The 49,694-nt window shown below is 69.8% G+C and carries 43 protein-coding genes; 16 read left to right on the top strand and 27 right to left on the bottom strand.

All coding sequences use genetic code 11. The features are described 5' to 3' along the window. On the top strand, nt 1–1,477 hold a 1,477-nt coding region (locus tag ACQKIP_RS04820), incomplete at its 5' end, for an AIPR family protein (RefSeq protein ID WP_427742166.1). A gap of 27 nt (nt 1,478–1,504) precedes the next feature. Here ACQKIP_RS04820 and ACQKIP_RS04825 read toward each other — a convergent pair. From ACQKIP_RS04825 to ACQKIP_RS04835, 3 genes are all read right to left on the bottom strand, one after another. Further along, nucleotides 1,505–3,139, bottom strand: a complete 1,635-nt coding sequence (locus tag ACQKIP_RS04825) for a serine/threonine-protein kinase (protein WP_365852429.1) — start codon at nt 3,137–3,139, stop codon at nt 1,505–1,507. Between the two features lie 64 nt (nt 3,140–3,203). Next, entirely contained in the window at nt 3,204–3,395 is a 192-nt protein-coding gene (locus tag ACQKIP_RS04830; protein ID WP_365852431.1) for a hypothetical protein, read from the bottom strand. A 9-nt stretch (nt 3,396–3,404) separates the two neighbouring features. Beyond that, entirely contained in the window at nt 3,405–4,247 is an 843-nt protein-coding gene (locus tag ACQKIP_RS04835; RefSeq protein WP_365852433.1) for a helix-turn-helix domain-containing protein, read from the bottom strand. A 260-nt stretch (nt 4,248–4,507) separates the two neighbouring features. Here ACQKIP_RS04835 and ACQKIP_RS04840 point away from each other — a divergent pair, with 260 nt between their 5' ends. Further along, entirely contained in the window at nt 4,508–4,921 is a 414-nt protein-coding gene (locus ACQKIP_RS04840) for an ATP-binding protein (RefSeq protein ID WP_365852435.1), read from the top strand. A gap of 26 nt (nt 4,922–4,947) precedes the next feature. On the opposite strand, the gene ACQKIP_RS04845 is transcribed toward ACQKIP_RS04840, so the two are convergent. From ACQKIP_RS04845 to ACQKIP_RS04870, 6 genes are all read right to left on the bottom strand, one after another. Further along, a complete protein-coding gene (locus tag ACQKIP_RS04845) occupies nt 4,948–8,151 on the bottom strand; it encodes a type I restriction endonuclease subunit R (protein ID WP_365852437.1) in 3,204 nt (1,067 codons plus the stop codon). Nucleotides 8,152–8,157: 6 nt separating this feature from the next. Continuing rightward, nucleotides 8,158–8,772 (bottom strand): DUF4276 family protein, encoded by a 615-nt coding sequence (locus ACQKIP_RS04850; RefSeq protein ID WP_365852439.1) that lies wholly within the window; start codon nt 8,770–8,772, stop codon nt 8,158–8,160. Continuing rightward, the gene (locus ACQKIP_RS04855; protein ID WP_427742171.1) at nt 8,769–9,986 is read right to left on the bottom strand and encodes an AAA family ATPase; all 1,218 of its coding nucleotides are present in this window, start codon (nt 9,984–9,986) and stop codon (nt 8,769–8,771) included. Before ACQKIP_RS04855 ends, ACQKIP_RS04850 begins: the two co-directional genes overlap by 4 nt. 34 nt (nt 9,987–10,020) lie before the next feature. Beyond that, nucleotides 10,021–11,208: a restriction endonuclease subunit S gene (locus ACQKIP_RS04860; protein WP_365852443.1), complete on the bottom strand. Its 1,188-nt coding sequence runs from the start codon at nt 11,206–11,208 to the stop codon at nt 10,021–10,023. A gap of 110 nt (nt 11,209–11,318) precedes the next feature. Beyond that, a complete protein-coding gene (locus ACQKIP_RS04865) occupies nt 11,319–13,388 on the bottom strand; it encodes a type I restriction-modification system subunit M (protein ID WP_365852445.1) in 2,070 nt (689 codons plus the stop codon). 79 nt (nt 13,389–13,467) lie between these two features. Further along, a complete protein-coding gene (locus ACQKIP_RS04870) occupies nt 13,468–15,591 on the bottom strand; it encodes an N-6 DNA methylase (protein WP_365853420.1) in 2,124 nt (707 codons plus the stop codon). Between the two features lie 195 nt (nt 15,592–15,786). Between ACQKIP_RS04870 and ACQKIP_RS04875 the strand changes: the two genes are divergently transcribed. Continuing rightward, a complete protein-coding gene (locus ACQKIP_RS04875) occupies nt 15,787–17,481 on the top strand; it encodes a TIGR04141 family sporadically distributed protein (RefSeq protein WP_365852448.1) in 1,695 nt (564 codons plus the stop codon). 295 nt (nt 17,482–17,776) lie between these two features. On the opposite strand, the gene ACQKIP_RS04880 is transcribed toward ACQKIP_RS04875, so the two are convergent. Both ACQKIP_RS04880 and ACQKIP_RS04885 read right to left on the bottom strand, forming a co-directional pair. Next, on the bottom strand, nt 17,777–18,817 hold the full coding sequence (locus tag ACQKIP_RS04880; protein ID WP_365852450.1) for an endonuclease/exonuclease/phosphatase family protein: 1,041 nt from the start codon (nt 18,815–18,817) through the stop codon (nt 17,777–17,779). Between the two features lie 2 nt (nt 18,818–18,819). After that, nucleotides 18,820–19,758: a glutaminase gene (locus tag ACQKIP_RS04885; RefSeq protein ID WP_365852452.1), complete on the bottom strand. Its 939-nt coding sequence runs from the start codon at nt 19,756–19,758 to the stop codon at nt 18,820–18,822. 337 nt (nt 19,759–20,095) lie between these two features. Between ACQKIP_RS04885 and ACQKIP_RS04890 the strand changes: the two genes are divergently transcribed. Further along, nucleotides 20,096–20,494, top strand: a complete 399-nt coding sequence (locus tag ACQKIP_RS04890) for a hypothetical protein (RefSeq protein WP_365853422.1) — start codon at nt 20,096–20,098, stop codon at nt 20,492–20,494. Nucleotides 20,495–20,602: 108 nt separating this feature from the next. Here the strand turns inward: ACQKIP_RS04890 and ACQKIP_RS04895 are convergent, their stop codons facing one another. Together ACQKIP_RS04895 and ACQKIP_RS04900 are read right to left on the bottom strand one after the other, a co-directional pair. Then, a complete protein-coding gene (locus tag ACQKIP_RS04895; protein WP_365852454.1) occupies nt 20,603–21,337 on the bottom strand; it encodes a YqeB family protein in 735 nt (244 codons plus the stop codon). Nucleotides 21,338–21,460: 123 nt separating this feature from the next. Continuing rightward, nucleotides 21,461–22,234 (bottom strand): SAM-dependent methyltransferase, encoded by a 774-nt coding sequence (locus ACQKIP_RS04900; protein ID WP_365852456.1) that lies wholly within the window; start codon nt 22,232–22,234, stop codon nt 21,461–21,463. A gap of 197 nt (nt 22,235–22,431) precedes the next feature. Here ACQKIP_RS04900 and ACQKIP_RS04905 point away from each other — a divergent pair, with 197 nt between their 5' ends. Beyond that, nucleotides 22,432–23,862: a cytochrome P450 gene (locus ACQKIP_RS04905; protein ID WP_365852458.1), complete on the top strand. Its 1,431-nt coding sequence runs from the start codon at nt 22,432–22,434 to the stop codon at nt 23,860–23,862. Nucleotides 23,863–23,906: 44 nt separating this feature from the next. Here ACQKIP_RS04905 and ACQKIP_RS04910 read toward each other — a convergent pair whose 3' ends face one another. Beyond that, nucleotides 23,907–24,455 (bottom strand): DoxX family protein, encoded by a 549-nt coding sequence (locus ACQKIP_RS04910; RefSeq protein ID WP_365852460.1) that lies wholly within the window; start codon nt 24,453–24,455, stop codon nt 23,907–23,909. Between the two features lie 173 nt (nt 24,456–24,628). On the opposite strand from ACQKIP_RS04910, the gene ACQKIP_RS04915 reads away from it, so the two are divergent. Beyond that, entirely contained in the window at nt 24,629–24,952 is a 324-nt protein-coding gene (locus tag ACQKIP_RS04915) for a nuclear transport factor 2 family protein (RefSeq protein ID WP_365852462.1), read from the top strand. Nucleotides 24,953–25,004: 52 nt separating this feature from the next. Then, a complete protein-coding gene (locus ACQKIP_RS04920) occupies nt 25,005–26,063 on the top strand; it encodes an aldo/keto reductase (RefSeq protein WP_365852464.1) in 1,059 nt (352 codons plus the stop codon). Nucleotides 26,064–26,280: 217 nt separating this feature from the next. On the opposite strand, the gene ACQKIP_RS04925 is transcribed toward ACQKIP_RS04920, so the two are convergent. Both ACQKIP_RS04925 and ACQKIP_RS04930 read right to left on the bottom strand, forming a co-directional pair. Further along, a complete protein-coding gene (locus ACQKIP_RS04925) occupies nt 26,281–26,745 on the bottom strand; it encodes a lamin tail domain-containing protein (RefSeq protein ID WP_365852467.1) in 465 nt (154 codons plus the stop codon). Nucleotides 26,746–26,909: 164 nt separating this feature from the next. Further along, nucleotides 26,910–27,761 carry an SDR family oxidoreductase gene (locus ACQKIP_RS04930; protein WP_365852469.1) on the bottom strand — a complete coding sequence of 284 codons (852 nt, stop codon included), beginning with the start codon at nt 27,759–27,761 and terminating at the stop codon, nt 26,910–26,912. Nucleotides 27,762–27,894: 133 nt separating this feature from the next. Between ACQKIP_RS04930 and ACQKIP_RS04935 the strand changes: the two genes are divergently transcribed. Further along, nucleotides 27,895–29,529 carry an alkaline phosphatase D family protein gene (locus ACQKIP_RS04935; protein ID WP_365852471.1) on the top strand — a complete coding sequence of 545 codons (1,635 nt, stop codon included), beginning with the start codon at nt 27,895–27,897 and terminating at the stop codon, nt 29,527–29,529. Nucleotides 29,530–29,580: 51 nt separating this feature from the next. On the opposite strand, the gene ACQKIP_RS04940 is transcribed toward ACQKIP_RS04935, so the two are convergent. Further along, the gene (locus ACQKIP_RS04940; RefSeq protein WP_427742187.1) at nt 29,581–30,561 is read right to left on the bottom strand and encodes a Gfo/Idh/MocA family protein; all 981 of its coding nucleotides are present in this window, start codon (nt 30,559–30,561) and stop codon (nt 29,581–29,583) included. Nucleotides 30,562–30,688: 127 nt separating this feature from the next. Between ACQKIP_RS04940 and ACQKIP_RS04945 the strand changes: the two genes are divergently transcribed. The 3 genes from ACQKIP_RS04945 (at nt 30,689) to ACQKIP_RS04955 (ending at nt 34,288) form a co-directional block, all read left to right on the top strand. After that, a complete protein-coding gene (locus tag ACQKIP_RS04945; protein ID WP_365852475.1) occupies nt 30,689–32,047 on the top strand; it encodes a Bcr/CflA family multidrug efflux MFS transporter in 1,359 nt (452 codons plus the stop codon). Between the two features lie 59 nt (nt 32,048–32,106). After that, the gene (locus ACQKIP_RS04950; protein ID WP_365853424.1) at nt 32,107–33,171 is read left to right on the top strand and encodes a serine hydrolase domain-containing protein; all 1,065 of its coding nucleotides are present in this window, start codon (nt 32,107–32,109) and stop codon (nt 33,169–33,171) included. 100 nt (nt 33,172–33,271) lie between these two features. Further along, the gene (locus ACQKIP_RS04955; RefSeq protein WP_365852477.1) at nt 33,272–34,288 is read left to right on the top strand and encodes a small ribosomal subunit Rsm22 family protein; all 1,017 of its coding nucleotides are present in this window, start codon (nt 33,272–33,274) and stop codon (nt 34,286–34,288) included. Here ACQKIP_RS04955 and ddaH read toward each other — a convergent pair. Both ddaH and ACQKIP_RS04965 read right to left on the bottom strand, forming a co-directional pair. Next, nucleotides 34,285–35,109: a dimethylargininase gene (gene ddaH, locus ACQKIP_RS04960; protein WP_365853426.1), complete on the bottom strand. Its 825-nt coding sequence runs from the start codon at nt 35,107–35,109 to the stop codon at nt 34,285–34,287. The genes ACQKIP_RS04955 and ddaH overlap by 4 nt on opposite strands. A 172-nt stretch (nt 35,110–35,281) precedes the next feature. Beyond that, nucleotides 35,282–35,464: a DUF6243 family protein gene (locus ACQKIP_RS04965; protein ID WP_365852479.1), complete on the bottom strand. Its 183-nt coding sequence runs from the start codon at nt 35,462–35,464 to the stop codon at nt 35,282–35,284. 145 nt (nt 35,465–35,609) lie between these two features. Between ACQKIP_RS04965 and ACQKIP_RS04970 the strand changes: the two genes are divergently transcribed. After that, nucleotides 35,610–36,239, top strand: coding sequence for a TetR/AcrR family transcriptional regulator (locus tag ACQKIP_RS04970; protein ID WP_365852481.1), 630 nt, complete (start codon nt 35,610–35,612; stop codon nt 36,237–36,239). Here ACQKIP_RS04970 and ACQKIP_RS04975 read toward each other — a convergent pair whose 3' ends face one another. Continuing rightward, nucleotides 36,240–37,106: a glycerophosphodiester phosphodiesterase gene (locus ACQKIP_RS04975; protein ID WP_365852483.1), complete on the bottom strand. Its 867-nt coding sequence runs from the start codon at nt 37,104–37,106 to the stop codon at nt 36,240–36,242. It abuts the gene before it with no gap. Between the two features lie 170 nt (nt 37,107–37,276). Here ACQKIP_RS04975 and ACQKIP_RS04980 point away from each other — a divergent pair, with 170 nt between their 5' ends. Next, nucleotides 37,277–38,023, top strand: a complete 747-nt coding sequence (locus ACQKIP_RS04980) for a bifunctional DNA primase/polymerase (protein ID WP_365852485.1) — start codon at nt 37,277–37,279, stop codon at nt 38,021–38,023. 69 nt (nt 38,024–38,092) lie between these two features. Here the strand turns inward: ACQKIP_RS04980 and ACQKIP_RS04985 are convergent, their stop codons facing one another. The 7 genes from ACQKIP_RS04985 to ACQKIP_RS05015 form a co-directional block, all read right to left on the bottom strand. Beyond that, nucleotides 38,093–39,031 (bottom strand): hypothetical protein, encoded by a 939-nt coding sequence (locus ACQKIP_RS04985; protein ID WP_365853428.1) that lies wholly within the window; start codon nt 39,029–39,031, stop codon nt 38,093–38,095. Continuing rightward, on the bottom strand, nt 38,934–39,932 hold the full coding sequence (gene efeU / locus ACQKIP_RS04990) for an iron uptake transporter permease EfeU (RefSeq protein WP_365852487.1): 999 nt from the start codon (nt 39,930–39,932) through the stop codon (nt 38,934–38,936). Before efeU ends, ACQKIP_RS04985 begins: the two co-directional genes overlap by 98 nt. 15 nt (nt 39,933–39,947) lie before the next feature. Beyond that, nucleotides 39,948–41,228 (bottom strand): iron uptake transporter deferrochelatase/peroxidase subunit, encoded by a 1,281-nt coding sequence (gene efeB, locus ACQKIP_RS04995; RefSeq protein WP_365852489.1) that lies wholly within the window; start codon nt 41,226–41,228, stop codon nt 39,948–39,950. A gap of 19 nt (nt 41,229–41,247) precedes the next feature. Further along, nucleotides 41,248–42,414, bottom strand: a complete 1,167-nt coding sequence (efeO, locus tag ACQKIP_RS05000) for an iron uptake system protein EfeO (protein ID WP_365852491.1) — start codon at nt 42,412–42,414, stop codon at nt 41,248–41,250. A gap of 189 nt (nt 42,415–42,603) precedes the next feature. Continuing rightward, nucleotides 42,604–43,467 carry a heme ABC transporter ATP-binding protein gene (locus ACQKIP_RS05005; protein ID WP_427742182.1) on the bottom strand — a complete coding sequence of 288 codons (864 nt, stop codon included), beginning with the start codon at nt 43,465–43,467 and terminating at the stop codon, nt 42,604–42,606. Next, entirely contained in the window at nt 43,458–44,555 is a 1,098-nt protein-coding gene (locus tag ACQKIP_RS05010; RefSeq protein ID WP_427742184.1) for a FecCD family ABC transporter permease, read from the bottom strand. The genes ACQKIP_RS05005 and ACQKIP_RS05010 overlap by 10 nt, the downstream gene beginning before the upstream one ends. Then, entirely contained in the window at nt 44,552–45,565 is a 1,014-nt protein-coding gene (locus ACQKIP_RS05015; RefSeq protein WP_365852493.1) for a heme/hemin ABC transporter substrate-binding protein, read from the bottom strand. The genes ACQKIP_RS05010 and ACQKIP_RS05015 overlap by 4 nt, the downstream gene beginning before the upstream one ends. 178 nt (nt 45,566–45,743) lie before the next feature. On the opposite strand from ACQKIP_RS05015, the gene ACQKIP_RS05020 reads away from it, so the two are divergent. From ACQKIP_RS05020 to ACQKIP_RS05030, 3 genes are all read left to right on the top strand, one after another. Then, complete coding sequence (locus ACQKIP_RS05020) at nt 45,744–47,192, top strand: HtaA domain-containing protein (protein ID WP_365852495.1); 1,449 nt, start codon at nt 45,744–45,746, stop codon at nt 47,190–47,192. A 61-nt stretch (nt 47,193–47,253) separates the two neighbouring features. Continuing rightward, nucleotides 47,254–48,765 carry an HtaA domain-containing protein gene (locus tag ACQKIP_RS05025; RefSeq protein WP_365852497.1) on the top strand — a complete coding sequence of 504 codons (1,512 nt, stop codon included), beginning with the start codon at nt 47,254–47,256 and terminating at the stop codon, nt 48,763–48,765. Nucleotides 48,766–48,783: 18 nt separating this feature from the next. Beyond that, nucleotides 48,784–49,485: a PhzF family phenazine biosynthesis protein gene (locus ACQKIP_RS05030; RefSeq protein WP_365852499.1), complete on the top strand. Its 702-nt coding sequence runs from the start codon at nt 48,784–48,786 to the stop codon at nt 49,483–49,485. The last annotated feature ends 209 nt before the right edge of the window (nt 49,486–49,694 follow it).

Raw genomic sequence — 49,694 nt, forward strand, 5'->3', positions numbered from 1 at the left:
GGACTGGTACCAGCAGAAGGGACCACTGGAGGCCTATCAGGGCACGGTTTCCGCCGAGAGCGTCGCCGAGTGGTACGAGACGCACGGCACCGGCCTGTTCGAGCAGAATCTCCGGGCCCCGCTCGGAACCACCGTCACGAATGCTGAGATCGGTCAGACCCTGACGTCCGATCCCACGAGATTCTGGCATCTGAACAACGGCATCACCATGATCTGCACCTCGCTCACGGCGAAGAACGACAGCGCCAAGGCGCCGCAGAGCAGGCCGACCACTCTCACCGTGGCCGGGGCGAGCATCGTGAACGGCGCTCAGACGGTACGGGCTGTCGCCAGGGCCATGCACGACGACGGTGAGGCCGCAGCCAACGCCACCCTGAGCATCAAGGTCATCAACACGCATGAAGACCGGGAGTTCGGCGTCCAGGTCTCACAGGCGGCGAACCGGCAGAACGCCATCGAACCGCGCGATCACATCGCGCTGGAACCCGTGCACCAGGCGATCAAGGCCAACCTGCGTGCCGAACTGCGCAAGCAGTACGTGATCAAGCGGGGTGAGCCGGTCGCCGCGCCTGAGACCGGTTGTTCGCTGGACGAACTCGCTCTGTCACTCGCGTGCCTGCACCCGGACGCGGAACAGGCCGCCCGGGCCGCCAGTTCCACGGAGAACCTGTGGGAGCAGGGTCCCAAGGGCAGCCACACCGTGCTGTTCAAACGCGAACCCTCGCCGCAGAAGGTGTGGCGCTCCGTGCTCACGCTGCGCGCGGCACGGAGCGCGGTCTACGAGCTGGGCAGTGGACAGAACAGCCGCGAGGCCGCGACCACCGAGCACGGCGGGTTTCTCGTCACTCACCTGCTTTTTCAGCACCTCGGCGCCACGAGCATCGATGACCCCGACTTCGACTGGGACAGCGAGGTCCTGGAGAAGATTCCCGCCCTCGTGCCGGATCTGGTGCGTCGGCTGACCCATGAGATCGTGACTCATTACGGGCCGCGTCCCCAGATCAGGACCGCTTTCCAGACTACGGAGACATGCCGGGAGCTCGCGAAGCGTGTGCTCGGTGACCTGGCCGATGGCGTGGCCGTTCCCGCGCTTCCAGCGAAGGAGCGCAAGCCGCGTCGCCCGAACACGGTGCCGCTTCTGGTCGACCGTCGTGTCATCAAGGACGGAGCGCCTCTCCAGTACGTGGCCCTGAACGAGCCCGAGCGCGACGCCATGGAGGAGTGGCTGGTCCAGGACGAAAGGCGACGCCAGGCGACCTGGGTCAATCACCGGACCAAGCCGGTCCTGTGGGCGTACGACGAGCAGCAGTACTCCCCGTCCGGGCTGGTGTCGAAGATGTGGGCGGATGCCGAATGGGACGAGCGCCCCGTGTCGAATCAGGGAACGGCTCGCTGGTACCAGTCGGATGGCCTGAGCCTGTGGAATCTGGCAGAACGTATCCACAGCGAAGAGGCTGAGGACGAGGGCGAGGCCTGACGGCGTGTGCACCGCACCGGCAGGGCCTCAGTAAGGGCTTGGTCCCTCCGGTCCGCGCAGCCGGGCGAGGAGATCGGCGATCTCGCGGGTCTCCTCATGGTCCTCGCCAAGGACGACGCACATGTCCTCGTGGAGGGCGTCGAGGACGTTCTCGGCCTCGGCGCGGCGGCCATCGGAGAAGAGGAGGACGCCGATACTGCGGCGCAGGTCGAGAGCGGTTTCGGAGGCGTCCCCGGCCTCGTCGGACACGACCTCCAGAACCTCCTGGAACTCCCGCAGGGCGACCGTGGCCTGACCTAGGTTGGCGCGGCAGTGGGCGGCGTGCCGACGGCACTCCAGCGTGTTCTCATCGGCCGGTCCCGCCGTACGGGCGTAGACCGCGGCCAGAGCGTCGAACTCCGGTAAGGCACGCCGGAAGTCCTCGCCGGCCATGAGGACCGCCGCGCGCTGCCGCCGCAGACCGAGCACCCGGGGGTTGTCCGCGCCGAGGGCAGTGGCCGCGGTGGCGATCACCGCCTTGAGGACGTCCGCGGCCTGGGCGAACCGTCCGCTGTCCGCGAGGTCCGCAGACCGGCTGTAGGCATCCTTGATGGCGTCCCGCAGCGCGGTGTCGATGCGCGCCCGGACCGGCACGGGAGTCACCGGCCCGGGTGAGGGCGCGGGCGGTGTGGTCCGCCGCAGGGGTGCGTTCGGCTGTCGGTAGACCACCGTCGGGTCGGGGGCTTCGGAAGGGGAGCCGTCGTGGGTGAGGACCACGGGCTCGGCTGCCGATCCCGGTTGCGGCAGGTGCGGCGACAGGCGCTCGTACACCGCGTACGCGTCGGCCGGTCGCTGCTCGGGCACCTTGGCCAGCAGGTCCAGGGCCAGCGCCTCCAGGTCCTCCGGCACCTCGGGTCGCAGGGTGCGCAGTGGCTTCGGCGGCTCGTCCATGTGCTGCTGCAGAAGCTGGTACTCGCTGTTGCCACTGAAGACCGGCTCTCCGGCGAGGAGTTCGTGCAGCACGCAGCCGAGGGCGTAGAGGTCGCTCAGCGGTGTGATCCGCGCGCAGTCGATCTGCTCGGGAGACATGTAACGGCTGGTACCGATACGGCTGCCCGTGGCTGTGAGTCGGGTGACGTCCGTGCGCAGTAGCTTCGCGATGCCGAAATCCAGCACCTTGACCGTGCCGTCAGCGGCGATCAGGACGTTGTCCGGCTTCAGGTCGCGGTGCACGACCGGAATGGCGTGCGCGTACGACAGGACCGTGCAGACCTGTGCCGCGATCGACGCGGCCCAGCTCACCGGGAGCCGCGCCGCCGCGCCGTCCTCCGCCGTCTCTGTGAGCACCCTGCGCAGAGGGATCCCGCGCACGTACTCCATCACCAGGTACAGCCGGTCGTACGACGCCTCGTCCAGTACCGCGTCGAACACCTGCGGCACCCCGTGATGCCCGATCCGAGCGGTGACGCGCGCCTCGCGTTCGAAGCGGCGGGCGAACTCCGCTGCCTGCGCCGGGGATGCGACGACATCAGGCCGGATGAGCTTGACCGCGATCTCCCGGTCGAGAACGGCGTCGTAGCCACGCCAGACCGTGCCCATGCCGCCGGACTCGATCTCCTCGATCAGCTCATATCGGCCCTGCTCGCCGATTCTTCTCGCCTGCGACACGCGTTGCGCCCCCATCGTCCTGATGCCACGTCAGTCGATCGCTGTACACGGTACCTATTCGCGGGGCGCGCGGCAGGGGTTACAGCAGGTGGTCGGCTTTGCCAGCCTTGATGTCGGTGATGAGGGTGCGCAGGGCTTCGAGGGAGTCGGTGAGGTAGTGGCCCTCCTCGCCGTTGACGGCTATGTAGGCGTTGCCGTTGGCGTCGGTACCGAGGCGGAAGCAGTTGTTGCCTTCGGCGCAGAAGGGTGCTTCCCAGGTGATGACAGGCATGAGGGATCCTCAGAGCTCGCGGGTGACAGTGTGGATGAAATCTCGGGACGCTTCGGGGCTCAGAGAGTGCGCGTCCATCCAATCGAGGTGGGCACGGAATTTGGCGAGTTGGGCTTCGGCGTGCAGGAACTCGGGACCGTGCGTGGAATCCAACTGGACTGTGTCGAGCTGTGGCACGGAGCCCTCGGCATACAGGAGAGCGTGACCCGCTCCGGGGAAGCCGTCGCAACTGACGGGGATGACGCGAACAGTGATGTTCTCACGTTCCGACATGTCGCAGAGGTGGTCGAGTTGAGTCTGCGTGACTTCGCGGCCACCGAACCGCATACGGAGGGCTGCCTCGTGAACATATCCGATGTACGGGAGTGAGGTCGGCTTGTCCAAGACCTGCTGTCGATCCATCCGATGCTTCACACGCAACTCGATCTCAAGACGGGACAAGCGCGGCAACCCGGCATTGAACACAGCACGGGCGTACTCCTCGGTGTGCAAGAGGCCCGGCAGGTGGACGATCTGCCCAGTGAGCAGGCGTTTGGCGTTCCACTCAAGCTCTGCGATGTCGAGCAGCCCTGAGGGCAGGGTACCGCGATACTGCTCCCACCAGCCGGGGTCCGTTTCATCGGCCATCGCGGCCAGAGCATCGATGTAAATGTCGTCCGAGCAGTCGTAGTTGCTGGCCAGCGTCCGCACTCGCTCAGGGCTCGCGATCCGTGTGCCCGCTTCCATGTTGGAGATCTTCGCGCGGTCCAGGCCCAGCAGGCCAGCCGCGTACTGCGTGCTCGCACCGGCTGCGACCCGGAGTTTGCGCAGCTCGACTCCGAGGCGCTGCTGACGTTCCGTGGGTGTGCGCAATGAGCTGCTGTCCTCTCTGCCCGGCCCCTGTCAGGCTGCCGCGCTCGTAAGCCCGCCCCACCCTATCGTGGCAAATTGCCATCGAAGTTGTGGCGCGAGGCCATGGTGAGGGCTAGCGTTGGGTCACGCGCACGCTACACAACGCAATGCCGGAAGCGCACCGCGCGAGCATGCCCGTCCGCCCTGGGACGGGTGTGCCCGCGACCAGGGCGGCAGGCCACCGGCGACCCCAAACCCCTCACAGAGTCTTGGAGTTCGCCATGCCCGAGATCCCCCTTGTCCCTGCCCACTGGTGCTTCCCCGCCCATCCCGCCTCCGTGCGGCGAGCCCGGCACGTCGTCGCCGCATCGCTGCCGCACGTCCTTCGGCCCCATCTCGGCGACGACCTGGGCCTGTTGACCTCGGAGCTGGTCACCAACGCCATTCGTCACGGCACCCGCGGGGAGGACGGGGACCTCGTCGAACTCGTCACGTGGTCGGCAGACGGACACTACTGGCTGGCCGTCTCCGACCCCGGTACCGGCAAGCCCGAACTGGCCCGCCCGGACATGGACTCCGAGAACGGTCGGGGCCTGGTCCTCGTCGACGGCCTCGCCGCCGCCTGGACTGTCCGGCCCCGCCCCACACGTGGAACGTCCGTGATCGCGGGACTCTCGTTCCACCAAGGAGGTTGACCAGGCGGAGCGGTCGGTCGGGCAGGTCAGGCCGCGTCGTCGTCGATGTTCTCCTCCCGGCGGATCATCCGCCAGGCCGCCCGGCGCGCACTCTGGTTGAGCGACTGCTTGAAGCTGTCGTCGTGGCTGAAGTACTGCCGTCCCATGTCGGCGATGGTGTCGATGTGTTCGGCCATCTTGTCCTCGAAGACCTCGTCGAAGACGAGACCGAAGTTCTCCTCGTCGTTGACGGCGGCGGCGCGGACCTTCGGGTCCGCCTTCGCCTCGGAGAAGGGCGTGATCACGTCCTGGTCGGAGAAGTCGGTGCCGAACTTGTCGTTGAACTTCTCGATCAGCTCCGACAACAGCGACTTCTCCTGCTCCTTGGCACCGCCCCCACCTTCGCCGAAGCCACGCAGCTCCGCCGCTCCCTCGGCGGTCAGCGCGAGGTCGTGCTCGCCGGTCTTCTGGATGCGCAGATGGCTGAGGTCGACATCCCCTATGTCCACGCCGCCGTCTCCGCGCCGCGGCAGGCGGTTGAGCAGGTGGCGGCCGTAGAGGTAGAGGCATTCGAGGTCGGCGTCACGGTAGGGCACGATCTGCGAGAGGAAGCCGTACTTCCGTACGTAGTCATTGAGATCCGCGCGGAACTCCTCAGCCGCCTCGGCGGCTTCCTCGTCGGGGTCGCCCGCCTCGTCCTTGCGGTCCAGCAGCTCGGTGAACCGCCCGACGGCGGGGTCCAGATGCCGGTACAGCTCCGCGTGCAGCTTCTCCCAGCGGGCCACCGAGCCCGCCGCCTTCTCCTCGGCCGCCAGATAGGCCTCCGCGAAGTCCCGCATCTCCCCCTCGACGAGGATGTCGGGCCGCATGACCTGGCTCTGCGCGGTGTAGAGGAGATTGGGGTCGGAGGGAAGGGTGTTCGCCTCCTCGAAGTACGGGTGGAAGGATTCTTTGATGTCCTCGGCTTTGTTGACGAAGTCCAGTACGGCCAGGTCCGCCTGAGTCTTACGGTCGGCGGTGCGGTTCAGACGCGAGAGGGTCTGGACGGCGCTGATGCCCGCGAGCTTCTTGTTCACGTACATCGTGGTGAGCAGCGGCTGGTCGAAGCCGGTCTGGTACTTCTCGGCGACGACCAGAATGCGGTACTCGCGCTGAGTCGCCGTCCCACCGGTGCGCACGGCCTTGTCGTCCTTGCGCGTGTACGCGAACGCCTTGGGCAGCGCGAGCTCGGCGAGACCGCCGTTCTCCTTCGGCTCGGTGGTCTCCTCGCCGTCGTACGTCAGGCTGCCGGAGAACGCGACCAGGACTCCGGGGTCGGCGTACGCGTTGTCGCCGACGTACTTCCTGATCGCACGGGCCATCTGCACGGCGCTGTGCCGGGAGGCCGTCACCACCATGGCCTTGGCGCGCCCGCCGAGCCGGCCGGCGGTGTGCGTGCGGAAGTGCTCGACGATCACCTGCGCCTGCTGTGTCACGGTGGAGTCGTGCGTGAGCGCGTACCGGGCGAGCAGCGGATTCGCCTTGGACGGGTCCACCTCGCGCTCGTCCGGGTTCTTGTTCACCAGCTTCCAGTAGGTGTCGTACGTGACGTAGGTGCGCAGGGGATCGAGGATGAAGCCTTCCTCGATGGCCTGGCGCATCGAGTACGTGTGGAAGGGGACATACGCCGGTTTGCCGTCGACGGTGTCCAGGGTGCCGAAGAGTTCGAGTGTCTTGGCCTTGGGCGTGGCCGTGAACGCGAAGTAGGAGAGGTTGGAGGCCTTGCTGCGCTGGATGGCCTTGCGACGGAGCTTGGCTTCGGTGGTGGCTCCCGCCGCGTCCACCTTGGTTGCCCCGGCGTCGTCGGAGTCCGAGTCCAGGCCCAGGTCGCGGAGGGCCGCGCGGACTGCCGTGGCGGCGTCGCCGGACTGCGAGGAGTGCGCCTCGTCCACGATGATCGCGAAGTTGTGGCCCTGTATCTCGGTCGGGTTGCGGCGCAGGTAGTCGATGAGGGCGGGGAAGGTGTGCAGCGTGACCGTGATGATCTTCCCGGTCTCGCGGGAGAGCGCCTTGGCGAGCTGTTCCGACTTCGCGCCCTGCTTCTCGTCGATCTTCACGACCAGACCGGCGGTCTTCTCGAAACTGCCGACCGTTTCGCGCAGCTGGGAGTCAAGATTGCGGCGGTCGGTGATGATCACGACCTTGTCGAAGACGGGAGCACCCGGCTTGAGTCCGGCGGCCAGGGCGTCGGGGTCGATCTCGGCGGGGTCGGTGGGCGTGTGCAGCGACGACAGGCGGTGCGCGAGCCACCCGATGGTGTTCGACTTGCCGGAACCGGCGGAGGCCATGCCGAGGTAGTGGTGACCGGCGCCGTGGCGGGCCGCGTGGGCGGCGAGCTTCTTGACGATGTCCCACTGGTGGTAGCGCGGGAAGATCAGCTTCTTCCGCGTCCGCCCGTCCGGACCCTTCGGTTTGCTGAGGTGCACGAACCACTCGATCAGGTCCAGCCAGGTGTCCCGCTCCCAGATCTGCTCCCAGAGGTAGGAGGTCGCGTACGTCCCGGGGACGGTGGGCGCCGGATTCCCCGCGCCGCCGGGCTTCCCCGGGCCGTCCGAGCCCGTGTTGAACGGCAGGAACCGTGTGAGCTTGCCGTGCAGTTCGGGCGCGACGTAGACCACGTCCGTGTCCACGGCGAAGTTCGCGATGACGCGGCGCGCGAAGATCAGCTCAGTGGGGTCCCGCTTGAGGCGGTACTGCTCCTTGGCGTGCTCCGCCCCTTGACGGGTCAGGCCGTTCTTCAACTCGGCGGTGGCGAGCGGAATTCCGTTGAGGAAAAGGGTGAGGTCCAGCTCGTTTCCCTTGTCCGTCTGCTTGGTCGCGTACTGCAACTCCTTGACGAAGGTCAGCCGGTTCGCCCGATAGTCGTCCAGGACAGCGTCCGAGGCGACGAGCGACGGCTTGAAGTACGCGAGCCTGATCAGTACTCCGTGGTCCTTCACGCCCTTGTGGAGCACGTCCAGCACGCCGTCGGTCCCGATCGCCTGGTCCACGCGCTTGGCGAACCCGGCCTGGGCGGTGTCGGGATCCCCACCGTAGAGGGCGACCAGCTCGGCCCAGTCGTCGGCCTGGGTCTTGCCGACGAACTCGAAGAGCTGGGCGGTGTCCAGGCCGAGTTGGGGGCGGTAGTGCTGTTTGTTTCCTTCGCTCCAACCGCGCTCCAACAGGGCGGCGACTATGGCGTTTCCGAAGGCTGCTTCGTCGTGGACGGACATGAGCGGCTATTCCCCCCGCTTTCTGGTGATCAGGTACATGATGTCGCGGCAGAACTTGTCGAAGGACGGTGAGTTGGCGCGGGCCAGGTCGAGGTCCATGTCCTGGGTCAGGGCTGGCTGGTCCACGCGGGGGCGGTACCGCACCCCGTCGAGCCGGTGGTGGGTCAGCCAGCCCTTGCAGTCGCGTAACGTCTCGCTGTTGTCCGGGACCTCCAGGTGCTCGGCGAGACCGGCCCGGCCGCTGAGTGAGGGCGCCGACGCGAGGAACCACGCCTCGAACTCCCGGTTCGCCAGCACGACGGCCGTGCGGCGGTCCGGGCGGGTGGCTTCGGCCCGGGCCAGCAGCGAAGGCCCGAGGCTGGCCGGGCAGTCGTCATCGGCGTCGATCACGACAAGGATGCCGCCAGGGTGGTCGGCGGGTACGCGTCGAGCCTGGGCCTCCACAGCGGCTTCCAGACCCCCTGGCCGGACGAGTCGGCCGCGGTCGACGAGGAAGGGCGGCTGGATATCCGCGTCCCAGATCTCCGCCTCGTACATCAGCCGCCGGAGGAGAACGGGTAGCGCGCTGATCTCGCCCTCGCCTTCCACGACGGAGGCGATCGTGACTCGTGGCTGCTTCACTCGTCGGCCTCCGGTTGGTCTGCCGACTCGGCTGGGGGGTCGACGACCGGGCGCAACTGGTCGGAGCGGAGCAGTTCGGCCGTGGTCGCCAGGCCGTCGGCCACGATCGACCGGCTCACCGGGTCGACTTCGCCGATCACCGACACCCCCTGCTCTGCGGCGACCACGCGGATCGCCGACAGGTCGGCCTCTTTACGGTCGAACAGCTCCGCGCTCTGCGTGGTGGCGAGGACCTGTGCGTGCTCGCTCGCTTCCGTGAGTGCGTCGTAGAGGGCTCCGGCCGCGAGCGGGTGCAGGGACAGTTCGGGTTCCTCGACGGCGATGAGCGGAATCCAGCCGTCGCGGGCATCGTGCTGGAAGAGTGCGGTCAAGAGGCCGATGGCTCGGATGGTCCCCTCGGACATGGATTCGGCCCGGAAGTTGTGCGGTTCGGCGTGGCCGTCAGTGGCGAAGCTGATCCGCGCCGCGATGTAGTCGGCGGAGGGGTCTGTGGGGCCGACTTCTACGACTCCGGGCACGATCGCCCCGAGGTACTGCGAGATGCGCTCCCGCTGCCGTTCGCCGAGGGCGGCCAGTGCCGAGCCGAGGTCGCTGCCGTCCTCCTTCAGCGTTCCGGCGGTTGGCATGTTGGGGCGGGCCGCACGGAGGCTGGACAGGGCAGGGCTGTAGAAGAACATGTCCGTGAGAGTCCCGTGGAGCTTGAAGAACGGCTCCGTGTCAGCCACTCGTGAAAGCTCCAACCGACTCTGACGTCGTCCCGCTTCCGGGCGGTCTCGCACCTCGAAGCTCTGGGCGTCAGTCCCGTTCTGCTCGCCGGGGCGGTGCATTTCGCAGAACTCACGCTGGATACGGATACCGGATCCGGCGTCTCGGCCCGGCCGGGTGGCTGCCGTTGGCACGAGGGTGATCTCGTATGTCCCTACCCACGGCTTCCTGTCATCGGGAGGGAACGCTGGCAGGTAGAACTCTAGCCCGATCGTGCAGGAGCGCGCTGGCTCAGGGACCCGGCGCACCACCTCCTCCCACCCGCCACGCGCCGCCACGGCCTCGGCCGGACCGTCCAGCAGCGCATCGCGGACGAAGCGCAAGGCGTCCAGGAAGTTCGACTTGCCTGCTGCGTTCAGTCCGAGCAGCACGGTGAACGGGCCGAGAGTCACGTCGCAATGGGCGATGGACTTGTAGTTGTCCACGCGGACACGGGTGATGAGCGGCATCGGAAGATGTGGCGCGGCGGGACTCATGGCGCGATCATTCCTCGATCCCACGTCCGCTGGCGGTGGACACGTCGATCTGGCCGGTGACGGCGGCGGTGATCAGGGCTTGGCGTCGTTCTGTGAGGAGAGCCGAGTGCCGTGCAACTCGCGAGCGGAGTGCCTCGTGGGTACCCAGTGATCGGCTGACGGAACCAGCAAGGGAATGCTGCTCGGCCAAGCTGGGGGTCGGTACCAGGACACGCTTCAGATCCCAAATATTGATGCCCTTGATTGTCGCCCCTGTAACGCGCTGCTGGATCTGATGAACTACCGCCGGTGACTCCAAGACGAGGCGCAGCCAATCGGCAGAGACTCCAGCAGCAACCGAAATTCGCGCAGCGTCTTGCGTCAGGTTTGCTCCAGTCAACTCTTCCGGCACTACAGCGATCTCACCCACACTTCCACGGATAGCGATAACCAAGTCGCCCCCCTTTACGCGAGACCGAGCGTACCTCGACTCGATATCACGAGTTGTGCGATTCAGTGCATGCGGCGATAGACGATTGGCTGCCACGTCGCCGCCCTTGATAATGGGAACACCATCTGCAACGTTGGGTCCAGGCAAGACGATGCCGTACATGATCTGCCGGAATTGATCCGTTAGGTGCATCAACGGCGTCCAATTCCAGCCATCGGGAAGGCTGTCGGCGGCGTCTTGGGCGCCCGGGTGAAGCATCTGCGCCAGTGCGGCGCGCTCTCTTTCCTGAACGTCCTCATCGAACCGCGCCAAAGTCGAACCCAGTCTGTTCATGCGGGCGGTCTCCTCATCGAGGAAGCCAGCGATACGGCGCTGTTCATCTAGCGGCGGCGCAGGAACCGGCGCGTCCCCCAGGCTTTCACGGTTCAGCTCAATCTGGTTCGTGGCCCCCACGGCGAGCGCTGCGTAAACGTATTCCTGGAACGGTCGCGAGCCGAGCCAGTAATAGGCGAATCGGGGATGCAGTTCGTCATGTTTTGTTCGCGCGATTGTGACGTGACTGTCAGCCATGCATGGAATTCCGTCGGGCGCACCACTGAAGTATCCAACACGACCAAGGGTTCCAGTGCCGGTGGAGTTGATGATTACGTCTTCCGGCTGCAGGTATCCCTTTAGTTTCGTCACGTCACCGTCGAAGTCGTGAAACCGCGTGCGCGACCAGTCGATTCCGTCAGCCTGATTTGCGGCCTGGCTGATCGCACGCACTTGCCCATCGTCCGTATAAGTCGGGGCGGATCCACGATTAAGTAGGTGCGTCAGATGCTTCAGTCGTGACGCTCCCCAATTCTGTGGCAGGTAGACTCCGAGTGCAGGGCTCACTCCGTCACCTCGCCCAGCAGCACCTGAATTTCATTCTCAAGCGCCTTCAACTCCCCGTCGATCTCCTCCAACTGCCGCGGCGGCTTGTACACGTAGAAATGCCGAGTGAACGGAATCTCGTACCCGATCTTCGTTTTGCTGTGGTCAATCCATGCATCCGGGACATGCGGCAGTACCTCCCGCCGCAAGTACTCCTCCACGTCCTCCTCCAGCGGCACGTTCTCGTAGTCCCGCAGCTCCGGATCCGGCTCCGGATCGCCCTTGACGCGCTGGACCTCGCCACCGGGGTCCCGGACGCCGACCACCTCCCGTAGCGCCTTGCTGAACGGCGCGCCCGTCGGCCACAGAAGACCGGCAGCAACGATCGCGTCCTTGAGGTCGATCCACGCGTCGGACTTCGTCGTCCAGGACTTGCCGACCAGCGGGCGCAGCGCTGCCGCGAATGCCTCGGCGTCCGTGGCCCGGGTGATCGGCTTGGACGCGGTGAGAGCCGTCAGCGTCTCCTCCGTCACCTCGAAGCGGAGCTTCAGCGGCCGCTCGACGGTGATCCGGTGATAGCCGAAGTCCTCGTTGCGGAAGATCTTGATCTTCCCGGCGCGGTCGGCCAGGTCGTGGCCGCCGTCCCTCTCCGCCGCGTCGACGACGGCCAGCGCCTCCGTGTAGAGCCGCGTGATCTCGGAGATGTGCTGCTCGCCCAGTTCCTTGCGCTTGTCGCCCAGCGACTTCCGCATCTTGCGCCAGTAGTCGCGCGCGTCAAGGAGGACGACCTTGCCGCGCCGGTCCCTGGACTTGCGGTTGCTGAGCACCCAGAAGTACGTGGAGATGCCGGTGTTGTAGAAGAGCTGGTCGGGGAGGGCGACGATGCCCTCCAGCCAGTCGTTCTCCAGGATCCACTGCCGGATCTTGGACTCGCCCGACTCCGCCGCCCCCGTGAACAGCGGGGAGCCGTTGAAGACGATCGCGATCCGGCTCCCACCCGCTCCCGACGCCGGGTCCACCGGCTTCATCTTCGCGATCATGTGCTGGAGGAAGAGCAGTGAGCCGTCGTTAATACGCGGCAGTCCGGCCCCGAACCGGCCGCTCTCACCGAGGCGTTCGTGTTCGTCCTCGACGGCGCCCTTGACCTTCTTCCACTCCACGCCGAACGGCGGGTTGGCCAGCAGGTAGTCAAAGGTGGCGCCAGCGTGGCCGTCGTCGCTGAACGAGTTGCCGAACTTGATGTTCTCCGGGTCCTGGCCCTTGATCATCATGTCCGACCGGCAGATGGCCCAGGACTCGGGGTTGAGTTCCTGGCCGAAGACCTTGACCGTGGCGTCCGGATTGTGAGCCGTGATGTGTTCCTCGGCCGCGCTGAGCATGCCGCCGGTGCCGCAGGCCGGGTCCATGACCGTGCGGACGGTACCGGGCAGGGCCAGCGCGTCGCTGTCCGGTGCGACGAGCAGGTTGACCATCAGCCGGATGACTTCGCGGGGCGTGAAGTGCTCGCCGGCCGTCTCGTTGGACTGCTCGGCGAAGCGCCGGATCAGTTCCTCGAAGATGTAGCCCATCTGGTGGTTGGTGACGATCTCGACCGGCTTGCCGTTCTCGTCGAGTACGACACTGCCGTCCGCGTCCCTCTTCACCGGCCGCAGATCGAGGTCGGCGAACCGTCCGATCACCTCGTACAGCAGGTTCGCCGCCTCAAGGCGTTTGATCTGCTGGGCGAAGTCGTACCGCTCCAGGACCTCCCGCGCGTTGGGGGAGAAGGCACCGTAGTACTCGGTCAGGTGCTTCGCCGCGTGCGAGGCGTCGCCCGCGATGGCCTTCAGCGTGTAGGTGCTGGTGTTGTAGAAGCTGTGGCCGGACGCCTTGCGCAGGAAGCGGTCGGGGTTGATGTCCTGGCCCTCATAGCGGGCGGCGACCTCCAGGACCTTGTCCTTGGTCGGGGCGAGTACGCACTCCAGGCGCCGCAACACGGTGAACGGCAGGATCACCTTGCCGTAGTCGTGCTGTCGGTAGTCGCCCCGCAGGAGGTCGGCGACCGCCCATGCATTGTTCGCCAGCTCTGTGTGCTTACTGCTGTTCAACGCTGTCCTTCCGGAGTTTCGCCGTCCCTGAGGGGCGGAGAGGCCAAGTCTGGTCGTTCGCGGTGCCGGGCCGCACGTTTCACGCCGATCCGTGTCCATCCGGCAATAGCGCGCCGTCGGTGAGTCCGGTGCCGAGGAGGCGTGTGAGGTCCTCGGCGGCCTGGTCGGCACGGCGGGCGGCGGTACGCAACTCGTGCAGGCGGCGGAACGCGGCGCCGTAACGCTGCTGTTCGGCGAGTGGGAGCAAGGGAACGCGGAGTCGTCGAGGATCCACTCGAACGATTGATGTGCCGGTGGCCGCAGCGTTGACGTTCTGCTCCGCTGAGAGGAACCCGGCCAGGAACCAGGGGTCGAGCCGACGCTGGTCCGGGCGGAAGAGGAGCAGATGAGGCCCGAGGAAGCAGTCTGCCTCGCCTGGTTCGACGACCCGGGCCGCGGCGCCACGCCCCACGCGGAGCATCTCTGTGAGCAGCACGTCACCTCCCTGGAGCAAGGGGAGTGCGGTGCCGGTGGGAAGGTCAGCTTCCGTTCCGGAGGCGGGTTGGTTCTTCATGACGTCGGTTGCCGTAAGCGTCGGTCGTCCGCCGAGTTCTGGTTCGGGCTGCGTTAGCGGTTGACCATTACGAGTCCGGCGGTTTCCGGGCGCGGTGCGAAGCAAACTGAGAGCGCCGCCGCGCAGAAGGTCCTCGACCGTTGCTGTGCGCCAGTCGCGGGGCCGGCCGTCGGCCGGTGGCCAGTCGTTTTCGGCGCTGAGGCCGGTCAGGTCCCCCGCGGCTCGGTGGAGTTGGTCGTACAGCTCCGATGCCTGCCGGGCCAGCAGGGCGGGGCGCAGGGTCTGTCGGGGAGCTGTTCGGATGTGGCGGGCCGGAGTCAGGTCCACGGCCTCGTTGAGGAGGTCGGTGATCTGTACGGCGCCGGCGATGCCCGGGGTTCCGGTGAAGCTGTCCTGGTCCGCCAGGTACGGCCGCCAGGACGAGAGCGCGGTGTCGCCGATGGCGGCCCAGTCGAGATCCCGGTTCCCGGATGCGGACGCGTCGACCAGCAGGACCGTACTCGGACCTTCGGCCTGCGGATCGGGCCGTTCGAGCACCCACAGATGCAGACCGATGTGGAGTGGGGTGGCCGCGCCCTGGGGAAGTGAGATGACCGCGCGGAGGGCGCCGTCGCGTACGAGCTGCGCCCGGATGCGTCGCCCGGCGGTGCGTTCCGCGACGGCGGGCGGCATGAGCAGCACGGCGCGGCCGCGAGGCGCGAGGTGGGCCAGGGAGTGCTGGACCCAGGCGAGTTCGGGCTCGCCCTTGGGTGGCACGCCGTAGGCCCAGCGTTGGTCGTACGCCAGGTCCTCGTGCCCCCAGTCACGGACTCCGTACGGAGGGTTGCACAGGACAGCGTCAGCGGTGAGGCCCTTGAAGGCGTCGGAGCGCAGGCTGTCTCCCGCACGTACGGTGACGACAGCCCCGGGGTCGCTCAGCCGGAGCCGTACGGCGGCCTGGGCGGCCTGGGTGGTCAGGATGTCCTGGCCGTGAAGTTCGGTCGCTCCTGCGGATGCCGCCGCGGCGAGTAGTGATCCGGTGCCGCACGCGGGGTCGAGAACGCTTGTGGGGAAGGCGCTCGCGCTGTCGGTCAGGAGCCGGGCCATGAGGTCGGCCAAGGGGCGGGGCGTGAGGTAGGTGCCGGTGCCCCCCGAATCCTCCAGCAGGCGTTCGGCCAGGACATCCATCGCGGCCTCGGCGCTGTCCGCGGCGACGCACCGCAGCAGGGCCCTCAGCGGCTCGGCTGCCTCGGGGGCGAATGCGAGGTCCTCGGTTCCCGGGATGTCCTGGGCTCCGTTGTCCGCAGCCGACCGGGCCCATCGCAGCAGTGCGTCGTCACGCAGTTCGGGAAGGACTTCACGCTCTCTCCGGTCCAGCCGGGCAGCCGCGAGCACCACGGGGAGCAGGCGCACGGCCGGTTCGCCATCGTCGGCGAGGGTGCGCAGCGCGGTGCGAAGCCGGTCCGCTGGCGTGTCCTCGGGAAGTTGGCCACGGGCGGCGAGCCAAGCGCGTACGGCGTCGAGATCGTAAGTGGGGCTGGTGTCCGTGCCTCCCGTGGGGGTGGGGAAGTCCGGATGCCGACGACGCCAGTTACTCACCGTGGCGCGGGTGACGCCGGCCAGCCGGGAGATGTCGGCGGCGGTCACGAGGGCACTGGCCTGCTGGTTCATGGGCTCCTGCCGGGTGACGTGGGGGCGGGCGTGCTGGATGACTGCCACTCTATACCGGCACCCAACTCATGTGAAGTGTTTGACAGTGCTTTCAGTTGCCGCTCTACTGGTTGTGCTTTCACTGGCTTCCCGGCTTCCCCGGGTCTCCCGGGCATCCCTATGCCCGCAGCGCGTCGATTCGAATGGAGCGGCACCATGGCTACCAGTACTTCCGGCACGTCCAAGCGCACCTTGTACCGGCTCACGGGTACCGCTCCCACGGTCGACGCGATGTTCGACGTACTCGACCCCGCCCGGCTCGAAGCCGTTGGTGCGGAGCTGGACTTCCCCGAGGAGCGGTTGGGTGTTCCGGCGCTGCTGGTCACCGGCAGTTTCGAGCAGCCGGTCGCGAGCTGGTGCGACGAGATCAACCGTACGACCGGCTGCGAGGTGTCGCGGCCCGTGAACCGGTCGGCCGGGCTGCTGATGCTCGCGGTCGACGGCGAGGTGTACGCCGTCGGCTACGACCAGGGCTTCCGCCTGGTGCCCGACCGGGTGAAGGACCGGCGGTTCGGGCTGAGTTTCGTGATCCGCAGGGTGGACCCCGCTCAGATCCGGGACATGGTCTCCCATACGCCGGGCGGCGGCCGGACCGACATCACCCTCGTGCCCGGAGGTGCTCCGGTCTGGAGCCTGGGTGTCCAGGAGCACGCGCAGATCGTGCGGCGGCTGGGCGGTCGGCTGGACGGGATTCAGCTGACGATCGCCCGCGACGACCGTACGAAGATCTCCAGCGTGGAGGGTGGTGCCGGGTTGCGGATGCGCCTCGGCATCGACGCCGCGGACCTGGTCGCGGACATCCGGGCCATCGCCCGTGTCCTTCGGGAGGAGGCCCCGACTCCGGAACTGGAGTTCGTCGAGCACATCGTCCCGGTCAAGGGCGACGACCTCGTCACGCGGCTGGAGGAGCGGCTCGACGACATGCTCGGCGAGACGCCGGACGGACGTGTCGCGGTCGCCGTCCCATCCGATCACTGGGACGACTACGGCGCCGCCCAGGCGTTCGCCACCAAGGTGCACAGCAAGGACGTTAACCTCACCGACGACTTCAGCCTGGAGTACGTCCTCAACCGGGCCCGTGTGCAGAGGGCGGGGACCCGTTTTGCCGCGCTCCGGGATGGCACCGTCACCCTCTACACGCACACCCGGGCGGAGAAGGGTGACGTCATCTGGACATCGAGCGTGCTGCGGTGGATCGAGGCGGAGGTGGCGCTCAGTGGGCGCCGGTTCTTCCTGCTGGACGGGCAGTGGTACGAGATTGGTGAGGCTTACCTGGAGGCGATCCGTTCGCAGGTGGAGCGGCTCATCACCGGCACGCCCTCAGTCGACCTTCCGGCCTGGGTGCTCGGAGACAAGGAGCGGGACTACAACCAGTCGGTACCTGACCTGCGGCCCGGGTACGTCTGCTTCGACCGTGACAACGTCCGGACGGCGCTGCACCGGGGCAACGGTGTGGAGATCTGCGACTTGCTGAGCCCGGACGACGTCCTGGTCATGGTGAAGCGGGCCAAGGGGTCCGACGCGTTGAGCCATCTGTTCGGTCAGTCCGTGGTCGCCGTGCAGACCCTGCTGCACTCGCCGGAGGCCGCGGACCGGTTTGCCCAGAAGGTTGTGGTGGCCCGGCCCGACCAGGCCCTGCCGGAGGGGTTCCGGCCGTCGAAGGTCGTCTTCGCGATCCTGCTGAAGAACGGGACCGGCCTCACCGCCGACACGCTGTTCCCGTTCTCCCAGGTGACCCTCGTGCAGACGGCCAAGATGCTTGAGGCGTGGGGCGTCGCCGTCGAGGTCATCGGGATCCAGGCCACGTCGGTGCCTCAGACTCGGGCAGGAATCCGTCACCTGGCCGCGTAGCGGGCCCATTTGAGATCACCCGTTCCCATTGCGAACGGGCGGGCTTCCCTTGCGCGGGGACACGCCCTCACCCGCACGAGTCACTCGTGCTCTGGGGGAACCACCTTGTGTCCATGCTCCTGCTGAGGCTTGGTTCCGCTCAGGAGTTGTCGGACTCGCGGACTGCGTGCCCGCCGCCTTAGGCAGCCATCAAGGTAGCCACACAATTGCAGTCCCTCCGGGTTTGCAGAGGTCATAGCGCTGCGATGGCACTCCCCGGCGTACAGCCCGACTCGTCTGCCCCTCCCTCGCCCCCTCAGGGCAACAGCGCCAATCTGGCGATGACCGCGCGGTGGTCTGTGCCGGGGACGGTTCGTTCGGCTACCGAGATGCCCGCCAGGCCCGAGCCGTGCAGCACGTGGTCGAGGTGCAGCAGGGGTGGGAGGAGGCTCTTGTTGGCCGGCCAGGTGCGGGGCCAGCCTTTGCCGAGTTCGGCGTGTGTGTCCTTGAGGCCGCCCGATGCGAGCAGGTCGCGCATCGGGGCGTGGTCCGTGGATGCGTTGAAATCGCCCAGGAAGACTGTGTCGGGGCCGCTGTCGCGGGCGACGGTGGTGAGCGCGGTCATGTCCCTGGTCCAGCGGTCCGCGTCGCCCAGTGGGTAGTACGTGTGTACTGCCACCAGTTGCACCGTGCGTCCGCCGACCCTCACTTGTGCGGCCGTTTGGGGCCAGGCCGTGGCCGCCTTCAGGGGGCCGCCGTGCGTCAGCGGAAGCCGGGAGTAGAGCGAGGAGTCGTTCTCGGGGTGCAGTTCCTGGTGCGGCAGGACCTTGCCCAGGCCCGCCTCGGCGAGCGCGGTGATGCCGGCGGACGGCAGCTCCTGTACGGCCAGGACGTCTATGCGTTCCGACTTCACCAGCTCCACCAGCGCATGCGCGTCCCCCTGGCCCACATGGGTGTTGAGCGTGGCCACCCTCAACTCGGGCGCCACCGGCGGGATGTGCGGCTCCTTGTGCGGTACGAAGCGCGGCACCAGCAGTACGACGTACGCGGTTGTGAGGAGTCCGGCGACGAGGAGGGGCCAGCGGGAGCGGAGGGAGGGGACGGCGAGCGGGGTGGCCAGGGTGAGGACGCTGAGTACGGCCGCGTAGGGGAACAGGATCACGGGCACGGCGAGCAGGGTTCCCGCGTCCAGTCCCGCAAGGCGTACGACGAGCAGCAGGAACAGCAGGGCGAGCAGCGCGACGTACACGCCGTACGCGCTCCTTGCGAGCAGTCCCCGCCTGCGTCCGCGGCGGTCGGTGTCCCGCTTCCCTCCGGCAGTGCGGCGCGCGCGGGTGCGCGTGGATATGTTCGTCATCCTCAGAACACCGAGAGCCCCGTCAGCGTCGTGAACCGGTCGAGTGCCGCGACGCCCGACACCGAGTTGCCCCGCTCGTCCAGGCCGGGGCTCCACACGCAGATCGTGCAGTGGCCGGGGACGACGGCGATGATGCCGCCGCCGACTCCGCTCTTGCCGGGCAGGCCCACGCGGTAGGCGAAGTCGCCCGCGGCGTCGTACGTCCCGCAGGTCAGCATGATGGCGTTGATCTGCTTGGCCTGCCTGCGGCTGAGCAGGCGGGTGCCGTCGGCGCGGATGCCGTGCCGGGCCAGGAAGCCGGTGGCCAGGGCGAGGTCGGCGCAGGACGCCTCGACGGAGCACTGGCGGAAGTACTGGTCGAGGAGGACGGGGACCGGGTTGTCGATGTTGCCGTAGGCCGCCATGAAGTGACCGAGCGCGGCGTTGCGGTCCCCGTGCGCGGACTCGGACGCGGCGACGGCTTCGTTGATGGCGAGCCCGTCGTTGCCGCTCTCCATGCGCAGGAAGTCGAGCAGCGTGCCCGACGCGTCCTCGGTCTGCGTCTGGAGGCGGTCGGTGACGACGAGGGCGCCCGCGTTGATGAAGGGATTGCGGGGGATGCCGTTCTCGTACTCCAGCTGCACGAGCGAGTTGAAGGGGTTGCCGGACGGCTCGCGGCCCACGTGTTCCCACAGCGCGTCGCCCTCGCGCGCCAGGTCGAGCGCGAGGGTGAAGACCTTGGTGATGGACTGCGCGGAGAACGGGTGCCGCCAGTCGCCCACCCCGTACACCCGGCCGTCCGGCTCCGCGACGGCCATGCCGAACCGGCGCGGGTCGCAGGCGGCGAGCGCCGGGATGTAGTCGGCGGGCCTGCCGCGCCCCGGCGTCTTCTCGATCTCGGCCGCGATGCGGTCGAGGACCGGCTGGTAGGTCTGGGGCGAGGACGAGGTCATGATCGCCATTTTGCACCTGTGCGGGCGGTAGGGGGGCGCGGGCGCAGGCGAGGTGCGCGCGAAGAGGCGGCTGGAATTGGCCGGTGCATGTCAAGAATCATGGAGGCGGACCTTGTCACCTCATGGGGTCCGTGCCTCAATGAGCAGCGATCCGAGTTGCTGACTGCTCGTCAGTTACGACTCGAAGTCCCCCCGCATTCCCCCCACTTGAAGGCAGGACCTCATGAGGCATGGCATGTACGCACTCGGCAGCCAGGGCAGATCCGGCTTCCTCCGGCGCGGCGTCGGCAGGCTCGGTGCCGGGTCGGCGCTCGGCGTAGGCCTGGTCGCCCTGGGCGCGCTGGCGATGGCGCCCGCCGCCACCGCCGTCACCCCGGACACCGCGACCATCTCGTTCGACTGCGGGTCGTGGGGCTCGGGCTCGGCGACGCTCAAGGCCACCCAGGACGGGACCGCAGCGACCATCAGCGTCTCCACGACGGCGATCAGCGCCCCCATCGACATCGCCGCGAACTCGGTCGACTCCACGCTCACCCTCACCAAGAACGGCTCGGACACGGCGACCTTCACCGGCAGCTCCAACCCGGCCATCCCGGCCGGTGGCGAGGTGTCCACCGGCCCGCTCGACGGGACCGTCGCCGCCGGGGACAGCCTGGAGGGCAAGTCGCTTCAGGTCGTGGTACTCGGGATCACCGCGACCTGTAATGCCACATCGGCCCAGTCACCGGGGCCGTTCGTCTTCTGACGGAGCAAGCCGGTGCGGGGGCGGTGGCGCTCACTTCCGAGCGGCTCCGCCCCCTTCGCCTGTCTCATCGGCGCCGCTCTCTTGGTCCGCCTCGTCGGCGCCGTCCCCTCAGCCCGTCTCGTCGGCCCCGGCCGCCAGCGGACGCCAGTACTGGTCCTTGCCCTCGTCCCGTACGACGTACCCCAGGCCCTGCATCGTCTCGCCGAGGTCCCGTACGTCCTCCCCGGCCTTGCTCTTCAGCGCGACCTTCCGTGCCGCGAGGACCGCGTGCGCCTCGGCGGGCAGGCCGGGGGCCCCGGGGATCCAGCGGCTGAACAGGGACGCGTGCGGGTCGCTGTCCCGCCACGGGTAGCCGTGCGAGCGGAACGCCTCGGCCAGGACCGGTGCCGCCGCCTCGTGGACACCGCGCGTGAACTGACGTGACGTCTCGTCCAGGACCACCAGGTTCTTGCCGTCCAGGAACACCGCCGAGACACGGGCGCGTTCGATGGTCCGCGTCCGCTCGTGCTGCTCGACCGCCAGCTCCTGGTTCGTCAGCTTCAGCTTCAGGGTCTCGGCCATCTCGGTGACCGCGATGAGCAGCCCGGCCACCAGACCGAGGCCCACCGCGATCGCCGTCTGCCACGGCTTGTCCAGCGAGCCGGCGAACTCGATGGGGCCCCGCCAGGGCAGTACCGGCGATGTGCTCAGCCACCGGGCGAGGGGCGGCAGGGCGAGGCCGAGCAGGAGGCCGAGGAGCGGCATGCCGATGACGATGGTCAGCAGGTCACGGCGCGGGTAACCGAGCACCGTCGTACGGTCCTTGCGGAGCGGTACGGGGCCGAGGCTCTCTTCGCTGGTCATGTCCCCGACGCTAGGCGGGCGGAGGGGTGCGGGGCAGCCGCCGAAAGTCGATGGGCGGCAGACTTCGGTCGGTATCCCGGCGGGCAACGGATGTCCACGGACCGGTGCCGGACCGCGGCGGCCTCAGCTCACCGGCATCAAGGTCAGATAGGCCAGACCGAGCACGTCGCGGTAGCCCCGGAGCCAGGTGTTGCGCTGGCGGTCCGTCTTCTCGCGGGTCTCGGCGGCCAGCGGGTGGTCCGGGTTCGCGGCCAGCCACTCCTCCACGTCCGTGCGGTAGCCGGACTCGAACTCCTCCCATTCCGCCGCGCTCGCCGTCTCCACCCACAGGGGGCGGAAGCCCGCGGCGATCGCCGCGTCCACGAGGTCGCCGAGGAAGAGGTGTTCGCCCGCGTGGGCTTCCGGCCACATCCCCGCGAGTTCGGCGGGGGTGGGCGTGCGCTGCCAGAAGCCCTCGCCGAGTACGACGCGGCCGCCGGGACTCACAAGCCCGCGCAGTGCGTGCAGGGCCGCCTCGGTGTGGCCGGGCGGTTCGGCGGAGCTGAGCGCGTGGCTCGACCCCAGGCACAGGACGAGGTCGGCGGGGCCTCGGGTGGTGCCGGTCGCCGACTCCTCCACGAAGGAGACCCGGTCGGCGAGACCGCGCTCCTTGGCGTTGGCCCGGCCCCTGGCCAGGTCATCGGCCGACAGATCGACGCCCACGCCGGTTGCGTCCGGGGCCGCGTCGAGGACGCGGAGCAGCAACTCGCCCCAGCCGCAGCCGAGATCAAGCACGGAGCCCGTGCCCGGCGCGACGCGCTCGACGATGCGTGCGGCCCGTGCCTCGGAGAGGGGGCCGTGGAAGGTGAGGCGGGTGAGGCGGGGCGGGAGGTCCGGGGCGGCGGTGGTTTCGGTCATGGGCGACGACGCTATCCCGGCAACTCCGGCAGGAGACAGCCAATTTCGACGTGGTGTGCCACCGGCCCCCGTACGGAAGCAGTGACGCAGTGATCGCGGTCAAGCGGATTTGATCACATGTCCGTGGGGCATGCATCGAACGCACTACGGCCCCCCACGGGCAGTACACCTCCCCCCACGCAAGGAGAACCACGCGGATGTCGCCCACCCCTCTCGCGCCCGGAGCGCTTCCCCTGATCGGGCACGGCCTGCAACTGAAGCGGCAGCCGCTGGAGTTCATGAACTCCCTGCGCGAGCACGGACCGGTGGTGCGAATACAACTCGCCCGCACCCCCGCCTACGTGGTCACCGACCCGGCCCTGACCAAGGAAGTGCTGGTCACCGACGTCGAGAGCTACGCCAAGGGCGGGCGGATCATCGACGCCCTGAAGGTGTTCTTCGGGGACGGCCTTGCCACGGTCGCCGACGGGGACACCCATATGCGGAACCGCCGCCTCATGCAGCCGATGTTCAACAAGGCGCACATCGCCACCCGCGGCGACACCATGATCGAGAAGGTGCGGGAGATCGTCGGGGGATGGGCGGAAGGGGAGCCGCGGGACACCCTCGCCGACATGACGGAGCTGACCCTCGCGGCTTTCCTGACCGCCCTGTTCGGCGCGGACCTGCCCGCTCACCTCCAGCGTGACTTCATCGCCCTGATGCCGCCCATCATGCAGGGCACCATCCGGCAGACACTCCTGCCCGGCTGGGTCAACCGCCTGCCGCTGCCCGCCAACCGCGCGCACGCCGAGCGGGTCGCCCGGCTGCGTCACCTCATCGACCAGGCCATCGACCACCGCACCGCCGCGCAGGCCGGGAGCTCTTCCCCGGAGGCTGCCTGCCCGCATGCGGCGCGGCAGTCGGACGCCGGGCTGTTCGACACCCTCCTCACCGCCGATGACCCGCAGACAGGACCGCTGTCCCGGCGCCAGCTCCAGGACGAGGCCATCACCCTGCTCACGGGCGCGATCGAGACCACGAGCACCACTCTGGCCTGGGCGTTCGTCGAGATCGAGAAGAACCCCGCGATCGCGCGCCGCATGCAGGAAGAACTCGACACGGTCTGCGGCGACCGCCCCGTGCGCCAGGAAGACCTCGACCGGCTCGGCTACACACGCGCCGTCCTCCAGGAAACGATGCGGATGTACGGCCCGGCCTGGCTGGTCACGAGGACAGCGACCCGCACGGTCACGCTCGGCGGGCACAGCATTCCCGAGGGCGCGGACGTCGTCTACAGCCCCTACCTCCACCAGCACGACCCGGCGGTCTTCCCCGAGCCGGGGAGCTTCGACCCGGACCGCTGGTCGGGGCGGCCCGACGCGGCCACCCGCGGCGCGTTCCTGGCCTTCGGCGCGGGCCGCCGCAACTGCGTCGGCGAGGCCTTCGCCTGGACCGAACTGCTCATCATCCTCGCCACGGTCAAACAGCTCTGGCCTCGCCTCGCGCTCACCTCGCCCGAACCGAAGGCGCAGGCCCTGGTCACCGTGAAGCCGGACGGCCTGACCATGACTCCGCACGCGGGCGGGACCCCAGCGGACGAGGGCGGCAAGGAGAGCGACGGGGACGACCGGCGCGTGGCGGTGTGAGGGTCGGCCCGGCGGTGTGACCGTCAGGCCGGGCAGCGTGACCGTCAGGCCGACGTCTCCGGATCGTCGGCGCTCTCCTGGTCGCGTACGTTCTTCGCCCGCGTCCCCACCGACACGAGCACCCCGACGGCCGTGCCCGCCAGAGCCGCAGGCACCATCCAGTTGCGGTTGAAGGAGTGGCCGAGCGAGCTGTCGAGGGAGTAGGCGCCGGGGCCCGTGACGGCGAGGGCGGCGGAGACGAGGCCGAGGAACGCCGGGTACTCGTAGCCGCCGCCCTGGCTGAAGAAGCCGTTCGGGGCGTGCACCGCGGTCGCCCCGGCCATGGCTCCCGCCGCCGCGGAACCGGCGGCGGGGGTCGCGAGGCCGAGTGCGAGCAGCGTGCCGCCGCCCGCTTCGGCGAGCCCGGCGACGACCGCGCTCACCTTGCCGGGGGTGAAGCCGATGGACTCCATGAAGGCGCCGGTGCCCTCGATGCCGTGGCCGCCGAACCAGCCGAAGAGCTTCTGGGCCCCGTGCGAGGCGAGAACCCCGCCGGCCCCGACACGGAGCAGGAGGAGGCCCAGGTCGCGTCGGTCGAAGCAGGAACTGGTCATGGCGCTGTCTCCCGGGGTGAGCGGATGGCGGGGGCGGACATGGTTCGTGGTGCGTCATCGTGGTGCGTCATCACCCACCGTCCGTCAGAGCCCCGCCGCGCACCCGGCTCAATCGGCCGTACGGGTGACCTCGCCCGGTGGCGGGGCCGGGCCGCCGATGTGACCGTGGGTGCATGAGCATTCAGGTAAACCGGCTCTCCGACCCGACGGTCCGGGCCTTCGTCACCGCGGTGAACTCCCACGACCAGACCGCCTTCCGGGACGTCCTCGCGCCCGGCGCGACCATGTCCGACGACGGTTCCGACCGGGACATCGCCGACTGGACCGACCGCGAGGTCTTCTCCTCGAACGGCCACATGGACGTGGAGAACGAGTCGGACGGCGGGCGGACGCTGATCGTCACGTACCGCAACGACACGTGGGGCGAGATGCGGACCAAGTGGCAGTTCACCGTCGAGGGCGGGAAGGTCTCCCGGTTCGAGACGGGACAAGCGTAAATCCGCGGAGGGCTTGTCTTCGCGTGCGCTTCAACTCCTAGCGTTCCCGGGCATGGAGACGACACGGACGACAGGTACGACAGGTACGACAGGCACGACAGGCACGAGGCGCAGGACACTGGGGCGCAGCGGCATCGAGGTCAGCGCGCTGGGGCTCGGCTGCTGGGCCATCGGGGGCGAGTGGTCGGGGCCCGCGGGGGAGCCGTACGGCTGGGGCGCGGTCGACGACGAGGAGTCGGTCCGGGCGATCCGGCGGGCCGTCGACCTCGGCGTGGACTTCTTCGACACCGCGGACAACTACGGCACGGGGCACAGCGAGCGCGTCCTGGGGCGCGCGCTCGGCGCGCGGCGGGACGACGTCGTCATCGCCACCAAGTGGGGCAACCTCTTCGACGAGGAGAAGCGGGCCGCGCTCGGCGGCGCGGACGACTCGGTGGCGTACGCACGCCGTGCGCTGACCGCTTCGCTGAAGCGGCTCGGCACGGATCACGTCGACCTCTACCAGCTGCACATCGGCGACGCGGACCCGGAGCGGGCCGCTCAACTGCGCGACGCCTGCGAGGACTTCGTGCGGGAGGGCCTCATCCGGGCCTACGGGTGGAGCACCGACGACCCGGACCGGGCGGCGGTCTTCGCCGAGGGGCCGCACTGCGCGGCGGTCCAGCACCGCTGCAACGTGCTCCAGGACGCGCCCCGGATGCTGGCGCTCTGCGCGGAACTCGGGCTCGCGAGCGTGCTGCGCAGTCCGCTGGCCATGGGGCTCCTCACCGGGAAGTTCGGCGCGGGGCGCGTGCCCGCGGCCGGTGACATCCGCAGTGCTCCGCCCGCCTGGCTGCCGGGCTTCGGGACGGGCGGGGGCGCCGATCCCGAGTGGCTGGGGCGGGTGGACGCGGTGCGTTCGGTCCTGACCGGCGGCGGCCGGAGCCTCGCGCAGGGGGCGCTCGCCTGGCTCTGGGCGCGCAGCCCGCTGGCCGTCCCCGTGCCGGGTTTCCGGACCGTGGCGCAGGTCGAGGAGAACGTGGGGGCGCTGGAGTACGGGCCGCTGAGCGCGGGGGAGCTTGCGGAGGTCGAGCGGATCCTGGGCGAGGTGCGCGGGACGGACGGGGAGTAGTCCCCGCCCCCGCGGGCGGGGAGCAGACCCTCGCCCCACGGGGAGGGACCCTCACCCCGTCGCCCCCGCCCGCTCTCTTCTTCCCGCCGCGTCATGCGGCAGGGCAACCGTTCCGTGACCCCGGTCCTTCCCGCGGCTCCCCGTCGCGGGCCCCCTCCGGCCGTCACGGAGCGGCTGCCCTGCTCCCCCCGTCCCCCCTTCAGGTGGCAGGTGGCCGTCAGTGGCAGTTCTTGTAGCCGTGGTTGGCGGTCGTCCAGGAGCAGGAGTCCTTGAGCGAGCCGCTGGGCTTGATGAGGCGGGCCTTGTCGCTGGTGTTGTTCCAGACGTACGAGCCGCGGCCCCAGTAGCGGACGCCGGACGCGTTGGTGCCCTTGCCCGTGCGGACCTTGACGGTCTTTCCGGCGCCGATCTTGTAGCTGCCGAAGGTGTACGTGTAGCCGGTGTTGTCCTTCAGCTTGTAGCCCTTGAGCTGGATCGCCGAGCCGGTGTTGTTGTGGATGTTCACCCACTCCGCGTTCAGCGAGGAGTTGGAGCGGGAGTCCCGGCCCGGGCTGTCGTACTGGATGTACCCGAGGTGCAGTCCGCCTTGGTGCGCGGCGGCGCTCGCGGGGGATACGGCGAGCAGCGAGGCCGAAAGTGCGGCGGAGGCGAGAACTGCGGGAACGGCGGAACGTATGCGCAAGGTGTGCTCCGTGTGTGCTCTGAATGTGGAGTTCCCGTGGAGGGCTCGTTGAGCATACGGGGCGTCATGCGCGTAATTGACGCGGAGTCATCTATTCCGTTTGTGCAGATGTGGGCCGACCGTGAACACGGGGTCACGGTCGGCCACCGAAAGGCGCCGGCTGCCTAGCCCCGCCCGACGAACGGCATGTTCGTCGCGAGCACCGTCGCGAACTGCACGTTCGCTTCCAGCGGGAGCTCCGCCATGTGGCGCACCGTTCGCGCCACGTCCGCCACGTCCATCACCGGCTCGGCCGCCAGCTCGCCGTTGGCCTGGAGGATTCCGGTCTGCATCCGCTCGGTCATGTCGGTCGCGGCGTTGCCGATGTCGATCTGCCCGCAGGCGATCCGGTAGGGGCGGCCGTCCAGGGAGAGCGACTTCGTCAGGCCGGTCATCGCGTGCTTCGTCGCCGTGTACGCGACGGAGTGCGGGCGCGGGACGTGCGCGGAGATGGAGCCGTTGTTGATGATCCGGCCGCCCTGCGGGTCCTGCTCCTTCATCTGCCGGAAGGCCGCCTGCGCGCACAGGAACGAGCCGTTGAGGTTCGTGTCGACGACGTGCCGCCACGCGTCGTAGGCCAGCTCGTCGACCGGGACGCCGCCCGGTCCGAACGTACCGGCGTTGTTGAAGAGGAGGTCCAGGCGGCCGAAGCGGTCCCGTACGGCCGAGAAGAGGGCGGCCACGTCCTCGGGGCCCGAGACGTCGGTGCGCAGGCACAGGGCGTCGGTCTGCGCCGGAGCGTTCACCTCGGTGGACTCCTCGGCGTGCGGGACGGGCCGCACCGCGGCGCCCTCCGACACTCCCGCGGCGATCGCCGCCGTCTCCTCGAGGGTCTTCACGCGGCGCCCGGCGAGCGCCACGGACCAGCCGGCCCGCAGCAGTTCCACGGCCACGGCCCTGCCGATCCCGGAGCCCGCGCCGGTCACCACGGCGGTCTTCGTCTGTCCGGTCGGTTGCTCAGTTGGCTCAGCGTTCATGGCCCCGCAGCGTACGGGAGGGGCGTCCATGCGGACATCATCCGTCCGCCATGCAGGTGTTGTGTACGCGACAGTCGCGCGTCTTCCCCCACCACTTGCATGCCCTGGACACCAATCGTCAGGGGAGGGCCATATGACACCCGCAGGCCAGCAGGACACCGCAGAGCTCCGAGCCGCCGCGCGCCACCTCGGCCGTCGGCGTTTCCTCACCGTCACCGGCGCCGCAGCCGCGCTCGCCTTCGCCACCAACCTGCCGACGGCGGGCGCGGCGAGCGCCGCCGAGCTGGACGGCCGGAAGATCACCAAGAACCCGTTCACGCTCGGCGTGGCATCCGGCGACCCGCAGCCGGGCTCGGTCCTGCTCTGGACCCGCCTCGCCCCGTCCCCGTACGAGCCGGGCAGCGGTCTGCCCGCGCAGCGCGTCGTCGTCCAGTGGGAGGTCGCGCGCGACGCCCGCTTCCGCCAGGTGGTCAGAAGCGGTTCCGCCACCGCCCACCCCGAGTACAACCACTCCGTGCGCGTCGCGGTGGACTACCTCAACACCGGCCGGACCTACTACTTCCGCTTCAAGACCGGCACGTGGATCAGCGAGACGGGCCGGACCCGCACCGCCCCCTCGGCCGGCAGCCGGGTGAGCTCCCTGAAGCTCGCTGCGGTCTCCTGCCAGGCCTACCACGACGGCTATTTCACCGCGTACAAACACCTGGCGCAGGACGACGTCGACGTCGTCTTCCACCTCGGCGACTACCTCTACGAGTACGCGGTGAACTCGGTGGGCGGCGCCCGCAACTACACCGACCGCACCCTGCCCGCCCTCTACAACCGCGAGACGCAGACCCTGGAGGACTACCGCCTGCGGTACGCCCTCTACAAGACCGACCCCGATCTGCGCGCCGCGCACGCCATGCACCCCTTCGTCGTCACCTGGGACGACCACGAGGCCGAGAACAACTACGCGGGCGACCTCGACGAGAACGGCAACCCGCCCGCCGAGTTCCTGATCCGCCGCGCCGCCGCCTACCGCGCGTACTGGGAGAACCTGCCGCTGCGCGGTCCCCAGCAGCCCAAGGGCCCGGACCTGCAGCTCTACCGCCGCCTGAAGTGGGGCAAGCTCGCCCAGTTCGACGTCCTGGACACCCGCCAGTACCGCTCCGACCAGGCCTACGGCGACGGCTCCGACATCCCCGGACCGGAGTCCACCGACCCCAAGCGCACCCTCACCGGAGCCACCCAGGAGCGCTGGCTCATCGACGGCTGGCGCCGCTCGCAGGCGCTGTGGAACGTCGTGCCGCAGCAGGTCAACTTCTCCCAGCGCAAGCTCGACCTCAACCCCGTGGCGAAGGTCAGCATGGACGCCTGGGACGGCTACCCCGCATCGCGCGAGCGCGTCCTGGCGGGCGCGGCGTCGGCCGGGATCGAGAACCTGATGGTGCTCACGGGCGACGTGCACGTCGGGTACGCCTACGACATCAAGAAGGACTTCGACACCCCGGCGTCCAAGACGGTCGGCACGGAGATCGTCGCCACGTCCATCGCGAGCGGCAAGGACGGCGCCGAGAAGCCCGCGAACTGGGAGACCTACACCAAGGCCAACCCGCACATGAAGTTCTACAACGGGCGCCGCGGCTATGTGACCGTGGTCCTCGGCCAGGAGTCCGCGCGCGCCGACTTCAAGACGGTGTCGGCGGTGACGAAGCCGGGCGCGCCGATCACCACGGCGGCGTCCTTCGTGACGGAGGCGGGCAACCCCGGCCTGAAGCCCGCCTAGGCACCGGGCCTGAAGCCCGCCCAGGCACCGGGCCCCTGCACGGGGGTGCGCTCACTCGCCCGGGTAGCGCACCCCGATCCGCTCCCGCACGGCGTCCAGGGTCCGCATGACCGCCAGGGTGCCGTCCAGGGGGACGAGCGGGGACTCCGTGTCGCCCGCGCGAAGGCGGTGCATGACCTCGGCGGCCTCGTGCTTGAGGCTGTCGCGGGGGCCGTCGCCGGGCGCCGCGGTGAACTCCTCGGGATCGCGGCCGTCGCGGTGCAGCACGAAGCGTTCCGGGAAGAAGAAGCCGTCCGGTACGTCGATGCGGCCCCGCGAACCGGTGACGGACGCGCTGACCGGGGTGCCCGCGTTGATGGAGCAGTGCAACAAAGCGTGAGCACCGCTCTCCCACGAGAGCAGCATTCCCGTCTGGAGATCGACGCCCTCGTCCGAGAGCGTCGCTCTCGCCGTCACCCCCGACGGCTCCCCGAGCATCAGATGCGCGAACGAGACCGGGTACACGCCCAGATCGAGCAGCGCGCCACCGCCCTGCGCCGGGTCGCGCAGCCGGTGCGAGGGAGGGAAGGGCCCGGCGAGCCCGAAGTCGGCCTGCACGGTCCGCACCTCACCGATCGCCCCGTCGTCGACCAGCGCCTTCAGCCGCCTGACCAGCGGATGGCAGTACATCCACATGGCCTCCATCAGGAACAGGCCGCGCCGCCGGGCGAGCGTCACCAGCTCCTGCGCCTCGCGCGCGTTCAGCGCGAACGCCTTCTCGCAGAGCACCGCCCGGCCCGCGTCGAGGCAGAGCCCCGCGGCCGCCAGGTGCGAGGCGTGCGGCGTCGCCACGTACACGACGTCGATGTCCTCGTCCTCGGCGAGCGCGCTCCAGTTCCCGTACGCGCGCGGTATCCCGAACCGCTCGGCGAACGCCTTCGCCGACGCGTCGGTGCGCGACGCCACGGCGACGACCTCCGCGTCCGGCATGTCCAGGAGGTTCGCCGTGAACGATGCGGCGATCCCGCCCGTCGCGAGGATGCCCCAGCGCACGGGTTCACGGTTGTCTTCCACCACTGGGGCCCCTGTCCGTACCGCGGAGTACCGCGGAAATGGTCTCGACCAGCACGACTGAGCTGAGAGCATAGGTAATCGCACGCCTAATCGGAAAGGAACCCGCATGCCGGAGCACGGCAGCCGCACCACGAGTGAGTCCGACGGCTCCCTCATACGGCAGTCCCGGAAAGCGGACCCGGGCCCCGCACCTGCCGCACCCGCCGCTCCGGCCCCGCCCGCGGGCCTCGCCGCCAAGCGCCGCACCGGCCTCCTCGTCACCCTCGTCCTGGGCGGCCTCACCGCGGTCCCGCCGCTCTCCATGGACATGTACCTGCCGGCACTCCCGGAGGTCACCCGCTCGCTGCACACGTCCGCCGCGACCGCGCAGCTGACCCTCACCGCCTGCCTCACCGGCATGGCGCTCGGGCAACTCGTCGTCGGGCCGATGAGCGACAAGTGGGGCCGGCGCAGGCCGCTGCTCATCGGGCTCTTCGTCTACATCTTCGCCACCGCGATCTGCGCGTTCGCGCCCACGGTCGAACTCCTCATCGGCTTCCGCCTGTTGCAGGGCCTCGCGGGCGCCGCGGGCATCGTCATCGCCCGCGCCGTCGTGCGCGACCTCTACGACGGCGTGGAGATGGCCCGCTTCTTCTCCACCCTGATGCTGATCTCCGGGGTCGCCCCGGTCGTCGCGCCCCTCATCGGCGGCCAGGTCCTGCGCTTCACCGACTGGCACGGCATCTTCGCCGTGCTCACGGTCATCGGCATCGCCCTGACCGCGGTGGTCTGGCGGAGCCTGCCCGAGACGCTCGCCCCGGAGAAGCGGCACAGCGGCGGCACCGTCGAGGCGCTGCGCACCATGAAGTCGCTCCTCGCCGACCGCGTCTTCACCGGATACATGATCGCGGGCGGCTTCGCCTTCGCCGCCCTCTTCGCCTACATCTCCGCGTCGCCGTTCGTCATCCAGGAGATCTACGGGGCGTCTCCGCAGACCTTCAGTCTCCTGTTCGGCGTGAACTCCGTCGGCCTGATCGTCGTCGGCCAGATCAACGGCAAGATCCTCGTCGGCCGGGTCAGCCTCGACAAGGCGCTCGCCTTCGGCCTGACGGTCATCGTGCTCGCCGCCACCGCGCTGCTCCTGATGACCTCCGGGGCCTTCGGGGACGTCGGCCTGTTCCCCGTCGCCGCCGGGCTCTTCGTCCTGATGTCGGCGATGGGCCTCGCGATGCCCAACACCAACGCCCTCGCCCTGATGCGCACCCCGCACGCCGCGGGCTCCGCGTCCGCGCTGCTCGGCACCTCCTCCTTCCTCATCGGCGCGATCGCGTCCCCCCTCGTGGGCATCGCGGGCGAGGCCACGGCCGTACCGATGGCCGTCGTCCAGCTCTTCTGCGGGCTGGCGGCCATCGGCTGCTTCGTGGGACTGTGCCGCCCCTGGCAGCACTCCTCGGCCAGACCGAACCGGGAGGGGACGGACCACTGACCGCGCCACGCCTCCTGCGCGCCGGGACACCGGACCGCGCGGGGCTCGACACGCAGGAGATGGGTCACCTCGTACGCGAGGTGCGCGCGCTGACGCGCGGGGAACGGCCCTGGTGCGCGGGCGCCGTCGTGCTCGCCGGACGCGGCCCCGTGATCGCCGTCGAGGAGGCGGTGGGCCGCGCGGTGCGCTATGCCGCCTACGACGCGGAGGCCGGTGCGGGGGTCGAACTGCCGCCCGCGGAGCAGGTGTTGACCCGCACCGGCACGCCCTTCGACCTGGCGTCGCTGACCAAGCTCTTCACCACGGTCGCCGCGATGCAGCAGCTGGAGCGCGGCACGCTCGGCATCGACGCGCGCGTCTCGGCGTACGTCCCCGAGCTCACCGCCGCCGCCGAGTACGGCATCACCGTGCGCCAGCTGCTCACGCACACCTCGGGCCTGCGTCCCGAACTGCCGCTGTACGACTGCCCGGACGACGCGGCGCGGTTCACCGCCCTGGCCACGGAGGCGCCGTCTTCGCCGCCGGGCGAGTATCTGTACTCCGACCTGAACATGCTGCTGCTCCAGCACGTCCTGGAGCGCATCACGGGCCGCCCGCTAGACGTCCTGGTTCGCGAGGGCATCACCCGGCCGCTCGGCATGGCGGCCACCGGCTTCGGGCCGCGCCCCGACGCGGCCGCCACCGAGGACCAGCGCAGGCCCTGGGCGAAGGCGGACCGGGGGATGCTGCGGGGCGAGGTGCACGACGAGAACGCCTGGGCGCTCGGCGGTGTCGCGGGGCACGCCGGGCTCTTCTCCACCGCGCGCGACCTCGCGGTCTTCTGCCGGGCGCTGCTGTGCGGCGGCTCTTACGGTACGGCGCGCATCCTCGGGCCCGACTTCGTCGAGCTGATGCTGACGCCGCCGGGGTTCGGGTTCAATCTCGACCAGGCGTGGTTCATGGGGGAGCTCGCGGGGCGCGGGGCCGCGGGGCACACCGGTTTCACCGGTACGTCCCTCGTGATCGACCCCGCCACTGACTCGTTTCTGATTCTGCTGGCCAATGCGGTGCATCCGCGGCGCGGGGCTTTGGACAGTGGGCCTCGGGCCCGGGCCGCCACCCGGCTTGCCCGCGCTGCGCGCTGAGCCTCGCCGGGGGCGGTGCTTTTGCCTGCGGGCCCGGTGGGGGCTTGTCGCGCAGTTCCCCGCGCCCCTTACGGGGCCTGTCCCGCCGTAGAATTGCCGGGTGAACGTCCCCCATTCCCCGGTAGTCCCCGGTGAGACCCTGCGTGCTGCCCTTGCCGGGCTGCTCGACGGGCTTCCGGCCAAGCAGGCCGCGCAGGCCGTCGAGCGGCTGATCGCCAACTATCGGGGGAGTACGCCTACCGACGCGCCGATCCTGCGGGACCGGGCGGACGTCGCCGCCTATGCCGCCTACCGGATGCCCGCGACCTTCGAAGCGGTGCGTTCCGCGCTCGGCGCCCTCGCGGACGCGGCGCCCGCCGGGTGGGCGCCCGGCAGCCATGTCGACGTCGGCGGCGGGACCGGCGCGGCGACCTGGGCGGTGAGCGCGACCTGGGACGGAGAGCGGCCCGTCACGGTCCTCGACTGGGCCGAGCCTGCGCTCGCCCTGGGGCGTGAACTGGCCGCCGCCAACCCGTGGTTGAAGACCACGCAGTGGCAGCGCTCTCGTATCGGATCGGCGCTCAGCATCGAGAGCACTGATCTCGTCACAGTGTCGTACGTCCTCAAGGAGCTGACCGAGGCCGACCGGCGCTCGGTCGTCGACGCGGCGGCCGGTGCCGCGCAGGCCGTCGTCATCGTCGAGCCGGGCACCCCCGACGGCTACGCACGCGTCATCGAGGCACGGGACCGCCTCGTCGCCGCCGGATTCCGGATCGCCGCGCCCTGCCCGCACAGCTCGGCCTGCCCCATCGTGCCCGGCGAGGACTGGTGCCACTTCTCCGCCCGGGTCAGCCGCTCGTCCCTGCACCGGCAGGTCAAGGGCGGCTCGTTGGCGTACGAGGACGAGAAGTTCAGCTACGTGGCCGCGGTCCGCTTCGATGCCGTCCCCGCGCCCGAGCGCGTCGTGCGCAAGCCCCAGATCCGCAAGGGCCAGGTCCTGCTCGACCTGTGCGCGCCGGACGAGAGGCTGCACCGCGAGACGGTGACCAAGCGCCACGGCCCGCTGTACCGCGCGGCCCGCGACGCGGAGTGGGGCGACGCATGGCCGCCGCCCCACCAGGAGAGCGCGGAGAGCTAGCCGCGCAGCTCCTGCGTGCAGCACTTCACGCTGCCGCCGCCCTTGAGCAGTTCGCTCAGGTCCATGGCGACGGGTTCGTAGCCGCGTTCCCGCAGCGGCGCGAAGAGGCCGACCGCGCCCTGCGGGAGCAGCACGTGCAGGCCGTCCGACACCGCGTTGAGCCCGAGGGCCACCGCGTCCGGCTCCTCGGCGATCAGCGCGTCGGGGAAGAGCCGCCGCAGGACCGCCTGGCTGCCCGGCGAGAATGCGGGCGGGTAGTACATGACGTCGTCCGTCGCGTCCCCCGTGTCACCGAGCACCGCGAGCGCCGTGTCCAGGTGGTAGTAGCGCGGATCGACCAGATCGAGGCCGATGACCGGGCGGCCGAAGAACTCCTGCGCCTCCCCGTGCGACAGGGGGCTGGCCCGGAAGCCGCGTCCGGCCAGGACGTATGAGGACGTGACGGCGAAGTCGCCCTCGCCCTCGTTCACGTGCGTGGGTTCGAGGAGGTCCGTGAAGCCGTGCTCCCGGAACCACTCCAGGTGGGCGACGGCCTCGGGCCCGCGCTCGGGGTGGGCGAACCGCGCGCCGAGCACGCGGCCCCCGATGACGGTCGCGCCGTTCGCGGCGAAGACCATGTCCGGCAGGCCGGGACGCGGGACGAGCTCCTCGACGGTGTGGCCGAGCGAGCGGTAGCGGTCGCGCAGGTCCTCCCACTGGGCGATGGCCAGGGGGACGTCGACCGGTTTGGAGGGATCCATCCAGGGGTTGATGGAGTACGTGACCTTGAAGTGTGCCGGTGAGCACATCAGATAGCGCCGGGGTGTGGCGCGACGAGGAATACGACTCAACGAGGGCTCCTCACGTACCGCGGTGGTCAGTTCCTGCCCGTAGTGGGTCAGTTGCTGCCCATGGTGCGGTCTGAGGAGCCCTCGCGCTGTGATCTGAACGGGTGGTTCGGTGCGTGGTCCACCCGGGTCGGCGGATGGTCAGGCCGCCGTCCGCGTCCCCGGCTCACGACTCGTCGCGTGCCGAGCGGCCTTCCTGGAGTTTGCGCAGCAGCTCACGCTTCTGCGCCTGCGGGCTGAGCCCGCCGCCGACCTGGCCGCCGCGGCCCCCGCCGCGCAACGCCTTGCGGGAGAGGTTGGTGCGCGTACCGCCCACGCCCAGCATGTTTCCTGCTCCGCCTCGCGACATGTGGATACCTCCGGATCGAGTGATCGAGCGCCTTCGGCGAGACGTCTCGTCTCGCTTCGATGACTTACTCTGAACGAGACGGTTCGTCTTGTCAAGCTTTAATGAGACGGTACGTCTCGGCTCGCCCGCTGCTACATTCGACGGCATGACCACGAAATCCGCCCCTGACTCCAAGCGCCGCAGCGAACGCTCGCGCCGCGCGATTTATGACGCCGCCCTCGAACTGGTCTCCGAGGTCGGCTACGCCAAGCTCACGATCGAGGCGATCGCCGCCCGCGCGGGCGTGGGCAAGCAGACGATCTACCGCTGGTGGCCGTCGAAGGGCGCCGTACTCCTCGACGCCTTCCTGGACCTCGGCCACCAGGCGAGCGTGGAGGCGAGCACCGAGGCGGGCCGCGAACCGGAGCACGAGATCCCGGACTCCGGGGACCTGGAAGCCGACCTCAAGTACGTCGTGCGGGCCACCATCGACGAGCTCAAGAACCCCAAGTACGACGCCCCTTACCGGGCACTCGCCGCCGAGGGCATGCTCAATGACGAGATCGGCGCCGAGTACGTCGAAAAGCTCCTGGAGCCCTCGCTCCAGCTCTACGTGAAGCGCCTGCGCATCGCCCAGGAAGCCGGCCAGGTCTCCGCCGAGGTGGACCCCCGCATCGCCCTGGAGCTGTGGACCGGCCCGATGGCCCAGCGCTGGCTCCAGCGGACGGGACCGCTCACGCACGAGTACGGCGACAAGCTCGTCGAGTACGCCCTGTACGGGATCGCGCCCCGCTGATCACGCGGGCCCGACCGGCCACCCCTTCTTCACCGGCGTCCGCGCGAGCAGCCCCGGAGCGTCCGTGATCACGCCGTTGCAGCCGAGCCGCAGCGCCCGGTCGCGCTGGCCCGGCGTGGTCAGCGTGTGCGCCCACACCCGCGGAATCCCGGAGTTGACCGCGCGCAGGACATCCACGTCCCGCGCCTTGTGATCCACGTCGAGGACGTCCACGAACCCGGCCCAGCGAGCGGGCCGGTCCGTGCGCATCTGCTCCCTGGAGCGCCACACCTGCGCGAGCAGGCCCATGCGGTGCGCGCGCAGGGCGACGGCGGGGTCGTTGGAGTTCACGAACACCGAGCGGGTCAGGTTCCGCGCGCGGATCAGCGAGCCGAGCCTGCGCAGGCCGGCCGGGTCCTTGGCCTCCAGCATCAGCACGATGCGCCCGCCGAAGCGGTCCAGGACCTCGGCGACCGTCGGCGGCCGCTCGGCACGCCAACTGCCGGGCAGACCGGCCCCCGGCCGCAGCCTGACCTGCCGCCACTGGCGCAGGGTGAGCGAACGCACCGGGCCCGTGGACGTCGTCGTACGGTCCAGGGTCGCGTCGTGGATGGCCACCAGCGTGCCGTCGCGCAGTATCCGCGTATCGACGTCGATGACCTGGGCCGTGCCGCGTTCGTACGCCGCCACCAGGCCGGACATGCTGTTCTCCGGCACTTCGAGGGCGCCGCCGCGGTGGGCGGTGTAGGTGACGCGGGGGAGAGCCTCCACCGTCAGGGGGCCGCCGCCCCATTCGAGCGGGTTGAGGGTTCCGGCGGGCGTCGCGAGGGTCAATGTGGCGAGGCTCATGAACCCCGAGAGTCCCGTGAGCACAGTCCTGGTGACCATGGCGAACACGGTAGGGGCGTATATCCCTTGTTGCCACACAATGACGCGCGATGTCACCCTGCGCCGTGCATCACCCCAGCTACCCCGGATGTGGGCTCTGGCCCCCCGAGGAGCAGGATGGTGCGACCATGGGACATGCTTCTCGGCACACATGCGAGGTGAGGGGATTGATGGGCGCGGAGTTCGGCCGCCGGTCCGGCGGGCAGAGCAGGATTTCCCAGTGGCTTCGCCGGCGTCCCCGACCGGAGGACAACACGGCGGGCGAGGAAGCGGGCCGTGAGGCGCTGCTCCTCGCGGCGGCGGCAGCGGGCCTGCCGCTCTCACCGGCCGCGCACCCCTCCGCGTACCGGTGTTCGTGCGACCGCATCGGCTGTCCCACCCCCGCCAGGCACCCCATCTCCTTCGCCTGGCAGACGCAGTCCACGACGGACCGCGGGCAGATCGAGCGCTGGGCCAGGCATCAGCCGCAGGCCAACTTCATCACCGCGACGGGCATGGTCCACGACGTGCTCGACGTACCGGTGGCCGCCGGGCGCGAGGCGCTGGCCAGGCTGCTCGCGGACGGCATCGAAGTGGGCCCGGTCGCCGAGTCCGAGGGCGTCATGGACGAGGGGCGGATGCTCTTCTTCACGCTCACGCGCGGCACCCCGGAGGACGAGGACGAGTGGTGGCCCTGTGAGCTGGACTGCCACCCCGAGACGACGAACGAACACCCCGGCCTGCGCTGGCACTGCCGCGGTTCGTACGTCCTGGTGCCGCCCGCACGGCTGCCCGGCGATCTGGCCGTCAGCTGGATCCGCGGACCCGAGCACGCCCTTCCGGACCCGCTGACGCTCCTGGAGATCCTCACCGACGAATGCGCCCGCGTCGCGGGCGAGCCCCAGCACGAAGCCGCCGCCTGGCCGCTGCGGGGCTGACGCACGCACGGCCGCTCGCGGCGGGGCGGGCACACGCGCGAAGGGAACCCGGCCCGCCGCCCGGCGGGCCTAATGGCCCTGCGCGCCCGTCAGGCCCTGGATGCGGCTCAGGAACGACACCTTGCCCGTCCCGGCCGGGTCGACGACGAGCTGGTTGGAGACGCGCTCCAGCGTCACCGACTCCTTGACCTCGCCCTTCAGGAGAGGCTTCACCGCGGGATCCACGGTGAGCTCCACGCCCTTCGCGGCCGTCCGCTTCTCGTAGTGGTGCGTCGAGAAGAAGACCATCGCGCCGCCGTCCCGCGTGCGCAGGCCCACCGGAGCGAACGTTCCCTCGTTCTGCGGCTCGTCGATGTACTGGACGGCGATGCCACGGCGCTTGGTGTTCTTGTCGCGGGCCGCCTTCCACAGCGACGTGTGGCTGCCCGGCTCGAAGGTGTCGCCGCCCGACTTCAAGTACGTCGTGTACTCCTTGCCGAGGTTCTGCGGCGCCACCGCAAGGGCCTTGGAGTCTGCCGCGACCGGCTCGGCCCAGCCGTCCTTGTCCTTCTTCAGCTCGGGCATCTTCTCGGGCGAGACCAGGTTCAGGTAGGACGCCTCCCACAGCTGGTCCTTGCTGCCCTTGGTGAAGACGAGGACCCAGCGCAGATCGCCCCTGCGGTTGGACTTCGTGTCCGCGACGAACCACCGGGGCCAGCCGGCCTTCTTCGGGATCGAGAACTTCGCGTCCGTCAGCTCCAGCGGCACCTGCTTGGGATTGCCGCCCGGATTCTGCGTGCCCCGCACCTTCAGGCCCGCCTGGTTGATGGCACCGAGCGGCCCGGTCACCCGCGCCGCGTCCAGCGCCGGGTCGTACGCCTTCTCGGCCTTGTTGTACGCGACGAGGAAGTCCTTCAGAGCGCGGTCGGCCTCAGCCTTCGTCGCCGACGGGACGACCTCCCGCTCCCCGTGCACCGTCACGCACCCGCTCGCCGTCACCGTCAGGACGGTCACCGTCGACGCCACCATCGCGTACCGGACCGGCCGCTGCCGCCGTCCGACCCGCATCGGAGTGCGCTGCCTTGGAAGCCTGCTCATGCGTTGCGTTCACCTTCCCCTTCCCGGGCCCGAACCCTACCGGGGCGAAGAAGAGTGCGAGCGTCGGGATCAGGTACAGCAGCCACACCGTGACCTGGACAACCGTCGGATCCGGCTGGAAGTTGAAGATGCCCTTCAGGAGCGTGCCGTACCAGCTGTCCGGCGGGATCGTCGCGCTGATGTCGAACGCCTTGTTCTGGAGGCCGCCGATGAACTCCGCCTCCTGCAAGTCATGGACGCCGTACGCGAGGACGCCCGCCGCCACGACCACCAGCATGGCGCCGGTCCAGGTGAAGAACTTCGCCAGGTTGATGCGGACCGTGCCCTTGTAGAACAGCCAGCCCAGCAGGATCGCCGTGAGCAGGCCCAGGAGCACGCCGATCAGCGGCCCCGGCGTCCCGTCGTTCGACGCGCGCACCGAGGCCCACACGAACAGCGCGGTCTCCAGGCCCTCGCGGCCCACGGCGAGGAACGCCGTGGCGACCAGGGCGCCCGTGCCCATCTGGAGTGCCGCGTCCAGCCTGCCGTGCAGCTCCGCCTTGAGATGACGGGCCGTACGCCGCATCCAGAAGACCATCCACGTCACCAGGGCCACGGCGACGATCGACAGCGAACCGCCCAGCGCCTCCTGCGCCTTGAACGTCAGCTCCTGCGAACCGAAGGTCAGCGCGCACCCGAAGCCGAGCGCGAGCCCGCACGCGACGCCGATGCCGATCCAGATGGGCTTGAGCGCGTCGCGCCGCTCCGTCTTCACCAGATAGGCGATGAGGATGCAGACGACCAGGCTGGCCTCAAGGCCCTCGCGCAGGCCGATCAGATAGTTACCGAACATGTCCGTCAGATCCCCTCAGCTGAACAGTGCCCGGCCCCACCAGTCGTCCTTGTCGCGGACGCCCGGCGGGATCGCGAAGACCGCTGAACCCACGTGCTGGATGTACTCGTTGAGCGCGTCGGAGCGCGCCAGATTGCGCTGCACCGGAATGAATCCCGTACGGACGTCCCGCTGGTAGGCGAGGAAGAAGAGCCCCGCGTCCAGGCGGCCGAGCCCGTCGCTGCCGTCCGTGAAGGAATAGCCGCGACGCAGGATCGTCGCGCCGTCGTTCGTGTCCGGATGCGCGAGCCGGACGTGCGAGTCCGGCTTCATCGCCTTCAGGAACGGCTCGTCGTGCTCCTTGGCCTTGCCGACCGGAGCGCCCTTGCCCTTGTCGCGCCCGAAGATGTCCTCCTGCTCGCCGAGCGGAGTCCGGTCCCAGGTCTCGACGTTCATGCGGATGCGGCGCGCGACGAGATACGAGCCCCCGGTCATCCAGCCGGGCCCGTCCTTCTCGCCCACCCACACGTGCTTGGCCAGCGCCGAGTTGTCCTCGCCCGAGACGTTACGGGTGCCGTCCTTGAAGCCGAAGAGGTTACGGGGGGTCTGCGCGCCCGGCGTCGTGGAGGACGTCTTGCCGAACCCGAGCTGCGACCAGCGCACCGCGACCTTGCCGAAGCCGATGCGGGCGAGGTTGCGGATGGCGTGCACGGCGACCTGCGGATCGTCCGCGCAGGCCTGCACGCACAGATCGCCCCCGCCGCGGGACTTGTCGAGGTTGTCGCCGGGGAACTTCGGGAGGTCGACGAGGGCCTCGGGGCGCCTGTCCGCCAGGTCGAACTTCTCGAAGAGACCCGGCCCGAAGCCGATCGTGAGGGTCAGCCGCGACGGCTTGAGGCCCAGCGCCTCGCCGGTGTCGTCCGGCGGCGCCTCGGCGAGCCCGCCCACGGCGCCCTCGCCGACCTCGTGCCCCGCGGTCATCCGCGCGGCGGCCTTCGTCCAGTCCTTCAGGAGCTGCACGAACTGCTCGCGGTCGTCCGTCTTCACGTCGAACGCGGCGAAGTGCAGCCGGTCCTGGACGGGGGTCGCGATCCCCGCCTGGTGGGTGCCGAGGAAGGCGACGGCGCCGCCCGCCGACGCGGCCGGCACGGCCTCGTCCCCGGACCGGCTCACCGCGACCGCGCCCCCGGTGACGGCGGCGCCCAGCGCGAGCCCGGCACCACCCCAGCCAAGGAGCGAACGCCGCGAAGGGGAACCGGAGCCGGTGTCCTGGTCCGGCACGGACACGTCGGCCGTGTCGCTCGTGGTCTCGGTCATCGTCCGGTTCCCCCTGCCGCTACTTGTTCTTGACGACGACAGCGGCGGCCAGCTTCGACAGCGGCTCCGCGAGCGCGTTCACGCCGTCCTGGAGATCCTTGATGTCCGCCTTGTCGAGCTTGTCGTACGCCGTGAACGTGTACGAGTCCTTGCCGCCGCCCTGGCGGTAGGCGGCAAGCAGCTTGTCCAGGGCCGCGAACTGCTTGTCGAGCTCCTTGGTGAGCGCCGGGTCGTTCTCCGACGCGACGGCCTTGAGCAGGTCGTAGGCCTTCTCCGCGCCCTCGACGTTCGCCTTGAAGTCGACGAGGTCGGTGTGCGAGTAGCGCTCCTCCTCGCCGGTGACCTTGCCGGTGGCGACCTCGTCGAGGAGCTCCTTGGCGCCGTTGGCCATGGAGGTCGGGGTGATCTCCGCCTTGCCGACGCGGTTCTGCCAGTCCTTCAGGTCCTTGTCGAGCTGCGTGGCGAGCTCCTTCTCGCGCTCACCGATCTTCTTGTCCTTCCACAGGGCCCGCTCCAGACGGTGCCAGCCCGTCCAGTCCTTCTCCAGGTCCTGGCCCTCCTCCAGGCCGTCCTCGCGGACGTCGACCTTCGGGTCGATGTCACCGAAGGACTCGGCCACCGGCTCGGTGCGCTCCCAGCCGATGCGGGAGTTGGCGTATGCCTTCTTGGCGGCCTCGATGTCGCCGTCGCGGACGGCGTCGGTGAAGAGCTTGACCTTGGGCAGCGTCGCGTCGGCCTGCTCCTGCGCGTAGGCGCGGTAGTCGGCGACGGCCTTGTCCAGACGCGGGTCGCGCTTGACGGTCTTGCCGCCGCTGACGGTGACCTTCTGGCGGATGCCGTCGCCCTTCATGCCGGGCTTGCAGGCGATCTGGTACGAGCCGGCCTTCACCTCGGCGGTGAGCTTCTGCTTCGTGCCGGGGCCGATGTTCTCGCGCTCGCTGACGATGCGGTCGTCGGGGAAGAGGAGGTAGACCTCGGTGACCTTGGAGCCCTTGTTCTCGATGGCCAGCTCGACGTGCCCGGCGGGCAGCTTGGTCGTGGAGACCTCGCACTTGTCGTCGGTGGCGGTCACCTCGACGGTGTTGCCGCCGCCCTTGGAGTCGCTCTTCTCGGTGCAGCCCGTGACGGCGGTGAGCGCGGCGGCCGCGGCGAGGGCCGTGACGGCGGACAGGCGGACGGGGCGCATAGGGGGCTCCAAGGCGGTTCACGGATCATGATCCCGGCATCCGACGTGCCGGTGAGGCGGACCTAACTTAACTGAGCCTTACCTGGTCGATACCCAGCCGTTCCGTGATTCACCTCTCACCGGACGGAGGGTGCTTACAGGTGCGTCACGGTGGGGTGATGGGGGGTTCATGGGGTGGCAAAGCGGGGGTCAAGAAGGGCCTCGGCCCCGCACCGGAGTCACCAGCGGAGCCCCCTTGCGCGGGTGCGGGAAGACCTCAACCGGCTGGCGGTAGACATGGGAGAGGAGCTCTCCCGTGAACACCTCGGCCGGCGGCCCCTCCGCGGCGAGCACCCCGCCCCGCAACACCGCGACCCGATCCGCGTACGCCGCCGCCAGCCCCAGATCGTGCAGGACCACCACCACCGCCTCGCCCGCGGCCGCCCGCTCCCGGCAGATCCGCAGGACCAGTTCCTGATGGCGCAGGTCGAGCGCCGCGGTCGGCTCGTCGAGCAGCAGGAGCGGTGCCCGCTGGGCCAGGACACGGGCCAGCGCGACCCGCGCCCGCTCACCGCCGCTGAGCGCGGAGAACGGACGTGCGGCGAACTCGACGACCTCCGTCGCGGCCATCGCTTCCCGTACGACCCGCTCGTCGTCGTCCTCCAGATCCGTCCCGGCCCAGGGCGCACGCCCCATCCGTACGACGTCCTCCACCGCGAAGGGGAAGGAGAGCGCGGCGGCCTGCGGCAGCACGGCCCGGCGCAGCGCCAGTTCACGCGCGGGCCACTGCGCGACGGGCCGCCCGCAGACGCGTACGGCCCCCTCGTCGGCCGGAAGGTCGGCGGCCAGCGCCGCCAGCAGGGTCGACTTCCCCGCCCCGTTGGGCCCGACCAGGGCCAGGACCTCGCCCGCGCGAGCCCTGAGGGACACCCCCGCGAGCACCTCGCGCCCGCCGAGCCGCACCACGAGCTCCGACGTCTCGGCGAGCACGTCACCGGGAGCGAAGGGTTCCGGCGGCGCGAGCCCGCGGCCGGAGGGGAACAGCCGATCGGCGAGACGCGTCCTCACGCCCAACCCCCTTGCTTGCGACGGGTCCTGCGCAGCAGCCAGAAGAAGAACGGGCTCCCGAAGAGCGCGGTGAGCACCCCGAGCGGCAGCTCGGCGGGCGCCGCCACCGTCCGCGCCGCGAGATCCGCGCCGACCAGGACGACCGCCCCGCCCAGCGCACTGCCCGGCACGAGGAAGCGGTGCCCCGGCCCCGCCGCCATCCGCAGCAGATGCGGGACGAGAAGGCCGACGAACGTGATGATCCCGGCGACGGCCACGGCAGCGGCGGTCAGCAGCGCGACCACCAGGACGAGCACCAGACGCAGCCGCTCGACGTCGACCCCCAGATGCCGCGCGGGCCGCTCGCCGAGCGAGAGCAGGTCCAGCTTGCGCGCGTACAGCGGAGCCACCGCCAGGCCCGCCACCGCGCACGGCAGCACGGCGAGGACCTTCGGCCACGTGGCCTGGGAGAGCGAGCCGAGCTGCCAGAACGTGATCTGGGTGACCTGCGCGTTGTCCGCGAAGAAGATGCAGAGTCCGATCAGGGCCCCCGCGAACGCGTTCACGGCGATGCCGGTGAGGATCAGCGTGACGACTTCCGTACGGCCTCCGTTGCGCGAGAGGACGTACACGAGCAGGACGGTCGCGAGCCCGGCGACGAACGCGCAGACCGTCACCGTCCAGTTCCCGAAGAAGCTCAGGCCCAGCGCGATCGACGCCACCGCGCCGACCGCCGCGCCCGCCGAGATCCCGATGACGCCCGGCTCGGCGAGCGGATTGCCGAACACGCCCTGCATGAGCGCGCCCGCGCAGCCCAGGGATCCGCCGACGAGCAGCGCGAGCGTCACACGCGGCAGCCGTACGTTCCACAGGACGCTCTCCGCGACCCGGTCGAGCGCGCTGCCGCCGAGCCCGATCCGGTGCTGTACGGAACCGAGCACGTCTCCGAGGGGGATGTCGTAGGCGCCGATCCCGGCGGAGAGGAGACAGAGGAGGACGAGGACGGCCGTGAGGCCCGCGGTCAGGGAGGCGGCCGCGCCCCGGCGGCGGGCCCGCGGAATCGCAGGCTCCGCGTCGGCGGACCCGGCGTCCGCCTGCTTGGTCAGGACGGTCACTTGCCGCTCCCGTACAACTGCTCCACCAGCGACTTCAGTACCTGGTCCGTGCGCGGCCCGTAGTTCAGGAGCACCCCGTCGTCGATCGAGACGATGCGGCGGTCGAGACCGGCCGGGGTCTCGGCGACACCGGGGACCTTGAGCAGCCCGTCCACGCCGTCCACCGATGCGAGCCCCTTGGACATCACCAGGATCGCGTCGGGGGCAGCCTTGGCGAGGGCCTCGCTGGTGATCGCCGTGAAGTCCTTCTCCAGGCCCGACGCCTTGCCCGCGTCGACCGCGCCCGCCGCTTCCAGGAGCGAGCCCGCGCCGGACTCGCGGCCGCCGAGCAGATAGACGGACGCGGAGCCGCGCAGGTAGAGGAAGGCGACGCGGGGCTTCTCGGTGCGCGCGGCGGCCGGTATGGACTTGCGGACCTTCGCGATCCGCTCCTGCGTACGGGACTTGAGCTCGTCGCCCGACTTTCCGACCCCCAGCGTCCTGGCCACCGCGTCGATCCGGGGGCCCACGTCGTCGAGGCTCTTCGCCGGGTCGAACACCACGAGCGGGATGCCCGCGTCACGTATCTGGTCGACGGCTTCGGCGGGGCCCGTCGAGGTGTCGGCGAGGACGACCGTCGGCTTCAGGGAAAGGACGCTCTCCGCCGACACGTCGTGCGCGCGCGTCACCACCGGCAGCTTCTTCGCCTGTTCGAAGGTCGCGGTGATGTCGCGGGCCACGACGTTCTCGCCGAGCCCCAGCGTGAACACGATCTCGTTGAGGCTGCCGGTGAGCGGCACGATCCGGCTCGTGTCCGCGACGGTGACCTTCTTGCCGTCGGCCGACGTGACGGTGGCGGGGAGCTCGGGCTCGGGGCGGGTCTTCAGCGGCTCGACCCGGTCGGGCGCGGAGGCCGCCGCCTTCGCCTTCGGGGAGGTCCCGCCGCCGTCGTCCGACGACGCTCCGCAGCCCGTGAGGGCCAGGGCGAGAACGGCGGTCCACGCGCCGGCCATACGGATTGAGCGCGGCATACGCACCGAAGTCCACCGTCCTGTCGTGCTGTTGGGGGCTTGTCGCCCGGGAGTTGTCGGGGGTGAAGGGAGGGCTGCCGTGGGGCGCCTGGGCCTGGATGGCCGGGATGGGGGTTCCAGCCGGGGTGATCGTAGTTTAGGTTAGCCTTACCTCATTAGCCACATCTGGAGGGGTCCCATGTCGTCGTCAGGACAGGCGCGAGCCATCGCCCGCGGATCGGCCGCGGCCGTGCTCACCGCACTCGTCGGAGCGCTGCTCCCGGCGGGCGTCGCGCACGCCGAGGACCGCACGGTCCAGGGCGGACGGCTCGACTGGGGCATCAAATCCTCGTTCCAGAGCTACGTCACCGGGCCGATAGCGCAGGGGAGTTCGACCCTTCAGGGCGGCGCCGCCACGGTCGGCGGCAGCCAGTTCCGCTTCCATTCGGCGAAGGGCTCGTACGACCCGGACAGCGGGGCCTTCAGCGCCGGGTTCTCGGGCGGGGTGCATTTCCTCGGGCACAAGAAGGGCGGCTCGTACGAGCTCGACCTCACCGTCAGCCGCCCCACCGTCAAGATCTCCGGCGGCTCGGGGACGCTCTACGCCGACATGGTCAGCAAGGAGAAGGGCACGGGCAAGGTCACGTCCACCGCTCAGGTGCCTCTCGCGAACCTCGGCATGTCCGGCATCAACATGAAGGGCGGATCGGGACCGATCGCCCTCAACAACCTCCCCGCGACGCTCACTTCCCAAGGTGCGAAGGCCTTCGCCGGGTACTACGCCGCGGGCACCGAGCTCGACCGCGTGAGCCTGTCCACGGACCTCGTGGCGAAGTCCGGCTCCGGCGAACCCTCGCAGAAGCCGTCGCCGAAGCCGTCGAAGTCCCCGGACTCCGGCAAGAAGACCAAGGCAGGACGGATCGAGGACGCGGCCGTCGACTGGGGCGTGCGCCGCACCTTCCGCGAGTACGTCACAGGGTCCATCGCCAAGGGCGAGTGGAAACTGACGGAAGGGGCAAAGGACGGCGGCGCGCTCTTCCGCTTCCCCGAGGGCGAGGGGACCTACGACAAGAAGAAGCAGACCCTCGCCGCCGACTTCGCGGGCACGGTGCGCTTCACCGGCGAGCACGGCCTGGACCTCGCGCTGAGCAAGGTCGCCGTCGAGGTGAAGGACGGCAAGGGCACGCTCCTCGCGGACGTGAAAAGCAAGGGCGACAAGGGCGTCACGCTGAAGAAGGCCCCGCTGGTCACCTTCGCGGCCAAGGAGCTGAAGCCGCAGGACGGGCTCGTCTCCCTCACCGAAGTGCCCTCGAAGCTCACCGCCGACGGCTCCAAGGCGTTCGGCGGCATGTACAAGGCGGGCTCCGACATGGACCCGCTCTCGCTCTCCGTCGCCCTCGACGCCGACGCGAAGCTGCCCGCGCTGCCCGACCTCGGTTCGTCCGCGAGCCCGGCGCCGAAGGCGAAGAAGGCCGCAGCCGAGCCGAAGACCGAGAACGCCGCCGACTCGTCCGACTCCTCGTCGCCCGCCGTGCCGATCGGCATCGGCGCGGGCGTGGCGGTGCTGCTCGCCGGGGCGGTCACCTTCGGGCTCGTACGCAAGAAGCGTGCGACGGCAGCCGCTTCCGATGCCGCATCGGACTCCTGACCTTCTCTCCCTCCCCGCTCATCCACTCTTCTTTCGTACCTCTCCAAGGAGAAGCCTGACCATGGCCGCCACCCGTCGACCCATAACCCTCGCAGCAGCCGTCGCGACCGCCGTCACGCTCGGCGCGACCGCCCTGACCCTCCCGGCGCTCGCCGCCGACAGCGGTTCCGCCGCCGCGCCGGCGAAGCTGGAGCTCAAGAACGGCACGCTGGACTGGGGCCTCAAGGAGTCCTTCCGCAAGTACGTCACGGGCATCGCCGCGGGCAAGATCGAGGCCACGGACGGCGCCAAGCAGGCCGCCGACAACGGGGTGTTCACCTTCACCGACGGCACGGGCACGTACGACACCGGGACGCACGCCACCGACACCGCCTTCAAGGGCGGCGTCCGCTTCGTCTCCACGGCCCACCGCTTCGACATCAAGGTCGCCGACGTCAAGGTCCGCACCGAGGGCACGGGCGGCGCCATCCAGGCCGACGTCACCCTCAACGGCGCCACCCAGAACGACATCGACCTCGCCGCGCTGGACCTGACCGGAATCAGGCCGGGCCAGGGCGAGGGCGGCGCGATGACCTTCAAGGACATCCCGGCGACGCTGACGGCGGACGGCGCCAAGGCCTTCAACGGCATGTACAAGGAGGGCGACAAGCTCGACCCGGCCACGCTCACGGTGACGGCCGGCGGCCCCGTGACCGAGAAGCCGACCGAGACGCCCAAGCCCACCGGGACCCCGAAGCCCACCCAGACCCCCGAGCCGACCGCGAAGCCGACCGAGACGCCCAAGCCGACGCAGAAGCCGACCGAGACGCCCAAGCCGACGTCCGGCACCGAGCAGCCCGCGGGCGAGGTGCACGACGGCTCGCTCGCCTGGGGCGTGAAGGAGAGCTTCCGCCGCTACATCGAGTCCGGCGGCGGCGCCACGCTCTCCGGCGGCGCCGAGAAGAACGACAACGGCTACGACTTCCCGTTCGCCGAGGGAGACGTGGACAGCGACGCGAAGAAGCTGAACGCGTCCTTCGGCGGCGCCGTCCGCTTCGAGTACAAGGCGCACGGCATCGACATGAAGTTCAGTGACGTCAAGGTGGCGGCGAACGGCACCAAGGGCACGCTGACCGTGGACGTCACCACGCCCAAGGGCACCAACAACGACGTGAAGTTCGCGACGCTGGACCTCTCCAAGGCGTCGTACGCCGCGAAGAACGACGTCGTCGTGCTCGACAAGGTGCCGGCGGCGTTCACCGCGGCGGGCGCGAAGCAGTTCGAGAGCGAGGACGCGCCGTCTTCCTACAAGGAGGGCGACGCGATCGACCCCGTGACGGTGGCGCTCTCGGTCGCCGAGGGCGCGGAGTTGCCGTCCGGCGGTAACGGTGACGGTTCGACGGGTGGCTCCACCTCCGGTACCGCCGGCGGAGGTTCGTCCGACCTCGGCGGCGGCTCGGTGGGCGGGGGTACGGGGGGCGCGATGGCCTCCACCGGTGCTTCGGTGCCGACGGGGGCGCTGCTCGGAACGGCGGGGGCGGTCATCGTCGCCGGTGCGGGAGCTGTCTACGTGGCCCGGCGCCGTACGTCCTGAGGATGCTTGAATGCCGGAGTGACAGAACCACTTGGCGGCCTCGAAGGTCCTGAGGGCCTTGACGTCCTGCGAGTCTTCTGCGGGCCCGACGGTCGGCACGGCAACGAGTTGGGTGTCGTGCGCGACGGGGCCCGCGTGCCCGGGCGGGGCGAGCGGCAGGAGATCGCCGCGAAGCTCGGCTTCAGCGAGACGGTGTTCGTCGATGACCCCGAGCGCGGGGTCATCGACATTTACACCCCTACGCTGCGGCTCCCGTTCGCCGGGCACCCCTGCGTGGGGACGTCCTGGCTCCTGGACGTCCCCGAACTCGTCACTCCCGCGGGGGTGGTGCAGGCCCGCCAGGACGGGGAGTTCAACTGGATCGCGGCGCGGCCCCAGTGGGCTCCGGGGCGGACGCTGCGTGCGTACTCCACCCCTGCCGAGGTGGACGCACTCGCGGTGCCCCCGCCGGGGGAGTGGGTGTACGCCTGGGCGTGGGAGGACGAGGCCGCGGGGCGGGTCCGTGCGCGGGGCTTTCCCGGGCGGGACGACGGCATCCGGGAGGACGAAGCCACGGGGGCGGCGGCGTTGCTCCTGACGGAGCGGCTGGGCCGGGCGCTCAACATCACGCAGGGGCGCGGCTCCCAGATCCTTACGGCGCCGGCGCCGGGGGGTTTGATCGAGGTGGGGGGTCGGGTGCAGCTGGCAGGGCCTGAGGTCTTCTTGCCTCCGGCGGATTAGTCCCCAACCCCGCCCCTTCCCGAAAACCCGCTCGGCGCGGGGGCCTTGGAGGACGTCATCACCGGCTTCGCCGAGTTCGTCCTCAAACGCCGGACGGGCTGGAGATTCCAGCCCGTCCGGCGTTTGAGGACATCTTTTCGGGGGTCCAGGGGGCGGAGCCCCATGGTTTCTTTAATTGTTTACCGCGCGCGGAGGTGTCTTTTTGTCTT

This window comes from Streptomyces sp. NPDC059900 (genome assembly GCF_050270335.1).
Classification (GTDB): domain Bacteria; phylum Actinomycetota; class Actinomycetes; order Streptomycetales; family Streptomycetaceae; genus Streptomyces.

Excerpts from the sequence above, each read along its gene's own strand:
- ACQKIP_RS05020 (WP_365852495.1), top strand. The coding sequence starts at position 45,744 with ATGTCGTCGTCAGGACAGGCGCGAGCCATCGCCCGCGGATCGGCCGCG.
- ACQKIP_RS04845 (WP_365852437.1), bottom strand. The coding sequence starts at position 8,151 with ATGTCCGTCCACGACGAAGCAGCCTTCGGAAACGCCATAGTCGCCGCC.
- efeO (WP_365852491.1), bottom strand. The coding sequence starts at position 42,414 with ATGCGCCCCGTCCGCCTGTCCGCCGTCACGGCCCTCGCCGCGGCCGCC.
- ACQKIP_RS04840 (WP_365852435.1), top strand. The coding sequence starts at position 4,508 with ATGCCCGAGATCCCCCTTGTCCCTGCCCACTGGTGCTTCCCCGCCCAT.
- ACQKIP_RS04830 (WP_365852431.1), bottom strand. The coding sequence starts at position 3,395 with ATGCCTGTCATCACCTGGGAAGCACCCTTCTGCGCCGAAGGCAACAAC.
- ACQKIP_RS04875 (WP_365852448.1), top strand. The coding sequence starts at position 15,787 with ATGGCTACCAGTACTTCCGGCACGTCCAAGCGCACCTTGTACCGGCTC.
- ACQKIP_RS04900 (WP_365852456.1), bottom strand. The coding sequence starts at position 22,234 with ATGACCGAAACCACCGCCGCCCCGGACCTCCCGCCCCGCCTCACCCGC.
- efeU (WP_365852487.1), bottom strand. The coding sequence starts at position 39,932 with ATGTTCGGTAACTATCTGATCGGCCTGCGCGAGGGCCTTGAGGCCAGC.
- ACQKIP_RS04905 (WP_365852458.1), top strand. The coding sequence starts at position 22,432 with ATGTCGCCCACCCCTCTCGCGCCCGGAGCGCTTCCCCTGATCGGGCAC.
- ACQKIP_RS04980 (WP_365852485.1), top strand. The coding sequence starts at position 37,277 with ATGGGCGCGGAGTTCGGCCGCCGGTCCGGCGGGCAGAGCAGGATTTCC.
- ACQKIP_RS05025 (WP_365852497.1), top strand. The coding sequence starts at position 47,254 with ATGGCCGCCACCCGTCGACCCATAACCCTCGCAGCAGCCGTCGCGACC.
- ACQKIP_RS04890 (WP_365853422.1), top strand. The coding sequence starts at position 20,096 with ATGGCGCCCGCCGCCACCGCCGTCACCCCGGACACCGCGACCATCTCG.
- ACQKIP_RS04935 (WP_365852471.1), top strand. The coding sequence starts at position 27,895 with ATGACACCCGCAGGCCAGCAGGACACCGCAGAGCTCCGAGCCGCCGCG.
- ACQKIP_RS04975 (WP_365852483.1), bottom strand. The coding sequence starts at position 37,106 with ATGGTCACCAGGACTGTGCTCACGGGACTCTCGGGGTTCATGAGCCTC.
- ACQKIP_RS04970 (WP_365852481.1), top strand. The coding sequence starts at position 35,610 with ATGACCACGAAATCCGCCCCTGACTCCAAGCGCCGCAGCGAACGCTCG.
- ACQKIP_RS04985 (WP_365853428.1), bottom strand. The coding sequence starts at position 39,031 with ATGGTGGCGTCGACGGTGACCGTCCTGACGGTGACGGCGAGCGGGTGC.
- ACQKIP_RS04825 (WP_365852429.1), bottom strand. The coding sequence starts at position 3,139 with ATGGGGGCGCAACGCGTGTCGCAGGCGAGAAGAATCGGCGAGCAGGGC.
- ACQKIP_RS04950 (WP_365853424.1), top strand. The coding sequence starts at position 32,107 with ATGGGTCACCTCGTACGCGAGGTGCGCGCGCTGACGCGCGGGGAACGG.
- ACQKIP_RS04870 (WP_365853420.1), bottom strand. The coding sequence starts at position 15,591 with ATGAACCAGCAGGCCAGTGCCCTCGTGACCGCCGCCGACATCTCCCGG.
- ACQKIP_RS04915 (WP_365852462.1), top strand. The coding sequence starts at position 24,629 with ATGAGCATTCAGGTAAACCGGCTCTCCGACCCGACGGTCCGGGCCTTC.
- ACQKIP_RS04885 (WP_365852452.1), bottom strand. The coding sequence starts at position 19,758 with ATGGCGATCATGACCTCGTCCTCGCCCCAGACCTACCAGCCGGTCCTC.
- ACQKIP_RS04895 (WP_365852454.1), bottom strand. The coding sequence starts at position 21,337 with ATGACCAGCGAAGAGAGCCTCGGCCCCGTACCGCTCCGCAAGGACCGT.
- ACQKIP_RS04945 (WP_365852475.1), top strand. The coding sequence starts at position 30,689 with ATGCCGGAGCACGGCAGCCGCACCACGAGTGAGTCCGACGGCTCCCTC.
- ACQKIP_RS04965 (WP_365852479.1), bottom strand. The coding sequence starts at position 35,464 with ATGTCGCGAGGCGGAGCAGGAAACATGCTGGGCGTGGGCGGTACGCGC.
- efeB (WP_365852489.1), bottom strand. The coding sequence starts at position 41,228 with ATGACCGAGACCACGAGCGACACGGCCGACGTGTCCGTGCCGGACCAG.
- ACQKIP_RS04855 (WP_427742171.1), bottom strand. The coding sequence starts at position 9,986 with ATGCCGCTCATCACCCGTGTCCGCGTGGACAACTACAAGTCCATCGCC.
- ACQKIP_RS04930 (WP_365852469.1), bottom strand. The coding sequence starts at position 27,761 with ATGAACGCTGAGCCAACTGAGCAACCGACCGGACAGACGAAGACCGCC.
- ACQKIP_RS04880 (WP_365852450.1), bottom strand. The coding sequence starts at position 18,817 with ATGACGAACATATCCACGCGCACCCGCGCGCGCCGCACTGCCGGAGGG.
- ACQKIP_RS05015 (WP_365852493.1), bottom strand. The coding sequence starts at position 45,565 with ATGCCGCGCTCAATCCGTATGGCCGGCGCGTGGACCGCCGTTCTCGCC.
- ACQKIP_RS04910 (WP_365852460.1), bottom strand. The coding sequence starts at position 24,455 with ATGACCAGTTCCTGCTTCGACCGACGCGACCTGGGCCTCCTCCTGCTC.
- ACQKIP_RS04920 (WP_365852464.1), top strand. The coding sequence starts at position 25,005 with ATGGAGACGACACGGACGACAGGTACGACAGGTACGACAGGCACGACA.